The following is a 57,264-nucleotide window of genomic DNA, read 5'->3' on the forward strand; positions in this document are numbered from 1 at the left end:
CATAGCATAGATCGTACCATTTTACAAGAGGATGGAATACGAGAGCATGGTGAGTAGGCAAGAAAAAAGAGCAGCACCTGTTCTCTTCGGGGTGTCGGTTTTTCCCGAAGGTGTCGCCCGTCTCATGTCAGATGACGTCCGTCTCAGCGATGGTGTCATGGTGGTGTGTGAGAGGACGGTGCGAGGAAGCTCCTGGTGAGCGCGAGAACGCCGAGAGCGAGGAGGAGGGTATGTGGCGGCGGGCCTGGTGTATGTTGCTTGCGCGGGTAAGAGCGTGAGGGTTGATGGTATGGAGCTGCTGGGTGAGATGGTGGCCTCACCTTCCTTCCCCCTGGCTGTAAATTGACGAAATACATGACGCATGGTGAGACGAATTGGGTGTCGTAGGAAACGCTGATCCATGCCTCCTCTCGTTGCTGCTCGTGTGCCTTTGCAAGCTCTTCCCGGTGGTTCTTGCCCCCCGAAAGAACACTGGCTGTTGCGCCAAAGAGTGTGCAAAAAAGACCGCCCTTTGCTGCGCGTAGTGACGAGGCTTTGTTGGTCTGCTTGCGTGCGTGCTTTCTCTGCTGCAGGTGTTCCGTTGTGGAGGAGTCGAGTGTTTCGTGGCGCCGTGATGCTCCTCGCATGGGTGTTTTTCCATCGCTGTCTTCCTTTCTCTGCCAGTATGTGCTGGGCTCTGTCGGTGCGTGGCGCACGTGTGCAGACCGCGTCTGGGCAGCTGAGAGCTGGGGAGAGCAGGGGATGATCTCGATCTACATCTTGGATAATATATATCCCTTTTTATGATAATTTGTGTATTTCCATGTTTAATATCCTTTTAATAGACACTTTCTGTGGTATTGCCTAGAGTTCTTGGAAAGAAGCTCTGCGTGTATGGTGGAGAGCGCGTGTCGTGGAGGAGGGAGGCCTCGAATGGAAGGCCCTGGGGGGCCCAGAGAGCAGGCACATGGAGCAGGAGGGGATGGGGGCAGGCGGGCGTGGGAGCGTTTTGCGATCATTCGTCCGCATCTTGAGGAAGGTGTGTGTCAAACGGAGATTGCCCGTGTGCATCAGCTCTCACTGCGGACGGTGCAGCGCTGGGTGCAGGCGTATCGAGAGGAAGGACTGTGGGGACTGGGAACGAAGACGCGTGCTGATGCCGGGCAGCGGCGGGGATTGCCCACGGAGTTGGTCTTGCTGATCGAGGGGCTGGCGTTGCAGGCGGTGCGGCGACCGCTGAGGAGTATGCATCGCCTGGTGTGCCAGGTGGCTCGTGAGCAGCACTGGAAGGAGCCGAGGTATGCCCAGGTTTCACGCATTGTTGGGAGTCTTCCCAAAGATCTGGTGACCCTGGGGCAAGCGGGAGCCGAGGGGGTATCGAGAGCGCTTTGATGTGGTGTATCGGCGCGAGGGGCGGCGAGCCAATGCGATCTGGCAAGCCGATCACTGCCAATTGCGCTGCTATGTGCTCAATGCGCAAGGGCGAGCGCAGCTGCCGTTATTGAGCGCGATCGAGGATGATGATAGCCGCAGTATTTGTGGGTATCGATTGAGTTTTGAAGCCCCCTCGTCGTCCTTGACGGCTCTGACATTGCATCAGGCGATCAATCCGAAAGAAGATGGGCGTTGGCCGATGTATGGGATCCCGGAGTGTTTGTATACGGACCATGGCTCTGACTTCACGAGCAAGCATTTTGCGGTGATGAGCCAGCGGAGAAGCTCAGCGAGCATGGCAGGCGGCGTGAGGATAGAGCGGACTCCGGTGCAGGAAGGCATACATGCATACATGCAGATATGCGGATATGCGGATATGCGGATAGACATATCCAGAAGGGGTGGCGGGTGTGTTTTTCGTATAGCCTAGAGTGGTAGGAAGAGGCGCCATTGCCGATGGCTCAGCCGTTTTCGGCGTGTGGCTCGCGACCAGCGCGGAAGCCTTTGCTGGTGGCTTCGATGCGGCTCATGCTTTCTCGCGTATCTCCGTTTCGGGACGAACGTTCGGCGTTCGGATCCGTGCTGACGTTCTGGAGAAGAGAGACGGTTCTTGTGGCGTATAGTGCTGTCTGCTGCATCAAGCCGTGAAATCCTGCTGTTTGATGTGATAAAAGCTGGAGACCGCTCCGTGATCTGCTTTGTCGTTGAGAGAGGCCATCCCGATCTTCTCCATCCCGCGCTTTGCTACCAGGTGGTGTGGGAATGCGAATCCCATGCTGAGAGGAAAAGCGGCCTGCTGAAAGCCATAGGCGAGCATGGCCCGTCCGATTTCGGTGGCCTATCCTTTCCCCCAGTGCTTGGGGCTGCTGGTCCACGCAATTTCTGGGATATGCGTATCTTCAAGGAACGGGTTCAATCCGACACGACCGATCAGGCGATGGGTTGAGCGCAGAATGAGGGGACAAGGAAAGGTGCCTGATTCCCATCCGATGCGGTGGTCGAGAAGCCAGTGAAGGTGAGCTGTTGTTTTGTCTCTTGACCAAGGCTCTTCACCGGTGTAGAGATGAGTCTGGGGAGGTGACATCACCTGATACCCTGTGTCCAGGTCGCTTGGTTTCCACGTGCGAACGTAGAAACATTGGGATTGGAAGAGTATTTTCTCGTTCAAGAGAGGTGTCTCCTCACTGGTATCTCTTCAGGAGCGCTCTTTGGATAAAGCAGCAAAAACTGCTCTTTCTTCTGATACAATCTTTTTCCTCAAGAGTCTCATTCTCTCTGCCTGTTGGCTCGTGTTGTCGCTGGAGGTGTTGCGTACCTCCTACCTGAGAGAAGAGAGCGTGGAAAAAGAGCGTCGAGAAAGGAGGGGAAAGCGTCTATCTCGTGGTGCAAGCGATGGGCGCAGAGAGCCTTCTGAGGGAGATGCGGTATACATGCAAAGAGATGATGAATGCACATGGAGAAAAATGGAGCGGATGTTTTCTGGTGAGTGATGGTGAGAGGCGAGGAGGAGAGAGAGGGGAAGACGCTGGTTTTTCGTATAGTCGTGGTTTTTTTTATTGTCCAATCTCATGAGGGTGGTACACACAATCCCTGCGAACAGGGTATCGTGCAGACGGTAGCTCTCGCCGCTTCCGTTTCATGATGTGTTCCCCCTCCAAAGACACTCGATACTGGCAATGTCCGGAGATCCCCCTTCTGGTGGTGGGAGAGGGGTGTTTGATCTGTTGAGATATCTGGCGGCGTTGCTGGGAGCGATTGTACGAGAATGGGAGTAATCGGTGTTGAGGGAGAAGGGGCCCCGATAGGGGCCTGAGGGGTTACCAGCATAGAGGGGAGTCCGTTGTATTCATAGAGAAGCTGTAATAGAGGTGAAGTGAAAGAGGAGGGGTATGAGCCCAAGCAGTGGAGCCTTTCGGTGTATCTCGTGTCCGGAGGGGGTCACGAGCCGCTATCAGGTGGTGGTGGTGGATGGAAGGGGGACACCCCAGTATGCATTAACAGAGTTTGCTTTCCAGATGGATCGGATCCTTTCGGCGGGTGCTGCACGGACGTATGTGCGAGCCCTCTTGCCGTATTTTACCTCCCTGTGTGGAGAGGAGAGCGCGTGTTCCCCGGGAACGAGTCAAGAGAGTACCTGGAACCGTGAGCCGGAGGAGGTGCGCGAGTCGGTGCGTGCGTATGTGGTGGAGCGGTTGCGGTGTCAGGCGCGTCGCTTGCAGGGATATGAGGTGATCGGACTGGGGCCGGAGAGTGCGAGTACCGTGCGAGTGTTTCTGGCGGCGCTCAAGCACTTTTACCAGCTGGCCTGTCGTGCCGGGTGGTATGCCTATGCCAATCCCTTGACTGATACTGTGAGTGCGGTGCTCCATGAGGTGGAAGCGGCCGAGAATCGTGCGACCGGAAGGCGACCCCGGATGCCAGCGCTCAGTGGTCTGGAGCTACCGCGCAGGCGTTGCTGTTCGGAGAATTATTTTCGTGTGCAAGAGGAGCAGTGGGTGCCCCAGCCGATCGACGATCCAGGCTTACCGGCGCGACTGGCGCAGGGGATGCGAGCGTGCAGATGGGGACTGCGTGATCAGATTGTGGTGCGGCTGGCCTATGAGTCGGGTGCGCGGATTCGAGAAGTGCTCTGCTTGAGGGTGGGAGATTGGCGTGCGCGTGGGTGTTCACAGGAGGCGACGACCTGTAGCAAGGGGAGCCGAGGGCGACGTGTGAAGGTCATACGGTTTTCTGCGGAGACGGCCCGGATGCTGCGTGCGTATGTGAACACCGAGCGCTGCCGCTGGGATGGTCAGTGGCGGCGGTTGGAGCAGTTGGAGGATCAGGATCCGCTCTTTGTCTCACAGCGGGGCAAGCCCTATGATTATGAAGCCTTCAAGCCGCATTGGTACACGCTGTGTGCGAAGGTGGAGATTGATTTGAATATCCATGGATTGCGGCATTGGTATGTGACCCAGGCAATGCGGATGGTGAGTGAGAGTGCGCAGACGCCAGGCGAAGTGCAGCGTGGGAAGGAAGACCTGGTTCGGTATATGGGCTGGCGGAGTGCTCAAACGCTGGAGGCTTATGAACACTATTTTCAAGCGGAGCGGCATGCCAGGATCCAGGATCAGGTCTATCAGCGAGTCGCGATGGCAACGAGGGAAGCGATGCAGCGGTCTGAAGAGGGTATCGTGCCGAGAGCAAGGTTGCTGCCGGAGGATGGCGTGGTGCAGGATGGCTGGGCCATGTTGTTGGCCTTGGGAGGGGCGATGGGAAGAACGGGAGGAAGTGGTGATGCCACGACGACGAGGGAATCTTGAGCTTCTGCAGGCTGGGGCCTGGCGTGATCTGCTGGATGTGGTCGATGCACGTATTTTGCAGGCACCTGGTTTGGATTGGGACCGGGTCGATCGGCGGGCCATTCGGTATTTGAAGCTGTACGTGGCAGGGACGCCCTGGATCAATCCATTGGCGTTGATGGTGGGTGTCTTATTATTCTCGGCCCGCTTGAATGTCGCAACGGTGCTAAGCCGCCTCTATGGGATGCATGTGCGGTGGCAGGTGCTGTTTGCGCACTATCAGTTGCGGACCTTTGCTGATTGGGATCCCTGTGAACATTTGCCGCGGTATTTGCAGGATGAGGCGTGTGCGGATAGTCTGAAGACCAAACAAGACTTTTTACTGTGGTACCGCTCGTCCGCGGATCATGTGCATGACTATGTCCGAGCGTTGCCGGCGGATCTGCAAGAGATCTATCGTCAATGGGAATGCCCATTGTTGCCGCGTGGATTAGACCATCAGTTGGATCGCATGGCCGAGGTGCTTGAGGACCAACGTCATCGGCGCAAAGTCGAAACGGATGCGGTGACCCCACACTTTGCCAGGCTGCGTGGGGAAGCGCATGTGCGCTGGAATCAACTCTTTCGGCTGCGAGCCAAAGTCAGAGAGGTAATCGCCTTGGTCACTACCGGGCAGGAGAGTTGTCCAGTGACGTTTTCCTATGAAGAAACCCATCCGCGTCAACGAGTCCATGTGCGGTTGTGGGATCGGCGCAGTTTTGTGTTGGCCCATGCGGAGCAGTATTGCCGTGAGACGGTGTGGGAGGCACGGCACCAGCTCCGCGGGTTTCGCCCGGGGCGCAACACCTCTTTTCTTGAAGTGGTGGGAACGGACGTGCTGGATGATCCTTCATCGGGCCTGCTGCCGGAGCAGTTTCTCTGGTTTGGAGATGTCCTGCGTTATGATTTGTTGGGTGAAGGACCGTGCTCAGGGACGCCAGCAGAGGTTGAGCGCAAGCAGGCGTATCTGCAGTCATGGGGCTATGAGATCGAGCCACGGTGCAAGCCATTTAGTTCTGGGATTGCGGGTTTGCTGGCCTGGCCGTTTGAGCACGCGAATTTTTTGCGCCAAGCACAAGCACGAGCACAGGGACCGTTGTTGTTGGTGGAGCCGCTCTTTGCCGCCGTAACCTTTGGTCTGGCCGCCCTTGATTTTTTTACCACGACTGGAGCGCGGATGAATGAGCTTTTGCAGGTGCGATTGACCCCCGACTGTTTATATACGATGGAGGTCGAAGGAACACAACGTCTCCTCGTGCGGTTGCTGCCCAAAGGGATGACGCGGCTTGCTGAGTATGTGGTGGGCCCAGAGACTCGTCGTCACTTTGAGCGTGTGGCCTTTCTGTTGCAAGAGCACTATGGTTTACCGCCGGGGCAATCTCTGCCTGCTGTGGCCTTTTGCAAGCATCACGGACGCGCGGCCCTGTTTCCAGAACAGCAACCCTATCTCTTTCAATATGGAGGGCAACACCTTTCCCCTTCGGCGATTACGGCGTGTCTGCGTTTTTTATGTCATGGGATGGTGTTTGAGACGGTGGAAGGGAAAGCTGTCGTGCTTAAAGCGCACTTATTACGGCATGTGTTTGCGACCCATATCCATCATGTCGAACAGGTTCCCCTCGATATTGTGGCGGTGTTGTTGCATCAGAAGAATACACGTGTGACGGCGTATTATGCAGCTCCACCCTGGAATCAGGTGATGGCGTCAGCGAATGCGGTTTTGGATCGTTTTGCCACGCATTTAGGGTCGTTGGATGAGGCGTTCCTGCGCGCCCCGGCGGAATTACAGCGTCAGTATGAAGAGGCGAAAGAGCGGGTGGGAACGCTGGCAAAAGTGCCTGGGGGTGATTGTACATGTCATGGGCAATGTCCCGTGTCATTTGCGTGTACGGGATGTGTCTTTAAAGTGCCTGACCCCAAGCGTCGAGAGGAGATCGAGGAACAGGAACAGTGGGCGCTGATCCGGCTTGAGCAGGTGAAGCTTCGTGGGCTTGGCCCGGAAGTGGTGAAGATGCAAGCCTTACTCCAGCGATGCCACATTGAGAAGGAAGAAATGCAGCTGATTGAAATGTATCAAAAGGATGAGCATTATGAAGCAACCCTCCGAATCGAATCCCACGTCTCGCCCATGGCTGAAAACCTACCATGAAGCCAGGAAGCAACAGACGATCGATATTGTCCGAGCGACGGTAGATCATTTAGTCCGTGAAGAACGCACCGTCACCATTGAGGCGATTTGTCATCTGAGTGTGGAGGTGGATCCGCAAGGGAAAGGGGTCAGAAAGGCGGGCATCTTGGGCAATGAAGCTGCCTATGCCTATTATCGAGAGCATAGCAGCTCCTACCGGAGGGCTCATCAACGAAACCATCGCTTCGAGAAAGAGAAGCAGAGAACGGTTTCCTCTGTCTCTATCGACCCAAACCGCGATATCAGTCGTGTGCGTTCTCGATATTTGTCGAGAACGAAGGCTGACCTGGTCGAGCGTCTTTTGACGGTGGAGCAGGCCTATGCAGAATGTCAACAGCAACTTGCTCGCCTTCAATTTGCGTTGGTTGATGTGCAGCATGAGGCAAACAAGCGATGAGCAAGACACAACAAGAGAGAGACCTGTGTGGGTCTCTCAAAAAAGCGTCCCTCTAAAGGAGAGCTGATCTGAGCCCAAAGAGCACGTGGGCGAAGAAGCGGCGGCATGGCGTTGTTCTTGTATGGCGGGAGAGGATTGGTAAAGTATTCTTATAGCCATGTGATATGCTCTGAAGAACCAGGACCCCAAGGGGAGGTAGACCGTGGGGTCCTGTGGCAAGATGGTTGTCTCGTTGGATCCGCTTCATGTGTCAGCGAGGGCGCGAGCGGTGTCGCAGGAAGGCTCAACCGATTGGCCCGATGATGATGACCCCTGGAAGCTCTCACCTTTTAACCTGGCCACGAAGGGTGAACGTCACAACATGGCTGGCTGCCCATGCGTCTCGTCCCTCACGAAAGCAGCCGTTTGGTCGGTGTGTGGCCAGCTCTCCCGGGCATTGGCGTGAAAACGTACAAAGCTCTTGTTGGCGAAGATGGCATCTGGATGACGATGTGTCGCGAGCTCGAGGCCGTCTCACGTTTCTCTGGATGTGCCAGGTCCTGTGTGCAGCCGTCCAGGGCTCGATGGTGTGAGGGTGTGCTGAGGAGGAAGGCTGAAGGGAATGGGGGGATGCGTAAGTGAAAAAGGATGCCCGACGTGATCTGTCCTGTGTCTGATCAGCCGTTGTCTGGACCGGGCCTGCGAGAGGAGAGCGGATTGGTTCTCCTCTCGCAGTGCCCTGCGATCGTGTTTGATTGTGGTGTGTGTGTGTCTCGTTCCCCTCCACCCAGGGCGTCAGATGATCCGGCGCCCTGGGTGGAGGCGTTCACACGGCATGCCTCGGTGTCGAGGCAAGAAATGGTGCGTCTCTCTCCTCCTGCACGTGTTTGTGTCATTCTCCACGGAGAAAGGTGCGTCAATCGGGTTTCTCTTCTAAACATAGCATAGATCGTACCATTTTACAAGAGGATGGAATACGGGAGCATGGTGAGTAGGCAAGAAAAAAGAGCAGCACCTGTTCTCTTTGGGGTGTCGGTGTTCCCCGCGCGTTGTCGCCCGTCTCACGTACGATGACGTCAGTCTCAGCGATGGTGTCATGGTGGTGTGCGAGAGGACGGTGCGAGGAAGCTCCTGGTGAGCGCGAGAACGCCGGGAGCGAGGAGGAGGGTGTGTGGCGGCGGGCCTGGTGCATGTCGCTTGCGCGGGCAAGAGCGTGAGGTTGATGGTATGGAGTTGCTGGGTGAGATGGTGCCCTCATCTTCCTTCCCCCTGGCAGCGTCTCTGAGAGCGTAGTATCTCCCTTCCTCTTTGTGGCGTTTTGCTCTTGCGGAGGAAGAGCATGTTCCTACGTTACTACTTGACAGTAACGTAGGAACATTTTATACTGAGGAGAGAAGAAGAGGATGCCATGATGGCGAAGAAGGAGGAGAGAGGCAATGGCAGCGATGTTAGGATGGGTGCAGCGGCGTTGGAACGAGGTGTTGGAACCGATGGTGCGTCGTGCCACCGTGGAGCAGGAAGCGCAGTTGCGAGTTCTGTGGGAGCGCGAACTGGAGTGGTGGAAGACGCAGCGGGGGCTGGCTGGGGATTCCTTGCGCAAACCGATTACGCAGGTGCGGTCCTTGATCAAAGGGCTGCCGGTGACGGAGCACAATAGCTGGGAGAATCCGCGCACGGGGGAGCGTGAACATATCGGGCTGCGGGTGTTCAACCTGTCGGAGGGGGAATGGGTGACGATGAACGCGCGCAACCAGGGCGTGACCCAGGAGCGGTTGATGCAGCAAGTCTTGCTCAAAGATCCAGACGGCCTGGTGGAGCGAGCCCTGTCGTTGCTCTTCTCACCGGCGTGGGCGGATCTGGTGGTGGGCATTGCGGTGTGTACGGGGCGTCGGCTGGCCGAAATCATGAAGACGGGGACATTTCTGGTGAAGGAACCGTACACCGTGTGGTTTGAGGGACAGGTGAAAGGGCGCGGTCGTGAGTCGGAGCGCTATGAAATCCCGACCCTGGTGCGCGCCTTTCTGGTGGTCGAAGCGGTCCAGCGGCTACGCGCCCTGGTGGATTGTACGGGGCTGGAGATCGAGCAGGTGAGTCAGAAGTATGGCAAGGGGGTCAATGAGGCGGTGGACCGCCACTATGGTGACCTGGAGGAGTTGGTGCGAGCGACGCGCGAGAAGGTGAGCGTCCATAACTTCCGCGGCATGTATGCGCGTATTGCCACCTTCTGGTATGCCCCGCCCCCCGTCGCTGACATCACGTACATGGCGCAGATCCAGGGCCATCGCTTTGTGCTGGAGCCACGCGTGGAGCCAGGCACCTCGGCGGAGGAGGTGGAGCAGATTCGGCACCACTATGCCAGCCATGCCAACTACGCCGATTATAAGATTGCCGACAAGGATGGCAACATTGATGGACGGCAAGGGGTGCGCTTAGGGCAGCCGGGCGTCACCGTGCTCGATGTCTTCCGCCGTGAGTATGAGGTGTGGGTGACCAAGACGCATCCAGAGCAGGAGTCGCCCAGTGAGGCACCGAAGAAACGTGCGCGCAAGAAAGCCACCACAGAGAATAAGACGGGCTATTCCGTGTTCCGGCCAACGATTCAGACCCGGGCCTGGGGTGACGATCTGCGCGAAGGGATGCGCCGCGAACTGGGCCATGAGATCAAGGATGACGAATTGTTGCGCCGAATCTTTGCCGTCTATGAACAGCAGGAGCATCACGGGGGGCAGATGCAGGGGAGTGTCGTCCGCCAGGATGGCAAGCCAAGTCTTTCCCTGGAGCAGCTGGACCTGCCGGCGGAGACGCGCACGCTCTTGCAGGAAGGAATGGCGCTCACGGGGGCTGCGGATCTGCTCACGTATCTGCTGGCCGCCGGAGAGCGGGAGGCGCGCACCGTGCGCAGCCAGGCGCGGCGCCATGACAGTGAACGCTATGCCGCCATGCCGACCTCGAAACTGGCAGGGATGAAGGTGCCAGAGGCGGGCACGGAACGTTATCGACGGGCCGTGTATACGCTGATGCAGTGGAATGAGGCGCACCGTCCGTTAGAGCAGTGGTACATTACCACGCTCTCGATTCAGAAGCTCGTCGGTGGCCGCAAAGAGGCGATCAATGCATACCTGGAGGCGCACCGTGATGAGATTGAGGGGCATCACAACACATTGGGTATCAAACCATCGTACAATCGGAAGGCCGAACCGATTGACCAGATCATCACGATTGCCGAAGAGTCAACCGCCTTTCCCTGGGGGAGAACCGCTGAGGATGAACAGGCGATAACCCCCTAATGTCGCAGTAACATCGGCTTGTAGTAGTGTAGTAGGCAGTAACATTATTCGTTACCGCCTACTATGCGGGAACATCCTTAATGTTACGCCGTAATAAGCAGTAACATTAAGGATGTTACGCTGTGCTGACAGATATATATGTGCCTTTGTCTCCCTGGGGGAGAGGCAAGCGGCATATCCAGGCCCAAATCGACCTCGTTTTTCGGAAAATTCTGTGTTTTTGCCTCATTATTGAGGGAATAGACGGCTCCTTGGGTGACTATCCCCGCTCATTTTTACTACAATAACCGTAACATACCTATGTATCACTATTACTACCTAAATATATTGTAGTAACACTCGCAATGTTCCCACAAAAAAGATACACCACATATTATTACTTTCTGAAAGTAATAATATGTGGTGTATCTTTTTGTGGGAACATTGCAGTGTTACTACAATATATTTAGGTAGTAATAGTGATACATAGGTATGTTACGGTTATTGTAGTAAAAATGAGCGGGGATAGTCACCCAAGGAGCCGTCTATTCCCTCAATAATGAGGACAAAAACACAGAATTTTCCGAAAAACGAGGTCGATTTGGGCCTGGATATGCCGCTTGCCCCTCCCCCAGGGAGACAAAGGCACATATATATCTGTCAGCACAGCGTAACATCCTTAATGTTACTGCTTATTACGGCGTAACATTAAGGATGTTCCCGCATAGTAGGCGGTAACGAATAATGTTACTGCCTACTACACTACTACAAGCCGATGTTACTGCGACATTAGGAGGTTATCGCCTGTTCATCCTCAGCGGTTCTCCCCAGGGAAAGGCGGTTGACTCTTCGGCAATCGTGATGATCTGGTCAATCGGTTCGGCCTTCCGATTGTACGATGGTTTGATACCCAATGTGTTGTGATGCCCCTCAATCTCGTCACGGTGCGCCTCCAGGTATGCGATTGATCGCCTCTTTGCGGCCACCGACGAGCTTCTGAATCGAGAGCGTGGTGATGTACCACTGCTCTAACGGACGGTGCGCCTCATTCCACTGCATCAGCGTATACACGGCCCGTCGATAACGTTCCGTGCCCGCCTCTGGCACCTTCATCCCTGCCAGTTTCGAGGTCGGCATGGCGGCATAGCGTTCACTGTCATGGCGCCGCGCCTGGCTGGCACGGTGCGCGCCTCCCGCTCTCCGGCGGCCAGCAGATACGTGAGCAGATCCGCAGCCCCCGTGAGCGCCATTCCCTCCTGCAAGAGCGTGCTCCGCCGGCAGGTCCAGCTGCTCCAGGGAAGACTGGCTTGCCATCCTGGCGGACGACACTCCCTGCATCTGCCCCCCGTGATGCTCCTGCTGTTCATAGACGGCAAAGATTCGGGCAACAATTCGTCATCGCTTGATCTCATGGCCCAGTTCGCGGCGCATCCCTTCGCGCAGATCGTCACCCCAGGCCCGGGTCTGAATCGTTGGCCGGAACACGGAATAGCCCGTCTTATTCTCTGTGGTGGCTTTCTTGCGCGCACGTTTCTTCGGTGCTCACTGGGCGACTCCTGCTCTGGATGCGTCTTGGTCACCCACACCTCATACTCACGGCGGAAGGCATCGAGCACGGTACGCCCGGCTGCCCTAAGCGCACCCCTTGCCGTCCATCAATGTTGCCATCCTTGTCGGCAATCTTATAATCGGCGTAGTTGGCATGGCTGGCATAGTGGTGCCGAATCTGCTCCATCCTCCGCCGAGGTGCCTGGCTCCACGCGTGGCTCCAGCCAAAGCGATGGCCTTGGATCTGCGCCATGTACGTGATGTCAGCGACGGGGGCGGGGCATACCAGAAGGTGGCAATACGCGCATACATGCCGCGGGAAGTTATGGACGCTCACCTTCTCGCGCGTCGCTCGCAAACTCCTCCAGGTCACCGCGCGGCGGTCCACCGCCTCATTGACCCCCGCCTGCCATACTTCTGACTCACCTGCTCGATCTCCAGCCCCGTGGCAATCCGCCAGGGCGCGTAGCCGCTGACCGCTTCGACCGCCAGAAAGGCGCGCACCAGGGTCGGGATTTCATCGCGCTCCGACTCACGACCGCCCCCTCTCACCTGTCCTCAAACCACACGGTGTACGGTTCCTTCACCAGAAATGTCCCCGTCTTCATGATTTCGGCCAGCCGACGCCCCGTACACACCGCAATGCCCACCACCAGATCCGCCCACGCCGGTGAGAAGAGCAACGACAGGGCTCGCTCCACCAGGCCGTCTGGATCTTTGAGCAAGACTTGCTGCATCAACCGCTCCTGGGTCACGCCCTGGTTGCGCGCGTTCATCGTCACCCACTCCCCCTCCGACAGGTTGAACACCCGCAGCCCGATATGTTCACGCTCCCCCCGTGCGCGGATTCTCCCAGCTATTGTGCTCCGTCACCGGCAGCCCTTGATCAAGGACCGCACCTGCGTAATCGGTTTGCGCAAGGAATCCCCAGCCAGCCCCCGCTGCGTCTTCCACCACTCCAGTTCGCGCTCCCACAGAACTCGCAACTGCGCTTCCTGCTCCACGGTGGCACGACGCACCATCGGTTCCAACACCTCGTTCCAACGCCGCTGCACCCATCCTAACATCGCTGCCATTGCCTCTCTCCTCTCTTCTTCGCCATCATGGCATCCTCTTCTTCTCCCTCAGTATAAAATGTTCCTACGTTACTGTCAAGTAGTAACGTAGGAACATGCTCTTCCTCCGCAAAGAGCAAAACGCCACAAAGAGGAAGGGAGATACTACGCTCTCAGAGACGCTGCCAGGGGGAAGGAAGATGAGGGCACCATCTCACCCAGCAACTCCATACCATCAACCTCACGCTCTTGCCCGCGCAAGCGACATGCACCAGGCCCGCCGCCACACACCCTCCTCCTCGCTCCCGGCGTTCTCGCGCTCACCAGGAGCTTCCTCGCACCGTCCTCGCACACCACCATGACACCATCGCTGAGACTGACGTCATCGTACGTGAGACGGGCGACAACGCGCGGGGAACACCGACACCCCAAAGAGAACAGGTGCTGCTCTTTTTTCTTGCCTACTCACCATGCTCCCGTATTCCATCCTCTTGTAAAATGGTACGATCTATGCTATGTTTAGAAGAGAAACCCGATTGACGCACCTTTCTCCGTGGAGAATGACACAAACACGTGCAGGAGGAGAGAGACGCACCATTTCTTGCCTCGACACCGAGGCATGCCGTGTGAACGCCTCCACCCAGGGCGCCGGATCATCTGACGCCCTGGGTGGAGGGGAGCGAGCACACACACACCACAATCAAACACGATCGCAAGGGCACTGCGAGAGGAGAACCAATCCGCTCTCCTCTCGCAGGCCCGGTCCAGACAACGGCTGATCAGACACAGGACAGATCACGTCGGGCATCCTTTTCACTTACGCATCCCCCCATTCCCTTCAGCCTTCCTCCTCAGCACACCCTCACACCATCGAGCCCTGGACGGCTGCACACAGGACCTGGCACATCCAGAGAAACGTGAGACGGCCTCGAGCTCGCGACACATCGTCATCCAGATGCCATCTTCGCCAACAAGAGCTTTGTACGTTTTCACGCCAATGCCCGGGAGAGCTGGCCACACACCGACCAAACGGCTGCTTTCGTGAGGGACGAGACGCATGGGCAGCCAGCCATGTTGTGACGTTCACCCTTCGTGGCCAGGTTAAAAGGTGAGAGCTTCCAGGGGTCATCATCATCGGGCCAATCGGTTGAGCCTTCCTGCGACACCGCTCGCGCCCTCGCTGACACATGAAGCGGATCCAACGAGACAACCATCTTGCCACAGGACCCCACGGTCTACCTCCCCTTGGGGTCCTGGTTCTTCAGAGCATATCACATGGCTATAAGAATACTTTACCAATCCCTCTCCCGCCATACAAGAACAACGCCATGCCGCCGCTTCTTCGCCCACGTGCTCTTTGGGCTCAGATCAGCTCTCCTTTAGAGGGACGCTTTTTTGAGAGACCCACACAGGTCTCTCTCTTGTTGTGTCTTGCTCATCGCTTGTTTGCCTCATGCTGCACATCAACCAACGCAAATTGAAGGCGAGCAAGTTGCTGTTGACATTCTGCATAGGCCTGCTCCACCGTCAAAAGACGCTCGACCAGGTCAGCCTTCGTTCTCGACAAATATCGAGAACGCACACGACTGATATCGCGGTTTGGGTCGATAGAGACAGAGGAAACCGTTCTCTGCTTCTCTTTCTCGAAGCGATGGTTTCGTTGATGAGCCCTCCGGTAGGAGCTGCTATGCTCTCGATAATAGGCATAGGCAGCTTCATTGCCCAAGATGCCCGCCTTTCTGACCCCTTTCCCTTGCGGATCCACCTCCACACTCAGATGACAAATCGCCTCAATGGTGACGGTGCGTTCTTCACGGACTAAATGATCTACCGTCGCTCGGACAATATCGATCGTCTGTTGCTTCCTGGCTTCATGGTAGGTTTTCAGCCATGGGCGAGACGTGGGATTCGATTCGGAGGGTTGCTTCATAATGCTCATCCTTTTGATACATTTCAATCAGCTGCATTTCTTCCTTCTCAATGTGGCATCGCTGGAGTAAGGCTTGCATCTTCACCACTTCCGGGCCAAGCCCACGAAGCTTCACCTGCTCAAGCCGGATCAGCGCCCACTGTTCCTGTTCCTCGATCTCCTCTCGACGCTTGGGGTCAGGCACTTTAAAGACACATCCCGTACACGCAAATGACACGGGACATTGCCCATGACATGTACAATCACCCCCAGGCACTTTTGCCAGCGTTCCCACCCGCTCTTTCGCCTCTTCATACTGACGCTGTAATTCCGCCGGGGCGCGCAGGAACGCCTCATCCAACGACCCTAAATGCGTGGCAAAACGATCCAAAACCGCATTCGCTGACGCCATCACCTGATTCCAGAGGTGGAGCTGCATAATACGCCGTCACACGTGTATTCTTCTGATGCAACAACACCGCCACAATATCGAGGGGAACCTGTTCGACATGATGGATATGGGTCGCAAACACATGCCGTAGATAAGTGCGCTTTAAGCACGACAGCTTTCCCTTCCACCGTCTCAAACACCATCCCATGACATAAAAAACGCAGACACGCCGTAATCGCCGAAGGGGAAAGGTGTTGCCCTCCATATTGAAAGAGATAGGGTTGCTGTTCTGGAAACAGGGCCGCGCGTCCGTGATGCTTGCAAAAGGCCACAGCAGGCAGAGATTGCCCCGGCGGTAAACCATAGTGCTCTTGCAACAGAAAGGCCACACGCTCAAAGTGACGACGAGTCTCTGGGCCCACCACATACTCAGCAAGCCGCGTCATCCCTTTGGGCAGCAACCGCACGAGGAGACGTTGTGTTCCTTCGACCTCCATCGTATATAAACAGTCGGGGGTCAATCGCACCTGCAAAAGCTCATTCATCCGCGCTCCAGTCGTGGTAAAAAAATCAAGGGCGGCCAGACCAAAGGTTACGGCGGCAAAGAGCGGCTCCACCAACAACAACGGTCCCTGTGCTCGTGCTTGTGCTTGGCGCAAAAAATTCGCGTGCTCAAACGGCCAGGCCAGCAAACCCGCAATCCCAGAACTAAATGGCTTGCACCGTGGCTCGATCTCATAGCCCCATGACTGCAGATACGCCTGCTTGCGCTCAACCTCTGCTGGCGTCCCTGAGCACGGTCCTTCACCCAACAAATCATAACGCAGGACATCTCCAAACCAGAGAAACTGCTCCGGCAGCAGGCCCGATGAAGGATCATCCAGCACGTCCGTTCCCACCACTTCAAGAAAAGAGGTGTTGCGCCCCGGGCGAAACCCGCGGAGCTGGTGCCGTGCCTCCCACACCGTCTCACGGCAATACTGCTCCGCATGGGCCAACACAAAACTGCGCCGATCCCACAACCGCACATGGACTCGTTGACGCGGATGGGTTTCTTCATAGGAAAACGTCACTGGACAACTCTCCTGCCCGGTAGTGACCAAGGCGATTACCTCTCTGACTTTGGCTCGCAGCCGAAAGAGTTGATTCCAGCGCACATGCGCTTCCCACGCAGCCTGGCAAAGTGTGGGGTCACCGCATCCGTTTCGACTTTGCGCCGATGACGTTGGTCCTCAAGCACCTCGGCCATGCGATCCAACTGATGGTCTAATCCACGCGGCAACAATGGGCATTCCCATTGACGATAGATCTCTTGCAGATCCGCCGGCAACGCTCGGACATAGTCATGCACATGATCCGCGGACGAGCGGTACCACAGTAAAAAGTCTTGTTTGGTCTTCAGACTATCCGCACACGCCTCATCCTGCAAATACCGCGGCAAATGTTCACAGGGATCCCAATCAGCAAAGGTCCGCAACTGATAGTGCGCAAACAGCACCTGCCACCGCACATGCATCCCATAGAGGCGGCTTAGCACCGTTGCGACATTCAAGCGGGCCGAGAATAATAAGACACCCACCATCAACGCCAATGGATTGATCCAGGGCGTCCCTGCCACGTACAGCTTCAAATACCGAATGGCCCGCCGATCGACCCGGTCCCAATCCAAACCAGGTGCCTGCAAAATACGTGCATCGACCACATCCAGCAGATCACGCCAGGCCCCAGCCTGCAGAAGCTCAAGATTCCCTCGTCGTCGTGGCATCACCACTTCCTCCCGTTCTTCCCATCGCCCCTCCCAAGGCCAACAACATGGCCCAGCCATCCTGCACCACGCCATCCTCCGGCAGCAACCTTGCTCTCGGCACGATACCCTCTTCAGACCGCTGCATCGCTTCCCTCGTTGCCATCGCGACTCGCTGATAGACCTGATCCTGGATCCTGGCATGCCGCTCCGCTTGAAAATAGTGTTCATAAGCCTCCAGCGTTTGAGCACTCCGCCAGCCCATATACCGAACCAGGTCTTCCTTCCCACGCTGCACTTCGCCTGGCGTCTGCGCACTCTCACTCACCATCCGCATTGCCTGGGTCACATACCAATGCCGCAATCCATGGATATTCAAATCAATCTCCACCTTCGCACACAGCGTGTACCAATGCGGCTTGAAGGCTTCATAATCATAGGGCTTGCCCCGCTGTGAGACAAAGAGCGGATCCTGATCCTCCAACTGCTCCAACCGCCGCCACTGACCATCCCAGCGGCAGCGCTCGGTGTTCACATACGCACGCAGCATCCGGGCCGTCTCCGCAGAAAACCGTATGACCTTCACACGTCGCCCTCGGCTCCCCTTGCTACAGGTCGTCGCCTCCTGTGAACACCCACGCGCACGCCAATCTCCCACCCTCAAGCAGAGCACTTCTCGAATCCGCGCACCCGACTCATAGGCCAGCCGCACCACAATCTGATCACGCAGTCCCCATCTGCACGCTCGCATCCCCTGCGCCAGTCGCGCCGGTAAGCCTGGATCGTCGATCGGCTGGGGCACCCACTGCTCCTCTTGCACACGAAAATAATTCTCCGAACAGCAACGCCTGCGCGGTAGCTCCAGACCACTGAGCGCTGGCATCCGGGGTCGCCTTCCGGTCGCACGATTCTCGGCCGCTTCCACCTCATGGAGCACCGCACTCACAGTATCAGTCAAGGGATTGGCATAGGCATACCACCCGGCACGACAGGCCAGCTGGTAAAAGTGCTTGAGCGCCGCCAGAAACACTCGCACGGTACTCGCACTCTCCGGCCCCAGTCCGATCACCTCATATCCCTGCAAGCGACGCGCCTGACACCGCAACCGCTCCACCACATACGCACGCACCGACTCGCGCACCTCCTCCGGCTCACGGTTCCAGGTACTCTCTTGACTCGTTCCCGGGGAACACGCGCTCTCCTCTCCACACAGGGAGGTAAAATACGGCAAGAGGGCTCGCACATACGTCCGTGCAGCACCCGCCGAAAGGATCCGATCCATCTGGAAAGCAAACTCTGTTAATGCATACTGGGGTGTCCCCCTTCCATCCACCACCACCACCTGATAGCGGCTCGTGACCCCCTCCGGACACGAGATACACCGAAAGGCTCCACTGCTTGGGCTCATACCCCTCCTCTTTCACTTCACCTCTATTACAGCTTCTCTATGAATACAACGGACTCCCCTCTATGCTGGTAACCCCTCAGGCCCCTATCGGGGCCCCTTCTCCCTCAACACCGATTACTCCCATTCTCGTACAATCGCTCCCAGCAACGCCGCCAGATATCTCAACAGATCAAACACCCCTCTCCCACCACCAGAAGGGGGATCTCCGGACATTGCCAGTATCGAGTGTCTTTGGAGGGGGAACACATCATGAAACGGAAGCGGCGAGAGCTACCGTCTGCACGATACCCTGTTCGCAGGGATTGTGTGTACCACCCTCATGAGATTGGACAATAAAAAAAACCACGACTATACGAAAAACCAGCGTCTTCCCCTCTCTCTCCTCCTCGCCTCTCACCATCACTCACCAGAAAACATCCGCTCCATTTTTCTCCATGTGCATTCATCATCTCTTTGCATGTATACCGCATCTCCCTCAGAAGGCTCTCTGCGCCCATCGCTTGCACCACGAGATAGACGCTTTCCCCTCCTTTCTCGACGCTCTTTTTCCACGCTCTCTTCTCTCAGGTAGGAGGTACGCAACACCTCCAGCGACAACACGAGCCAACAGGCAGAGAGAATGAGACTCTTGAGGAAAAAGATTGTATCAGAAGAAAGAGCAGTTTTTGCTGCTTTATCCAAAGAGCGCTCCTGAAGAGATACCAGTGAGGAGACACCTCTCTTGAACGAGAAAATACTCTTCCAATCCCAATGTTTCTACGTTCGCACGTGGAAACCAAGCGACCTGGACACAGGGTATCAGGTGATGTCACCTCCCCAGACTCATCTCTACACCGGTGAAGAGCCTTGGTCAAGAGACAAAACAACAGCTCACCTTCACTGGCTTCTCGACCACCGCATCGGATGGGAATCAGGCACCTTTCCTTGTCCCCTCATTCTGCGCTCAACCCATCGCCTGATCGGTCGTGTCGGATTGAACCCGTTCCTTGAAGATACGCATATCCCAGAAATTGCGTGGACCAGCAGCCCCAAGCACTGGGGGAAAGGATAGGCCACCGAAATCGGACGGGCCATGCTCGCCTATGGCTTTCAGCAGGCCGCTTTTCCTCTCAGCATGGGATTCGCATTCCCACACCACCTGGTAGCAAAGCGCGGGATGGAGAAGATCGGGATGGCCTCTCTCAACGACAAAGCAGATCACGGAGCGGTCTCCAGCTTTTATCACATCAAACAGCAGGATTTCACGGCTTGATGCAGCAGACAGCACTATACGCCACAAGAACCGTCTCTCTTCTCCAGAACGTCAGCACGGATCCGAACGCCGAACGTTCGTCCCGAAACGGAGATACGCGAGAAAGCATGAGCCGCATCGAAGCCACCAGCAAAGGCTTCCGCGCTGGTCGCGAGCCACACGCCGAAAACGGCTGAGCCATCGGCAATGGCGCCTCTTCCTACCACTCTAGGCTATACGAAAAACACACCCGCCACCCCTTCTGGATATGTCTATCCGCATATCCGCATATCCGCATATCTGCATGTATGCATGTATGCCTTCCTGCACCGGAGTCCGCTCTATCCTCACGCCGCCTGCCATGCTCGCTGAGCTTCTCCGCTGGCTCATCACCGCAAAATGCTTGCTCGTGAAGTCAGAGCCATGGTCCGTATACAAACACTCCGGGATCCCATACATCGGCCAACGCCCATCTTCTTTCGGATTGATCGCCTGATGCAATGTCAGAGCCGTCAAGGACGACGAGGGGGCTTCAAAACTCAATCGATACCCACAAATACTGCGGCTATCATCATCCTCGATCGCGCTCAATAACGGCAGCTGCGCTCGCCCTTGCGCATTGAGCACATAGCAGCGCAATTGGCAGTGATCGGCTTGCCAGATCGCATTGGCTCGCCGCCCCTCGCGCCGATACACCACATCAAAGCGCTCTCGATACCCCTCGGCTCCCGCTTGCCCCAGGGTCACCAGATCTTTGGGAAGACTCCCAACAATGCGTGAAACCTGGGCATACCTCGGCTCCTTCCAGTGCTGCTCACGAGCCACCTGGCACACCAGGCGATGCATACTCCTCAGCGGTCGCCGCACCGCCTGCAACGCCAGCCCCTCGATCAGCAAGACCAACTCCGTGGGCAATCCCCGCCGCTGCCCGGCATCAGCACGCGTCTTCGTTCCCAGTCCCCACAGTCCTTCCTCTCGATACGCCTGCACCCAGCGCTGCACCGTCCGCAGTGAGAGCTGATGCACACGGGCAATCTCCGTTTGACACACACCTTCCTCAAGATGCGGACGAATGATCGCAAAACGCTCCCACGCCCGCCTGCCCCCATCCCCTCCTGCTCCATGTGCCTGCTCTCTGGGCCCCCCAGGGCCTTCCATTCGAGGCCTCCCTCCTCCACGACACGCGCTCTCCACCATACACGCAGAGCTTCTTTCCAAGAACTCTAGGCAATACCACAGAAAGTGTCTATTAAAAGGATATTAAACATGGAAATACACAAATTATCATAAAAAGGGATATATATTATCCAAGATGTAGATCGAGATCATCCCCTGCTCTCCCCAGCTCTCAGCTGCCCAGACGCGGTCTGCACACGTGCGCCACGCACCGACAGAGCCCAGCACATACTGGCAGAGAAAGGAAGACAGCGATGGAAAAACACCCATGCGAGGAGCATCACGGCGCCACGAAACACTCGACTCCTCCACAACGGAACACCTGCAGCAGAGAAAGCACGCACGCAAGCAGACCAACAAAGCCTCGTCACTACGCGCAGCAAAGGGCGGTCTTTTTTGCACACTCTTTGGCGCAACAGCCAGTGTTCTTTCGGGGGGCAAGAACCACCGGGAAGAGCTTGCAAAGGCACACGAGCAGCAACGAGAGGAGGCATGGATCAGCGTTTCCTACGACACCCAATTCGTCTCACCATGCGTCATGTATTTCGTCAATTTACAGCCAGGGGGAAGGAAGGTGAGGCCACCATCTCACCCAGCAGCTCCATACCATCAACCCTCACGCTCTTACCCGCGCAAGCAACATACACCAGGCCCGCCGCCACATACCCTCCTCCTCGCTCTCGGCGTTCTCGCGCTCACCAGGAGCTTCCTCGCACCGTCCTCTCACACACCACCATGACACCATCGCTGAGACGGACGTCATCTGACATGAGACGGGCGACACCTTCGGGAAAAACCGACACCCCGAAGAGAACAGGTGCTGCTCTTTTTTCTTGCCTACTCACCATGCTCTCGTATTCCATCCTCTTGTAAAATGGTACGATCTATGCTATGTAAGGAGGCGAAAGACAGGAATAGTGAGCGAGAAAGACATGCATTCGGGGATTTCCTTGAGGATTTGAGCTCAGACAAAGACACGATTTTTGGTATCCTACACTCAGAGACGCTGCCAGGGGGAAGGAAGGTGAGGCCACCATCTCACCCAGCAGCTCCATACCATAACCCTCACGCTCTTGCCCGCGCAAGCGACATGCACCAGGCCCGCCGCCACACACCCTCCTCCTCGCTCCCGGCGTTCTCGCGCTCACCAGGAGCTTCCTCACACCGTCCTCTCACACACCATCATGACACCATCGCTGAGACTGACGTCATCTGACATGAGACGGGCGACACCTTCGGGAAAAACCGACACCCGTGTACCATTTTTCGTAGAGAAGCACGGTTGGGTCGCTCCTAACTGAGAATGATCCTGCAGAACCCTTCCAAGCGCCTTGGAGCACGACTCTTGAAAAAAACTTGGGGGGCAGGACAAACACACCTGATATGAAGTTGGAGTTCGACTTCTTGTCCGAGGTTGGTAGATGTCGGTCCACAGGATCATGCTTCTCCACCACCATCTAGTCGCATCGTATGGCAAATGACAAAGAACATGCAGGGATGTAGGAAAAGCGAGCAGCTGTATGCCACGCAAACGTGCCGCTGACTCTCCAGCCCGAGATACTCACCTTGGGCAAGAAACTCTCTATGTCGGGGTGGATGTCGGCAAAAGAAGTCATGTGGCAGGCTTTTTGTCCTCCACATTGCTGACCCGTCATCAGCGTTTTGAGCATTGTCCGACCTTCTCTTTTGAAAATTCCCGTGAAAGATTTCGTACGCTTGTCGATCGTATTCAAGAGTATACCCCACTCACACAGGTGTATCTGTTACTTGAGTCCACGGGCCATTACCACCGGGCCTTGATGCAGTATGCCCAAGAACTAGATATTCCTGTGTTTCTTATCCATGTTCAAAAGCGCCCCCAACGGATCATGAAAACGGACAAGCGTGATGCCTTGGGATTGGCGAATATCCTCTACAATCAGCTTGCAAAGGGTATCCAAGTCGATGATCCGCTTCAAGCTGTGCGCCGGCTTGCTCCGCCAACTGACGCTGCAGCCCGCTTACGCGGCATGGTTCGCCACCACTACGAGCTGGTCATGGAATGTACCCAGCGCAAAAACAAGCTGACCTCTATTTGTGACGAACTCTTTCCCGAATTCACCCGTTTGCTCAAGAATCCCAACTTGCCGACGGCGCTTGCCCTACGTGAGCGTTTTCCAACACCGGCTTTGCTCGCCCAGGCAAGTTTTGAAGAATTGCGAGAGGCGAGAGGTCGTACCAACAGCGTGTCTGATGCCAAACTGAGACAGTTGAAACAACTGGCGGCGCAGAGTATTGGGAGCAAAGCGCCAGCTCGAGTCCAGGGCCTGGTCTTTGAACAGAAACAACTCATTGCTGAATTGAAATTGTTGGGTCAACACATTGAGCAACTGGAAGCAGAAATTGTCCAGATTGTTGAACAGTGCCGCGAAGGAAAAATTCTCACTTCCATTCCTGGCATTGGTTCTCAGGCAGCGGCAACACTCATCGCCATGATTGGCACCATCGCGAATTTTGAGCATGCTGCTCAACTCAAATCCTATGCTGACTGGGTTCCGAAAGTAGCACAATCAGGATCGAGCCTGGACTGGACTCGTCTTTCGCCACGTGGAGTGAGGCAAATGAAGCAGACGATGTATCTGATTGTGTGGAGGGCTATTCAATGGGATGCGGATTGGAAAGAGATGTATGATTCATTGATTGTTCGTAAGTGCCGAGTGGACGAGCGTACTCGGAGATTAGTTGGCCGCGAGAAGGTCATTGGGCGCCTGGCCGGGCAGATGCTCTCGGTCATCTATGCGTTACTCAAGAAAGATTATGAACTGCTCGATCAGTTGCCTCTGGGAGCCACCCTTCCCGAACCACAGCTCTATGATCCAGAGATCCATCGGAAACACCGCCAGGGACATTATCGACCAACGAAACCGGGCGTCAGGCCCTATGGGGAAATTCGATTCCCTGGCGATTAACTTATCAAGGCGAGAAATTCTATATGAAGTTTTTTTAGGATATCGCGCTCCTGACGTAACATCTCATTTTCTCGGCGCAAGCGGCGCATTTCTTCAGCTTCTGGCTGCAGGTTCCCACTGCCAACAAAGGCTCTTTCTCCATTGGTTGCCAATTCTGAGCACCAACGGCTCAGTGTGCTCATTGCTATGCCCAGATATTCTGCTACCTGCCTCTGAGATTTCTCATGGGTCTGCACCAATCGTACAGCTTCTTGCTTAAAGGTTTTGTCGTATATCTGTCCCGTTGCCATTAGTTCCTCACTTCTTCTCCGACTCTTCACTTTCATTTTGCTGAGTCATCTAAACCGGGACAATTACATAAAAGAAAGGGAAGCAGAAGTGATCCCCTGATGCGCGATCAGTTTCTTTCTGCTTCTGCTCTCATCTCCACCATTTGTGAGGTATCGGGCACAAGTGTCCATGGGTGAGGGAACGACTCCTTGCCCTCTGCCCATCTCAGTTCGTCGCTGTTCCTCGGAATGCGCGTCGGTATGCCTGTGGGCTGATGCCAACGAGGTGCTTGAATTGGTCGCGGAAGGTGGTTGACGAGCCGAATCCGACATGACTGGCGATCCATTCAACTGAGTGACCAGTGGTTTCTAACAAGCATTGCGCCTTGCGCAACCGAGCGCGATTCAGCCATTGCAACGGGGTAGTGCCGGTCTGCTCATGGAAGCGCCGGCTGAGGGTGCGGGTACTCATCATTGCCTGGGCAGCGATGTCTTCAAGTCGGAGTTCTCGCTGTGCGTTCTCTTCCATCCACCGCAACACGGGTTCAAGCGTTATTCCATCCGGGGTGGGAGGTTCATGGACAATGAACTGTGCTTGCCCGCCGCCGCGCTCCAGGGGCATCACTGAAATCCTGGCGGCATCAGCAGCCACCGCAGAACCGTAATCCTGACGGATCATATACAGACACAAATCAAGCCCAGCGGCTGCCCCAGCGGAGGTCAAAAACTGCCCATTATCGACGAAGAGCACATTGGCATCGACATCCACTTTGGGATATCGTCGTGCCAGCTCGCTGGCTGCAACCCAGTGGGTGGTTGCACGCAGACTATCCAGCAGTCCTGTGGCAGCCAGGATGAATGCTCCTCCGCAGATCGACGCGATTCGTGCGCCACGCGCCGCAGCGCCGAGTAACGCTGTCACCACTTCATCGGGAAACGGCACCGGAAGTTCAGCCAGACCAGGCAGGATAATCGTATCAGCCTCAGAGAGCAGATCTAAATTCCTGGGAACGTGGAGCGTAAATGTGCCTGCATCAATCTCAGCCTTAGGAGCACAGATGCACACCTGGTAAGCTGCCTGTCCGCCTGGCAAACGGGTTCGCCCAAACACTTCAATTGGGATGGATAAATCAAATGCTACCACCCCATCCAGGGCAAGAATAGCGATCGTATGCATGAATCTACGCTCTCACTTTCCTCTTCTTTTCAGCAATCACGTGTCAAGTTTCTTCTAAGAAGATACCCTAGTCCGGCCATTATTGCCTATATAGCTCACACGATTTGGCTTGAATTCGTTGATATCTGGCAATCATGCCACTTTTCGGCGAGGTGAGTCTGTCCTATAGTAGAGCAAGACGAGACGCGTGCGGAAGACTTTTTTGGTCTCCCTTGACACAAACTGCCAAAAAGAGAGGTCTGTTATGCAAGACACCACCGTATCAAACCAGGAAACAAGCCTGAGTGGTGGAGACGAGGGTATCTATGTTCCTGAAGCACTCCAAATTCCAACGCGAACCGTTGCACTTTCCATGCAATTGCTCATTGGTGCCGCGAATCTCGTCGTCCATCTGAGTATCCTCCCTGTCAGTCTCTTGCTGCTCCCAACCCAGGTCGCGGCCTTCGATCCAGTGCATAAAATTAGCAATTATGGGTTCGTTGCCACGCTTGGAGCGTTCGCGGCCTTGCTCGCGAATCTCTTTGCTGGTGCTCTCAGTGATCGCACGACCTCTCGCCTCGGTCGCCGTCGTCCCTGGCTTATTGGTGGAACGCTGGCCGGGGGCATCATGCTTGCTGTCCTTGCCTCTGCTCCGAACGCCTTGGTACTGACTCTTGCATGGACACTGCTGCAAGCCTGTCTTAATCTCGTATTAGCAGCACTAGGGGCAATCGTTCCCGATCAAATCCCTGTACGTCAGCGAGCGACGGCCTCGGCGTTTGTCGGCCTTTCAGCACCGGTGAGTATCCTCTTAGGAGATATTCTTATCGCGGTACTTGTCACGTCTACATCGCTGTCGTACTACACAATCATGGGCCTACTCCTTATCGTCATGCTGCTCTTTGTGCTCGTCATGCGTGATTCAGTATTGCCAGCAGCAGCGGCTCCGCCTCTGCACATACGTTCCTTCCTGACCAGCTTCTGGATCAACCCCATGCGATATCCAGACTTTGGCTGGACCTGGCTCACGCGCTTTCTGGTCTACCTGAGCTATAACCTGACGTTCAGCTATCTCTTCTACTATGTCCAGGATGCTCTGCACTACGAGCAGCTTTTCCCGGGCCAACGAGCGTCTCAAGGTATAGCCATCTTACAACTCATTACGACTGGAACTTCACTTATCGCAGCAATTAGCAGCGGCGTTCTGTCGGATCGCTTGCAAAGACGCAAAGTGTTTGTCATGTGTGCCAGCACATTCATCGCTCTTTCACTGTTAAGCTTAGCATTCTTCCGAAATTGGCAGGAAGTTAAAATCGTTGCGGCGTTTCTGGGTATTGGACTTGGAAGCTACTTTGCGGTGGACAATGCACTGGCGACGCAGGTCATCACCAATACCTCTGTACGAGGCAAAGATATGAGCATACTCAACATTGCTAACGCGCTACCTGCCGCTCTCGCCCCGACTATTGGTGCCATTATTCTCACTATCGTGCATAGTTACACGCCGTTCTTTGTGCTCGCAGGTATCCTGGCATCACTTGGAGCTGTGCTTGTTCTGCCAATTAAGAGCGTTCGGTAGTATGGCCTTCGGATGAAGAAATTTGTATCGTTTGAAGTAGTATTGAAAGGATAGCAAAGGATGCATGCTCAGATCGTATTATTCGATGGATTCGACCCGCTTGATGTTATTGCTCCGTATGAAGTGCTGTGGGCGGGAGGGGCTGCTTCTGGCGGAGCGCTCACCGTGGAACTGGCCTCGGCAGAAGGGCCGCGCGAGGTGACGGGTGGATCAGGTGGCCTCGTCCTGCGAGCGACAGCCATCCTGGACCCGGAAAACGCGGATCTCATCATCGTGCCAGGGGCATCGGGGCCGATCAACGAACCGGAGGATGGGAGTCAGGTCGACACTATTCCTGTCTTGCTGGCACGGACGATGGAGACAAATCTCCCAGCCTTGATGAGAAAAGCCCTGGATAATCCCAGGGTCACCGTCGCGACAGTCTGCGGTGGCTCCCTTGCGCTGGCGATGGCCGGGCTCCTCGAAGGCCGCCATGTGGTAACGCATCACATGGGCATGGATGTCCTGGGTGCTACCGGCGCCATCCCGATTCACGCACGCGTGGTTGACGATGGCGATCTGATCACCGCTGGTGGAGTCACCTCTGGCCTGGATCTTGGGCTGTATCTGCTCGAACGCGAGTTTGGTCCTCGCATCGCCCGCTCCGTTGAAGAACTTTTCGAGTACGAGCGACGCGGAACCCCTTGGCACAACAAGGGACTTGAAGCCGTCGCTATGTAATGCAACTTCCCCGACCTCCACAGGTGGCATCCGCCTCAACGAGTTCGGGCAATGAATGAGAGGATATCACATGTCTCTTACAGGCACTTGGAACATCACCATCTCAACCCCGATCGGCACCCAATCCGCCGTCCTTGAGTTCACCGACCACGGGGGCGTTCTAGAAGGGATCGCGAAGGGGAACACAGAAACCATCCCATTGACCGAACTCGTTCGTGATGGCAATCGGCTGATCTGGAAACAGTCGATCACCAAACCGATGCGCTTGAACCTCACATTCGACGTGATCATCGACGGCGACACCCTCACCGGCACATCAAAGGCTGGAATGCTGCCCTCTTCCAAAGTCACTGGCACGCGAGTCGTTGAAAGTGGACAGCAGATATGAGCTCGACTCAGCAAACCGAGCGAATCGGTCGCCGCTTACGCATCGTGCGCGTGGTTGCACTGGTCGATTTTGTACTTCTGCTCGCGCTTGTGTCTGCGGCGCTTACCGGGCAGCGCGAGATGGTCCAGATTCTCGGACCCCTGCATGGCATCAATTTCTTGCTCTTGCTTGTCATCGTGAGCGTAGGAGCGATCGATGGCGTCTGGGAATGGTGGTTTCCCGTAGCGGTCTTGCTGACCGCAGGACCGCCAGGGGCATTCGTCGGTGAATGGATCATAAATCGACGCGTGAGAACACAGAAGGCTCTGATCCACAATGCTGTCTCAGACAAGACAGCCGTTGTAGCGGCTGAAAGGGAGACTGGCACGTCCAGTGTGCCTTTTCCATCAACAAAAGAGCACGTGCGGAATGAACGAAAGGAGCCGGTGTGACAACCATCGTCTCATGGCTGATACGTTACGGACATGTCTTAGGCGCGGCAATATGGGTGGGCGGCTACGCACTCCTGGCATTTTTCATTCTACCGCTTCTGGGAAAAGAGCCGAACGAGATACTCATACGGCTGGCTCTGACGACCATACGAGTTCTTACCTATGCAGGAACCCTCACGATGGGCTTTGGTCTCGTTCTGATCACGAGAACGAACGGCTTTGCCAATCTCTTTGGGAGTGCATGGGGAAGCCTGATCATCGCAGGCTTTGTGATCGCGATTACACTTCTCGGTATCGGCGATGGCGCGTTACGTCCTGCGATCCAATCGATCAGCAAGACGGGAGATGTCTCGGCCCGCCGCTGGGCTCTTGCAGGGTTTATCTTGACCGTCCTGGCTGTCGGAGTGATGACTGGCGCGACGTTTATCGGGTAAGAGAGAGGAAGAAGGCGGCAGTGAACGATCTCGCTGCTGCCGCCTTCACCTTGCCTTTCTCGCGGGAGTGCAAAAAGGGAAGGTTCGATGCCAAAACAGAGCAAAGAGACTGCGATTGCCAGTACACATGAGTTGGTACCTCTTCAAACAATCTGCCCGAAGTGTGCGGGGCCGTTCTGGATCGTCTATCACACGAGCCGACGGATCACAACCTTGCTGGGAATGTGTCGCTTGAGCATAAAAGTACGACGTTGTCAGAATGCGGACTGTTCCTTCTATCATCGCCCTTACCGCCCAGAGGAAGAAGGACATTGGGCCTTACCACACGGCGAGTTTGGCCTGGATGTGATTGCTCTGGTTGGTTCCTTGCGGTATGTCTCTCATCAGAGCGTTCCTGAAATTCACCAGGCCCTCTGTGATCGAGGTATCAGGATAGCTGAACGAATGGTCACGCATTTGCTTCAGCGCTATCACGCATTTGCTTCAGCGCTATGAGGAATTGGTTGCACTGCATCTGGCTGACCAGCAACGATTACGTGAACGCTTCAAAGAACAGGGACAGGTCATCCTTGCCATCGATGGATTACAACCAGATGTCGGACACGAAGTCCTCTGGGTGGTGCGTGACTGTCTTTCTGGGGAAGTGCTCCTGGCTCGGAGCCTGTTAAGTGCTTGTGAAGTGGATCTGGCGAGTCTGCTCCGCGAGGTGCAACAGATGCTTGACATTTCCATCCGTGGGGTGATCTCGAACGGACAACACTCCATCCGCAAGGCTGTTCAAGCCGTGTTGCCGGACGTACCACATCAGTTATGCCACTTCCACTACCTGCGCGAAGCGGCTAAACCGCTGTATGAAGCGGATCGACATGCCAAGAAGGAACTGAAAAAGCAGCTTCGTGGAGTGCGTCCGCTTGAACGAGCGGTCGAAAAACGGAACGATGCAGAGGCCGAAGCAATCCGTGGCTATTGTCTCGCCGTCCGAAGTAGCTTGACGGATGATGGCAGAGCACCATTAGAAGCATCTGGTCTCAAGCTCCATGAACGCACTTCTGCCATTATTGCATCACTCGCACGGGTCTCTGAAAAGGGGAGCTTACCGCGCGAGTTAGAACGCATGCAGTTTTTCCTGACCAAAGGATTGACAGAAACAGCTCCCTTGTGGTCAGACATCCAGCAAGGGTATGCATGGGTATATCGTGCGGCACATCTTCTCACTAACGATGAGAAGCAAAAAGCCGCACAGGTGCGCCAAACCTATGAATCGCTTCTGGCCGAGATGGAGCAAGTTTCCACACCATCCGAACCACTTACCATGATGCTCTCCACGTTCGCAAAGTAACTATGAGCTATTGGCCTGGCCTCTTTCACTGTTACGATCACGTTGATCTCCCACGTACCAACAATGAGTTGGAACAGTATTTTGGTTCAGCCCGCTACCATGAACGGCGCACAACAGGACGAAAACGGGCTTCACCAGGGTTAGTCGTACGTGGAGCCGTTCGGATTGTTGCCTCAGTCGCTTCACGTCTGCATCCTTTTAGCGAGACGGAGCTTTGTTCCACTGATCCAACGCGATGGCGTGCCTTAAGGAGCGAACTCGACCATTGTCATGATATACGGCGTATGCAACATCGCTTCCGTAAATCCCCTGAAAACTACCTAGCAGTTCTCGAAGAAAAGCTCATCAAGAAAAGATTGCCGTCGTAGTTTTTTTCTGCCTTCGACCAGGTATCATCGGTTCCATCCATCTTCCGTTCTCACCCTTCAACTGTCATCCTCCAGGGGAACGCCGTCGGTTCCTCGGCGATCGCGACCATCTGGCCAATCGGTTCGGCCTTGCGATTATACGACGGTTTGGTCTCCAGCTTCCGATGATGCTCCTCGATCTCGTCGCGGTGCACATCCAGGTACGCGTTGATCGCCTCCTTGCGCCCACCGACCAGCTTCTGAATCGAGAGCGTGGTCATGTACCACTGCTCCAGCGGTCGATGCGCTTCGTTCCACTACATCAGCGTAGACACCGCCCGCCGATAGCGTTCGGTCCCCGCCTCTGGCACCTTCATGCCTGCCAGTTTCGAGGTTGGCATCCCGGCATAGCGTTCACGGTCATGGCGCCGCGCCTGGCTGCGCACTGTGCGCGCCTCCCGCTCTCCAGCGGCTAGCAGATACGCGAGCAGATACGCAGCCCCCGTAAGCGCCATCCCTTCCTGCAAGAGCGTGTGCGTCTCCGCTGGCAGGTCCAGCTGCGTGCAGGTATCGCCAAAGGCAAAGAAGGTACCTGCGACGTTCGCGATGGCTACCTTGGTACCCGCGACCTCACTTAGGACACAAAATCATTGAAAAGTTCATAGGCTGCGCAACGAGATTTACACTCGGCTGAAGTGGCTCGCGAACGTTCTTCGTTGCGGTTTTGCTTTTCGTGATGACGGAGCAGTTCCACGAAATCATTAGCGAGTAAACACGGGAGTCGCACGCCCTTGTGAAGCCGTCTCATACACTAGAGTTATCTTTCTACAATCTCGTTGCACATCCCGTGGGTTTCTGTCCTCAAACGGCTAGGCCAATTGAAAATCATCGAGAGCAGACGGATAGCTGAACGTAACCAGGACGGAGCAGCCATTCTTCGTCGTATGGGGACCGTGAGCAGTCATCGGCTTGACATTCCATTCCGTGCCCACCGGATATGAGACGCCCTCATTTATGAAATCACCGTCAAGGACGTACGACGTTTCCGTTGTTCGCTCGTGCAGGTGTCTTGCAATCTCGCTCCCCGGCTCCATTCTCAGTAGAACCACTGCTGGACCCAAGGACTGATCACTGTTTAAAACCTTGATCGTGACAGTCCCTTTGGTGTTGGGAAATGGTGCCGATATAGCCTCGATCTTCGAGGTTTCGACTGTTTGGGTAAAACTCATAGAACTGTCCTTTCTTTCTTCGTCTCAGTCTCAATAGGTGAGCTCGACCTCCATCTGGTCTAGAACAAAATGCACGAGAAGTCATGGGCCAAAAAGCCTGTGTTGGAAAGCAACAAACACTATCACTTTCGTCGTAGTATCAGTCTCTTTAGACAAGAACAAAACACAAATATCATTGTACGTGAGTTCGTATGGAGAATACAAACTCACGTACAATGATTTAGTCAAAAGCTAACCCCTTAGCGTACATGTAGGTAGAAATCAGGGTGGAACCTTTTATACAGATTCCACCGAATCTAATTTCACCATCGGATATGAAGCAACCCCGTACGGGCTCGCATACTGGTGCGTCAACGCTTCAGTTGAGGACATTGTATGTGGGGTATTGTCAACTTAAGGAGAGTTGTAGAGATTCTAGCAGAGAAAATATGGGAAAAGTGGTGAAGCCTCCCTATTTTCAGGGGTCATTTTCTCCAAAATCACCCGCAAAGTGAGGAGGAAATGGTGAAAGCTCAACAACAGAAATTTTTAAGTTGACAATGCCGTTTGTACAGCGGAATTGACGCGTTCTGGTCGAGGGTGATTTCCGGCCTTTTGCCAGGTAGTGCTCTTTTCGGCAGACGGTATCTGCGTTCCCTCAAGCCTCTGCATAGATCGAAATCTTTCTTAAGTGGCTCCTTTAGTCTACTAAAAATGGCCCTTTTGACAAGTCCTTTATCAGTGTATACTTCTGATGTCAGTCAAGGGAAGCTTCTCAAAGAAACAGCTCCAGGAGTTGTAGCCATGGAAGCGAGAATGGATAGTCGTGTTGCAAAAAACTAAAAGCTCAGCAACACGACGGTATCCTCACTTAAGTCTAGACTATTACTAGAAACACACATGTGAAAGAAAAGGAGCATGAGATAAAATGAAAGCGATCCATATCCATGGCCGTGGTGGTCCAGAAACACTCGTGTACGAGGAAGCCCCAAAACCACATCCCGCACAGGGAGAAGTGCTGGTTCGCGTCTATGCAGCAGGGGTTATAGCGCCGGAGTTAACCTGGGATACAACTTATCAGACAGACGCAGGGCAAAAACGTGCTTTTCCTGTTCCCGGACATGACATGTCTGGTGTGGTAGAAGAAGTTGGTCCTGGCGTCACTGATATCCGCGTCGGATCTGAAGTCTATGCCCTTACGGCCTTTGAGCGGGATGGCTCAGCGGCGGAATATATAATTGCGCTCCCCAGCGAACTTGCCCCCAAGCCGCGCTCCCTCGACCATAGACAGGCTGCATCCGTGCCGTTGGCGGCCCTGACAGCGTGGCAGGCTTTCTTTGATCACGCCAAACTGTCTGCGGGGCAAACTGTCCTGATTCATGGTGCGGCGGGAGGCGTTGGCGTCTTTGCTGTGCAGTTGGCCCACTGGGCCGGGGCACATGTGATTGCAACCGCCTCTCCCCGCAATCACGACTTCTTGCGCGAACTAGGTGCAGACGAGATTATTGACTACACCAGCGCACGCTTTGAGGACGTCGTCCATGACGCTGATATTGTCTTGGATACGATTGGTGGAGATACGCAGGAGCGCTCCTGGTCAGTGCTCAAGAAGGGGGGTATGCTTGTCGCGCTTGTCACGCCTCCTTCGACTGAGCAGGCACAGGCGCATGGTGTCCGTTACGCCTGGTTTGTTGTTGAGCCCAGCCGCGAACAACTGATCCGGATTGGCCAATTGATCGATGCTGGGCAGATGAAGCCTATCATTGACACGGTATTCCCTCTGGCCCAGGCCCGTGAAGCATACGAGCAGGGAACAAAGGGACATACAAGAGGCAAGATTGTGTTGCGCGTTCATGATGAAGGAGAGGAGGAATAGGAGCGATGATTCTTGTGACAGGTGCGACAAGTGCTGTGCTCAGAGGGTGGATGCTTGATTCTCTCAATCCTTCTCAAAGAGGGAGCGTAGCAAGTAACCAGTAAACCCCAAACCCGATCCTGGTGGCGAAGTCCATTTTCACGCTCAGAATGAACGCATTCAAAATGAAAAAGAGCATCGTTTTCGACTTCGCCACCAGTAACAAACCCGGACAAGAGCCAAGTTATGAGTTAAAACTGGCGAAGTTATGGTCTTTCCGACACACACGACCGAAACCCTAACCTTACGCTTATTAATGGAGGATTTTCCTATGAAAGTTTTTGTTACCGGCGCGACCGGTGTTATCGGCTCCGCCGTCGTTCCCGAACTGATCAAGGCGGGCCATCAGGTTCTCGGCCTGGCGCGCTCAGATGCAGCCGCTGCCTCGCTTGCAGCCGTCGGCGCACAGGCGCATCGTGGTTCCCTCGATGATCTTGACAGCCTGCGCAGCGCAGCGGCTGCATCTGACGGCGTCATCCACCTCGCGTTTGTCCACGACTTCGTCGCGGACCACAAGGGGATCTTCTCGGACTACGAGGGCGCTGTGCGCACGGATCTGCACGCCGTCCAGACAATCGGAGCAGCGCTCGAAGGCTCCGGCAAGCCGCTCGTAATCACCTCGGGAACATTGATGCTCACATTCTTTCTCCCGCAGGGGTGTCTCGGAACGGAAAAGGACGTGGCCGACGCCGGGGCGGTCGCGCCCCGGCTCGCATCGGAGAACGTGGCGCTCGCTCTCTCCCAGCGCGGCGTGCGCTCATCGATCGTGCGACTGGCTCCCTCGGTTCACGACAAAAGAAGAGGCGGCTTCACGGAGATCCTGATCGCTATCGCCCGTGAGAAGGGCGTCTCTGGCTATGTCGGCGATGGTTCTAACCGCTGGCCCGCTGTGCACCGGCTCGATGCCGCTCGCCTGTTCCGTCTGGCGCTGGAGAAGGCCCCAGCGGGATCGGTGCTGCACGGAGTCGGGGAAGAGGGCGTGCCGACCCGCACCATCGCCGAGGTGATCGGTCGGCATCTCGATCTCCCGGTGGTCTCCATCTCTCCAGAGGACGCGGGCAAGCACTTTCGCTGGCTCGGACCCTTCTCCTCAGTAGACAACCCGACGTCGAGCGCGCTGACCCGCGAGCTGCTGGGGTGGCAGCCAGTACACCCCACGCTGATCCAGGATCTCGAAGATGGACACTTCTTCTAGAAGAGGCAGAGGATCTATTGGACTGCTAAGAAGATGACTCGCATACCGATGGCATTTGAGAGAAACGTTGAGCTTTCTCGCATGTGCTCTCACATCGAGATAAAGATAACCAAGGAGACGAAGAATGATGAAAAGCCACAATGTAGGGGTGTCAGCACTGATTGGTGGTCACGGCCCTGATCGCTACAGTGATGGGGTGGAGGTCCCAGGCAATGTTCGCTGGTTGTATGCCTCTGGAACGCCCGGCATCAAGCTTGATGGGACCATACCAGAGACGATTGAGGAGCAGGCCGACCTGGCCTGGAAGCATATTCTGGCCATCCTGGAAGCTGCTGGCATGGGGGTAGCCGATATCGTGAAGGTCAACCAGTATCTGATTCACGCTGAGGATAAAGCGGCTTATATTCAAGTTCGAGGCCGTTACCTGGGTGAGGTTTCTCCAGCACCAGCAGGCATGTTTTCTGTGGTGACCGAATTGATTTACCCGAACATCCTCGTTGAACTCGAGGTCATTGCGGCAAAAGCGTAAGAAAGCCAGAGCCAACAGAGAGCCATAGAAAAAGAAAAGTGTGGAGATGAATGCTGAGGCTGCAGATGTACGTTTTAAAGACGACATCCATTCGATCCACCTCTTGAAAGCAGGGCAGCATACATGCAGAAAAATCCGTGTATCGACACAAGAGCGCGAAGAAGACAAACGTCTTCCTCGCAAGTGCATGGGCAACCGTTCGCGTGAAAAGCTCCTCAGCCCAGGAACCTGGTGTAAAAGCCTTGCCGGAAATAGAGAAACGATGCGTCCAGCTTTTTCAGCGTGAGAACAACTGAAAAAGCTGGACGCGTTATGAGCAGCATGCATAAAACAGGTGTGACAGCAAAGATCACTCCCATTAGTGATAGAACTGGAGTTTCAGGCAATACTCGTTGCATGTCGACATAAAAATAGATGCGTATATAAGATAGCCATAGCACACAAAGCAAGCGCAAACCGGCGGGGAAGAGGCAAAAATAAAGGGAGATGATGAGTATGGTGGCATTGGTGCTAAAACAGAGGCTACGGCGATGAAGGAAAAGATTGGCATGAAAAACAATTTCATAGAAACACAAAGTCATAAGTGGCCTCAGAAAACAGCCCGCCCTCTTTCATGGGCCGTCTACGCGCTGATGCTCAGTACGTTTGCTTTCGGTATGGCCGAGTTTATAATCATCGGTCTACTCCCAAATGTCGCGCACGATCTGAACGTCTCGATCTCATCGGCGGGCTTCCTGGTCACAGGCTACGCTCTTGGTATTGTCATTGGAGCGCCACTTTTAACCGTCGTCACCGGCAAACTTTCCCCTAAAAGCGTGCTCCTGCTGCTCCTTGCTCTTTTTACGCTCGGAAATGTGCTGGCGGCAATTGCGCCGAATTATCTCACACTCCTGCTTGCTCGTATCATTGCCGCCTTTGCGAATGGAGCCTTCTTCGGCATTGGTACGGTTGTCGCAACCGAAATGGTCGCTCCGGATAAACGTGCCAGCGCCTTTGCAACGATGTTCACTGGTCTGACCCTCGCCAATATCATTGGTGTTCCTCTGGGCACCTTTCTCGGTCAACAGGTTGGCTGGCACTCACCATTCTGGGTGATTGTCGCCTTGAGCCTACTCGCCTTTATGAGCATCACTTTCCTGATTCCACGCACGCAACATACAAGCACCTCTGGCCTGGGTCAGGAATTTCGCATCCTTGGCCGCAAACAGGTCCTGCTGGCACTGCTCATGACAACATTCGGCTTTGGAGGAGTTTTCACAATCTTCACCTATATCACCCCTTTTCTTGAGCGCATTACAGGCTTCTCGCCCACAGCTGTCAGCCTGATTCTGGTTCTTTTTGGGGTGGCAAGCACGCTTGGAACCATTATCGGAGGCAAAGCCGCCGACTGGAAGCTGATGTGCTCCCTGCTGGTGAGCCTTGTCTTGCTGGCTCTTATCGAAGCTCTTTTCACCATTACCGGGCACAATATGATTACCGCGGTCGTCACTATTTTCCTCTTCGGTATTGCAGCCTTCGCCATCATCCCGATGCTACAAGTCCGTATTGTGGACAGAGCAAAAGGAGCAACAGCACTGGCTGCGGCTTTTAATGCCGCAGCCTTCAACCTGGGGAACGCCGGTGGTGCGTTTCTGGGCGGGATTATCGCCGCCAGCCCACAGCTCGGGCTGAATGCGATCACCTGGGTTGGCGCGATCGTCACGGTAGTCGGCATTCTGATCACCCTCTGGAGCATGCTCTTAGACAGACACTAGACAGATACATCTGGCACGAAAACGTCGTCCAATACATCATCGATCAGCCGTTCAATGCAGGAACAGCTGATCAATAATAGTCGGATTGCATAACACCATGGAACAGAATGTTCTCATCTACAGGCTGGAAAAAGCATGGGCGAACGCCGCTCGCATCGCGGCTCGTGAAGCCGTAATGAGCCAGGAACCCCTGATCCTGAGACAAGCGCGGCAAGACAAAGCGAGAAGAGGCATCCCACCTGGCTTCACTCAAACCCATGAATCGCATGCTCTATGCTAGCATGATGAACAGGAAGGAGAAGCGTGTGCCACAATGACTCTCGGTCAATGTTGGTCTGCCACGCGATATCGCGTGGCGTGGAGAGCCGGTACAAGGTCGCAGAATGGTGCGACACCTGAATATTGATGGAAATACGCAAGGAGACTCCAACGGGCATGGCAGCATATGCCGCGCAGTTTTTGTTTACCAGCTGGATTTCTACCACTACAGGGAACAGCAACTTGGCCGCCATGACTTTTACTTCGGGCAATTCGGCGAGAACTTTACGGTGGACGATCTGTCTGACGCAGCGGTCTATATTGGTGATCGGTATCGCATTGGCAACGCACTCTTTGAAGTCACACAACCACGCACAACCGGTTACCATGTGGGCATTCGCATGCATGAGCCCCGGATGGCAGCGTTACTCGTTTCACGCCGCAGACCTGGCTTTTACTTCCGCGTCCTGCAAAAGGGTGACGTCCCAGCCGGCAACGAGATCATTAAGGTCGCCGAAGGACTCGAACGCATCACGGTCACCGAGCTCGATGGGATGCTGTGCTGGCTACTTAGAGCATTGTACATAACTATTGAGCTACCTCATCAAAAGAAGGAAGTGGATAACCACAATGAGTAAACCAACCGAGGGCATCAGCCTCAGTGACCGGTTCCAAGGCCTGGGCAATTGCCTCTTGCAGCACTCCACGCGTGCGAGCTCCTTGTCGGCGCAAAAAGGTTTTCACTTTGGAGAACGCTTCTTCAATGGGCGAAAAATCGGGAGAGTAGGCTGGCAAGAGCAAGAGGTGACATCCTCTCGCTTCGATCTCCATCCTCACCTTGGTCTTGACCCAGAAAAAAGGAGAGGGTAAATGTGAAGGAGTGGACCTACGAAGAAAGGGTCGAGGTCATGCCAAAAGAGCAAAAAACATTTACCCGAGAATTTAAACAAGAAGCGGTGCAATTGGTGAGATTCTCGCGCATGGTGGTTGGCTGGGCCATGGGTCCCAAAGATGATGGGCGATGAAAGCATCGTACATCTATAACTAATATTTGTCAAGTTACTAATTTTATATTAGTATACTAATCAGAATAAGATAGGATTGCAACATGTGGGGGGATTCACAAACCATGGTAGAAGACGAGCCAATGTGTACATACTACCGGCAATCTGCTAATCTCATCAGCAGGCGCTGGACACCACTGATCCTGAAAGTATTGTTACTCAGGCCATGTCATTATAGTGAGATCGCGCGCATGGTAGGCAATATTAGCGACCGCATCCTTTCCATACGTTTAAAAGAGCTTGAAGAACAGAAAATTATTCAAAGAACGGCCTTTGACGATATACCAGTGCGCATTGAATATACGTTGACTGCCAAAGGTGAGGCTCTCAACGAAGTAATCGATGCTATCGAGCGTTGGGGAACAGAATGGTTGCCTGAACCAGAGGAGGGTGCTACCCAACAAGCATGTCCTCCTCAAAAGATCAGCTAGCACGTTGGTGCTCTATAGCTCCTGCTCTCAACAGATCTCCAATAAACAAGGTGTAAAGATTGAGCAGCAGAGCAACGCGCTCAGTTGGGCGTGTTGCTCTGCTGCTCCTTTCGCTTATCTGGGCAACAAAGCTTCCAGTTGGGCGTTACCGCCACACACGCAAGCCAATCTCAGCGCTATCTTGATGTTGAGCCAGAGGCCATTTCACGCTGGATACTGAGAAACTGTGAACCTGCACCAGGGAGCACAGGAGAACGCACGCTCAACGATTGGGCCAGACGAATCATGGTCATCCAGCAACATCCTGCAGACCAATACACACCAGAACAATGGCAAGCCCTGGCTCGCGGATGAGACTTGCTCACAACATGCAACATATGAGGAGTCCGATGACGTCATCTTCCACACGTCGGCGTCACAGAGCACGGGAACACAACGATCAGCAGATGGAAACCTATCTCTCGATTCTCCAGCTCGCCGTGGCTGTCACCACCCTCGCGCGCTTTCAACAAAGAAGCCTGATGTGATTCAACTTCCGCTCCTTGACCTGATCGAGCCTGGACAACAGGCTATTGGAGGCTGACCAGGCGTGGGGCAGGAATTTTTGCCTCACACAGTTAAGGATTCGTGCCGACGTTGGCAAGGAAGCCGTAACTGCTTCATCTCTCATAAGCTACGAGCAAAAGAACATCTTCAATGAGGAAGAGAACTCAAATGCTCACCACACCACCAGGAACAAAGGGCATCTCCTGCTTGGCGGGACACTGAATGGTCTGCCGTTCCCAGTCCAAGCTAAAAGCTTGCTTATGAAATCGTTTGCTTTCGCGAACCGGCCAGGCTTTACGATAGATCTCCAGCTCATCTGAGCGCTCGCGAACCAGGTGGCTACTCAAATAGGCCCGGTCGATGTGTAGTTCCATCAAAGTTGTCGCTTGCCGAGCCAGATCCTCGCTGATTGCTTCGGTCACGCTCGTCTCAGGCACATTGGCAGGGGTCAAGCCCACAGCGCGGATGAGGTCGGTATCGAGATCGTGGAGCACATGACGCTTGTATCCATTCACGCGCACGCTCCGACTTTTGCGTCCATGGCGCATCTGCCCATCTTCGACACTGATGCGCCGGTCTTTGGCGACACCTTTGACCAGGCTCGCTTTCCCTTGCTCATTGATCTGGACGTCCTGTTCCTGAACTTGCTCGGCAATTTTCACACCCTGTTGCGCTACAGCTTTTTCCTCGTCATCTACCAGAGCCTCCATCCAGGTTTGCACGGCGGACAACACCTGCAAGACCTGTTCCAAGGCTTCATCTTTCTGCCGTTGTTGGTCCCAATCCCGATCCAGTGCTGCCTTCAGGCTCGTCGCACACACGAGCTCAGCTCCTGCCTCTCTCGCCACTTCGACCAGCTCCCACCCCCGCTGGTCAGCCACCGCGCGCATCACTTTTTTGAGCGCGTGTCCCACCAAATTGTACGTATCCTCGACTCGTCCAGCTCCCCACAACGGACTGCTATCCAAGGCTGCGCGTAAGGCCCGTGAGCCAAACGCCTGGCTCTGGCTGGCAATCTCGATGGTTCGTTCGATGAGCCGTCGATCCATCTGAGCCTCGATCAGCCGCTGGCGGAAGGCCACCAGGGTTCCTTTGCTGAAAGGCGCCTGCTCGGTATCCAGGCAATCGAGTGCCAACTGCCAGCGCCGATCCATGAGTGTCGCTTCGATCACTTCATCATCCGAGGCTCCCGTGTATGCTTGAAGGATGGTCGTCAGGGCCAATTGTGCTGGTGCAATGGGTGGCTGCCCTCGTTCACTTGCCCGGTAGAGACGGGCCAATTCCTGCTGGAATACTTCATCGAGCAATTCGTGCCGATGCTGGCGCAAAAACACAAACCGTTTGGCTTTCCGAATCTTTTTCACAATCTGCTCTTCTTGCTCCGATAGGTCTACTGGTGGTTGCCAAGGTGATGGTTGCATTTGTTCTGCCTTCCGAATATGTTTTTCTTGAGCTAATCATCCCGGTCCATTCATACTCAAGAGCCTGTATTCGTCACAATGGGGAGATGAAAGAAGTCGGCACTCGCTTGGGCATATTCACTTGAGTCGAAAAGGGTAAGCCCGGATACTCGACCTTCAGCTATGACAAGTTCAGTCACCATGTGAAAACCAGCTTTGCGAATACCGTGAGCTGACGCTTCATTGCCAGGTTCATACCCGATCCAGAAGCGATCGACAAGCGCTTCTTGGCGGATGATCGTCTGAAGCAAATGAGGATAGATGCCACGACCACGCCATTCAGGAAGGGTCAGAAAATCCCACAGATAGCAATTTCTCGGGGGGATCAGAAAGGAAAACTGAAAATGAGGGAAGTTGACTTCTCGCGTTGCCACCCATCCATAGGCAACTGGCACCTCACTTATGAATGCAATATAGAGATGCTTCCCAGTCTGAAAGCGGTCGTCGATTTCCTGCTGAGAGAGCTTCGCAAGACGTGTGATCAATTGAGTATCTGTCGAGATGCTGGCAGAGAATGCTGGCAGAGGCGAAAGATCGGGTAAGGGAGTTCCTCGCCACCAAGTTCCAAAGGGCATAGCAAAAGGTTACCTCCGATTCATGAAGATGCTAAGAGCATACTTGATTCCCCTCACAAAAACAATCCATTGACAAAATCATTGCTACAAGTGGCTCTCGCTTTTTCTGTCAATCTTATCTTTTTCATTACTTGACCGGCGCTCTAGGCGTACATCAAGCGGCTAAAGGCTGTTATAAAGCGGCTCATGGGTCGAAGCAGTAGGGAATATCACCATTGCATTTGCCAGCGTTTTGACCGATCAAGTTGAGAAAGAGAGGGCGTTCAAGGAGCTGTACAGTGGCAATGATGATGTTACTCAGTCCAATAAAACAGGCTGCTCGTGCGAGGCAAGCCGCACGGAAGCGTGGGTTGGCAGCGAATCTTACGGGGCCAGAATGGATGCGGACTATCGAGGATTGGCACGGAAAGTGCGCCTATGATCCTGCCCCGATTTGATAGAGTCTCGAAGGCTGAGATATACTCTATCAAATGAAGAAGAGGATCAACAATGGGAAAAATCCAAAAAGTCTACACGCGAGAGTTTAAAGAAGAAGCGGTGCGACTCGCCCAAACGAGTGGCAAGCCGATCACGCAGGTGGCACGCGAGCTAGGAATCTCTGACACATCTATTCATCAATGGCGCAAGGAATTCGCTCAGCATGGCCAAGAAAATGTTCCAGGCAGTGGACACCAGACGCCACTGGAGGAAGAAAACCGTCGCCTCAAACGCGAGTTGGAGAGAGTACAGCAGGAGCGTGATATCCTAAAAAAAGGAGTAAGCATCTTTTCATGGGAATCCAAATGAAATATCAGTTTATCGAGCAGCACAAACAGGAATTTCCCATTATCGTCATGTGCCAGGTTCTGGGTGTTTCAGAAAGTGGCTTTTATGCATGGCGCAAGCGTCCAGACTGCCAACGCAAACGAGAAGATGCTCACCTTCGCACCCAGATTCGGCAGCTATTTACAACGCATCAAGGCAGATATGGAAGCCCGCGCCTGCACGCTGAATTGAAAGGCCAAGGGAAACGGATCTCTCGCAAACGGGTGGCTCGGCTGATGCGTGAGGCGGGGCTGGGTGCCAAAGGAAAACGGCGTCGAGTGATCCCGACCCGCCGAGACGCTTCCCATCCTGTGGCTCCCAATCTCTTACAGCGCAATTTTACGGCAACGGAGCCCAACACAAAATGGGTTACGGATATCACATACATTCCAACCATCCAAGGATGGCTCTATCTTGCGGTGGTCCTAGATTTGTATTCTCGGGCCGTGGTGGGATGGTCGATGTCAGCCTCCTGTGATGAAAAGCTGGCAGAAAACGCTTTACAGATGGCTGTAAGCCGACGCCGCCCTCATGTGGGATTGCTGCATCACAGTGATCGAGGCTGTCAATATACGAGCTATGCCTACCGAGGCCTTCTCAAGCGGGCAGGGATGATCGTGAGTATGTCGCGCAAAGGCAATTGTTGGGACAATGCCAGCATGGAATCGTTCTTCGGTTCACTCAAGCAGGAGTGCGTGGGTAACGTGATCTACGCTTCGCATGAACAAGCCAGGCAGTCGCTGTTTGAGTATCTGGAAATCTATTATAATCGGCAAAGACGCCATTCAACGCTTGGATATATGAGTCCACTAGCCTATGAACAACAGAGAATCGGCATGTTGAAATGATCGATTGACGTATTACGTTTTCTCTATTAGAATAGAAACATAATGCGTTACGTTACGTAGAAACGTCTCCCAATTCATTCAGCTCCAATTGATGGAGACTCTACCAAACTGGGTCAAGGTCACTCTGAGCAGTTACCGCGAGCTCATCTCGCTTGGTCAGTTGAGAAATTTCGCCAACTCGATCTTTGTCTCGGTTGTCACGACGGTTATCGGGGTCTTTCTGGCAGCCCTGGCCGCCTATGCGTTTACGAAACTCCGTTTTCCTGGTCGCAAGGTAATTTTCTATCTTCTGCTGATCACGCTGATGGTTCCTGCTGAGATTACCATCCCTCCGCTCTACCTTGTATTTGCGAAGATCAACTGGCTGAATACGTATCAGATACAGATTGTTCCTTTCATCGCACCAACGTTTGGATTGTTCATGATCCGACAATACATGATTTCTATTCCAGACTCGTTGATGGAGGCTGCACGCATTGATGGAGCGAACGAGTGGCAAATTTTCTGGCGCATCATGGTACCTGTCACGTCTCCTATCCTCTTTGCATTTGCTATCTTGCAATTTCTGGGCATCTGGAACAGTTACCTCTGGCCGCAGATCATGGCAAATACACAGTCAGTTGCGCCGCTGGTAGTAACATTACCGACGTTGACTGATCCTACGCTTGGTGAGATACCACTCTATGGGACCATCATGGCTGGCAGCGTTCTTGCCACTGTACCTTTCGTGCTGATCTTCTTGAGATTCCAGGATAAGTTCATCTCAGGTGTCACTATTGGTGCAACCAAAGAGTAATCCTCGCATATGCCTGAACATGTTCTTTTGCTCACGATAGAAATACGATAAGAAAGAAAAGGCCAGGCATTTCATATGCATAGTCAGTATAAAGGAGAAAAGAATGAACGCAGATCACAAAGGAACAGCAATGAACCTTCATGCAACAGGAAAGGCGGCCAGGGGCACTGGCTGGATCAAATGGCAGAACAATCCCGTCCTTGGAGGGAATCTGGGCACCTGCTTTGACCTTTGCCTGATCAGGGATGCCGATAGCTATCGTATGTGGTTCTCCTGGCGACCACAAAAAAGTATTGCCTTGGTCGAAAGCAAGGATGGTATTCATTGGAGTGAACCAGTCATCGTCCTTGGACCAGAGACTAGCAGCGGTTGGGAAGATGACATGAACCGGCCATGCGTCGTCAAGCGGGGACATACCTATCATATGTGGTATACCGGACAAGCCAGAGGTCAGTCCTGGATCGGTCATGCTGTAAGCACAGACGGAAAAAATTGGACACGTACGAGTAATCAGCCCGTATTGAGTCCGGAGTTGCCCTGGGAAAAAATTGCGGTCATGTGTCCCCATGTGATCTGGGATGAAGCCGCAGGTCTCTATAAGATGTGGTACTCAGGCGGCGAGCAGTATGAACCTGATGCCATCGGTTATGCGACCAGTCCTGATGGGCAAACGTGGACCAGACATGCGGATACGCCTATCTTTTACGCTGATCCCACGGAGCGCTGGGAACAGTATAAGGTAACTGCATGTCAGGTTATTCCCTTTGAGGGATGGTATCTCATGTTCTATGTTGGCTTTCGCGATATAGATCATGCCCAGATTGGCTTGGCTCGCTCACGTGATGGTATCACCAACTGGCAACGCCATCCGGTCAACCCCATTATTTCCTCCGGGGAGAACGCCAGTTCATGGGACTACGATGCGGCCTATAAACCATTTGCACTGCATGAGCAAGGACGCTGGTTGCTCTGGTACAACGGCCGCCGTGACACATTCGAGCAAATAGGGCTCGCTATACATACTGGCGATGACTTACAGTTTGATGCTCTGACCGAGGAAAGCAACTGATAGCATTTACAAAGGATTGATTGATGTTTGTCTTACACGCGAACCTCCTGCCTGTCTGCTATGCAGCACAGGCAGACTGGTTCTTGCACCATATCCCTTTTTTCGACTGTCCAGACCCTTCTTTCCGAGAAATCTATTACTTCCGCTGGAACGTCTACCATCAGCACATCCGTCGAACTCCAGCTGGCTATGTCATCACAGAGTTCCTGCCTGATGTTCCCTGGGCAGGGAAATACAATACGATTAGTTGTGCCGTTGGTCATCATCTTTATGAGGGGCGCTGGCTCCATACACCAGAATACCTTGATGACTATATCACGTTTTGGGTACGTGATCCCGAGGCCGCATCTCGCGCGTACAGCTCCTGGATATCCGATGCCCTCTATGCTCGTTCCCTGGTAACGGGCGACACAGATCTACCTCTCCACCTCCTTGATGACCTGGTGCGCAATTATGAAGGGTGGGAGGCAGAACGACTCGATCCAAGCGGTCTGTTCTGGCAAATTGATGATCGCGATGGCATGGAGTACCAGATTAGTGGCAGTGGCTGTAGGCCAACCATCAATAGCTATCAGTATGGAGATGCTCTGGCTATCGCCAAATTCGCTCAGTTCGCCAACAGATTTGATCTCGAACAAGCATATATCGCTAAAGCTGAACGTCTGAAAACTCTGGTACAGGAACTTCTGTGGGACAAAGATGCGCAGTTCTTTAAAACATTACCAACACCAGTGGCGCTCCACCATCATTATCAACAGCATCTCGAACCAAGGCAGATAGTAGGCCAACTTGCCGATGTACGTGAACAACAAGGCTATATCCCCTGGTACTTTAACTTGCCAGATGCAGGTTATGAAACGGCATGGTCACAAATCGCTGATCCACTCGGGTTTGCCGCCCCCTATGGTCCCAGTACAGCCGAGCGACGTCATCCGTACTGGCAAGCAGCACCTCGTCAGGATCAACATGAATGTTTGTGGCGCGGTTCATCTTGGCCATTTGCCACCAGCCAGACACTTACTGCTATGGCGAACCTGCTCAATTACTATACCCAACACGTTATAAGCGTCCACGATTACTTTAAGGTCCTGCAAGACTACACGCAAACCCAGTATCTCCAACAACCTGATGGCACACGTATTCCCTGGATTGATGAGAGCGCACATCCTGATACGGGAGAATGGGTGAGTCGTACTACTTTATACCAACAACAACGCGCTGACAAGGACCGTGGACAGGCATATAATCACTCGACCTATGCTGATCACATTATCAGTGGATTGGTTGGTCTACGAGCGCGTAGCGATACGGTAGTGGAGGTAAATCCGCTGCTCCCCATTGGCACATGGGGCTACTTTTGCCTGGACAATGTCAAATATCACCACCGCATGTTGACCATTTTGTACGATCATGATGGCAATCACTATAGGAAGGGGGAGGGATTACGTGTGTTTGCGGATGGGCAGTTGGTGGGACAGCGCCCAGATCTGGGACGGCTACACATCACCTTGTCGGGTTCAAATCTATAGCCACGTCCAGTTCCGGCTTGACCAACATGATGCGGATCGGGGGTTCTGTCAGATCTGAGATCACAGAAAAGCGCACCGGACTCATGAGAATTGTTTACCTCTGCATCACTAGCTTATGAGACTGCTTGTAGCAGCGTCTGGAGGGCTCCCAGACGCTGGCGGAAAACCTGTCGTTGTTTCAGGAGAGAAACCACCTCTCCCGTAGTGCGGCGAGGACGAAGATAGTTGCGCAACTCATCGAAAGCACAACAAAAGCGTGCCGCCGCTTCAACGGTTCCAAAGCCGCGCATAGGATCATACCGTTGTTTGATGCCACGGTGATCTTGCTCCAGACGATTATTCAGATACGTATTGGTCCGATGCAGCACATCATGACCCATCATCTCGCGGATGGCTCGCGGGTAGGACGTGTGACCATCAGTCGTCACGTGATCAGGGATAGAACCAACCACGGCAACTGCTTGCTAGAAAAATCGTGTGGCTGCTGGCCTATTCCGCTTCTCGCTCAACATGGAAGCCACCACATTGCCATCGTGATCAATTGCCCGATACAAATACCACCATTTGCCATGCACGTCAGGGAGGTCTCATCTACATACCAGGAGGTTCCTGCGTGTCCCCGGCGTTTTGCCCGCCGTTGTTCGGCAATGAGAGGTGCAAATCGTGCTTTCCACGTTGCAAACCCACAGGTGAGCGCAGGCTGATTGAAGCGCACACAGAGGGGATGTACAGAAGTGTATGTCGGTGACTTCTGTACTCTCTCATTCCCTCTCGGCGGGGAAGACGCTCCGTGAAGGGGACGAACGGGAACCTACACCACTCGATGGTACAAGACGGGGGCTAAACGGGGATAGCCTACCTCATGGTGCCAGAAAATGGCTATGATCTGTGGAGATCTGTTCATGGGTGTCATAGTCGGGCACCCAGATTGAATCTGGGTGCCGGGCGTAAAAAGGTGAGCATGCTGGCTGGATCAGTGGCGATGTTTTGCCCGAAGACGCGGCGCCCACGGAGTCGCTGCATGCCGCGCTGTAGAACTGGCTGAATGATGAGGTGCGGGGCGATCTCGTCTCTCTACTCCACGGATATATGGATTCCCTGACTCCCTTTAGACAGGCTAGGGCAAGTCCGGCACCGGCTAGCTTACTTTTACCACCAGATCCATTCCCTGATGAATCGTGCAATAAATGTGGAATGTCCCGGCCGTGTTAAACGGTCCGATCGTCGACGTTTGATTGCCCTGGACAGTGAGGTTAACGCTGGGCGCGCCGGGTGTGGTCGTTTTTACCTGTTTCGATCCCTGCCATTGACCATTGGCAAGGACATGCTGATCATTAGCCGTGTTGACCAGGTCTATCTTCTGCCCTTTTTTGATATCGACCTCAGGCTGTAAGAAATTGTTCGCCCCCATTTTGACTATAGGGGTATGTGGTAGCGCTGTTGTATCGATAACGCTACATGATGCCAGTATCGTCAACAATGTCAGCAATACAATGCCAGCCAGAAAAAATGTTACGCTTTTCACATCGAAGTCCCTTCTAGGAAGCCGCGTGATATTCCCTTATCAGTAATCCTAGAAGGCACAAGTTAAATAATAGTAAGGAATCAAGCGCCCCGGCGCCTTTCACCAACTATATCATCTCCCCTCGCAAAGGCGCGCCAGAGTGGTACGTTGAAGGTATTGGGCTTTGCCCTCGCCTGCCTCATAGCGCCTGTAGATGATCGGGAATGTGCCGCGCTTTCCACGACCGCAAGAAGGTGTTCCAGATCGGGAACCGCTTGATAGAGTGCGCCATTGATAAAGTATATTGGTGTCTCTTCGACGCCACTAGCAGAAGATTAGAGAACAGGCTCTCTAAGTGTATCGTGATTTCACGGACGCAATCGTCATCTCTTCTGAGCAGCGGGAAATCACGTGTATGTGAGGAACAGTATGGCAAGGAACGCGAACCATTCATCATCCAGCGCGTCGTCCCCTTCTCCGGCCACCTCCAACGGAGCTGGCCCGATCGCCCAACAGTTAATCCAGTTGCAAACCCAACATACTCCCAACGCGAACACACAACGTGCGGCAAAAAGTGCATCCCCAACGACGAACGCGCCGTCAGCAAGCACTAGTCAGCACAAAAAAAACCGCACCTCGGCCAAAGAGGTCCGCGATCGGAGGGTAAATGATCGAGAATATGGAAGACGAAATCCTTGAGGAGTTAAGAAAAGAAGAGAAATTCAAGAAAATCATTGATGCGTGCCTCTGGAAGGCTGGTGTAGCGGCACGACTTCCCACCGACATCTCGTGCCGTTTTTCCCTGACGACTTCCGCCTGCGATCTTCGTCTAGGTCACAGGCGCTCGCGATACTCCGTCGTAAAGCAGGCTGAGCAGTCAATTGAAAGGAGAGATATCTTATGTCGAACCATCGCAAGGGCGGTGGGAGCCGAACCAAACTGTTTGTGTTTCTTCGCCATTCTCGGAACGTCCTCTTCAGTGAGGAGTTTCAGGAAGAATTGGCAACCATGTATCCAGATAGCCCGTTTGGGCAACCAACCCATTCCACCGGCACAACTGGCTCTGGCAACCATTGTGCAAGCGTACACAGGCGTCTCTAACGTATTACGTATATTACCAATATACTCATCATTTTTCTCGCATTTTCTCTCTCTCGACATTTCCGTTTGGGTTCCCTCCAAAAACGGGTCAATTCCAGTTCACGGAAATCCTGAGAGTACGCTTTCATCAGTTGACTCCTGAAAAGGAATGAGAAGGAACGCGCGAGACAGAAATGGCGCGCCGAGTCCGCGCTCTTTTGAGCAGGCTCGGCGCGCGCTGGAAGAGCCCCTACACCCCCTTCGCCAATCTTCCCCATCTCCACGGCCTGGCGAAGAGGATCGCCAGCAGAGCACTCCCCATACCCACAAGAAAGGGACCCACGCCAATGACATTCATCTGGCCCCACGCGAACAGCGGGGTCGCCGCAGGGAACAGGAACCATGCCCCAATGACGCCGAGCACCAGTGCTCCAAGGTTGATGCCCAGCCGCAGTACGCGTCCGACAGAGAAGCGGGAACCGAGCCTACGGCTCCAGTCGGAGGCGATGCTCCGGGGGACCTGCTGGAAGTGCGCAAAGCTATGGACAGCGATGAGCGGAAGCCATACCAGCGCACTGAAGACATGTGTCAGAAGGAACGGCTGAAGCGGGCCGATCACGACAAGTCCAATCCCACTGCCAACCATGACGAGGGTGGTGACAAGCAACACCGGGCCGAGCACGCGCAACACCAGAGGGGGTGGTCCCCGACGCACGTAGGCGGAGACTCTGGTGTAGTAGCGCAGAAACCGCCAGCCCGTTGAGCCTATCTTCACCAGGAGCGGGCCAGCCAGCAGGACTCCAACAACGGTATGAGCCGGGAGCCAGACGCGTAAGAGGGCCGATGTCACTAACTCCACGATGATCAGCACCAGGAGTACAAGGCTGACCAGAGCAGTGATCCGCTCATTGCCGACCGCTCCCGCGTGCGTTTCCTCATCCTTGTGCTCTAGATGCCTCGCTTGGGACAGATACTCAGGCAGTTCGTTTCCAGGTGTGCGTGAAGGCATGATGTTCCCTCCCATCTATCACGCGTTGATATCCTGCCATCGGAAGGCTATGAAACTTCCCGCGACAATGACTGCCATCCACACCAGCGCGGTCAGCAAGGCAGCGGTGTAGCCCTGAGGAGGAATGGGACCAACGTCGGCGGGAAACACCGAGCCGGGCAAGAAGTTGAAGGTGCGGATCGGGAACCATCGCGACCCCTCTTGCCATACCATCGCAATGATGCCCTCCGGAACCAGAACGTAGGCTAGAGCGACTCCGACTGCGATGCCCGTTGAGCGCGTCAGGATTGCGATTAGCATACCCAGCAGACAAATCCCGATGAGGCAGAGCACCTCGTTGCCAAAGAAGGCGAACCAGGCAGAGATCCCCGATACGCTCGTCCAGGCAGCGGTCTGAACTCCTTGCGCGCCTGCTGTGACGAGAATGAGAGCGCTACTTGCTACCAGGGCCAGCGTCATAGAACCGAGCACAAAGAGCAGTAGCGCCAGCATTTTGCCGACGAGCAGCGGCAGACGGCGCGGCTCGCGCACCAGCAAATTGCGCCAGGTGCCTTGGGACCACTCCGCAGCAAGATTCACCGTGATCATGATCAGTGAGACGACAATGATGAATGAACGTGCCTGTCCCACCACCGTAATCAGTCCCAGTGAGGTGGAAAATGCGTGGGTGAGAGGGTCTACCTCCTGACCAGTGACGCCGGACGTAATTTGATGGAAGGTCAGGTAGGCAAAAAAGGCGCTGACAACCAGCATGATCCCGGTTCCGGCGACCATACTCCAGCGGCGGCACTTGAGCAACTCGCTACGAAACGCGCGTACGATGGGGGTGAGTAGAGTCATTGTTGTTCTCCTTTCAACAGCGCCAGGAAATGCTCTTCAAAACTGGCCCCCGGGTGCTGGTCAAGGAAGACGCGAGTGGGACCGTTGTAGAGCGCTTTGCCCTGATGGAGCATGACCAACCAATCCGCGACCTGTTCCAGCTCTCCGAGCAGGTGGCTGCTAAGGAAGATGGTCTTGCCCTGCTCACGCAGGCGGCGCAGCAGGTCGCGGGTCGCGATAATGCCCAGAGGGTCGAGGCCATTGGCCGGTTCGTCCAGAATCAACAGGTCAGGATCGGGAAGCAGCGCCATGGCGACTCCGAGCCGCTGCTTCATGCCCAAAGAATAGCTGCCAACCCGGTCATGTGCCCGATCGGAGAGCTCCACCAGGTCGAGCACCTCACGCACGCGGGAGCTAGGGTAGCCGCCAAGACGGGCGAGCACGTCCAGATTGGTCCGCGCGGAGAGACTCGGGTAGAAGGCGGGCGCTTCGATCAGTGCCCCGACACGCGGCAGATAGCCGAGCAAATGGGTCAGCGGCTGACCCAGGATCGTCGCGCTTCCTGCATCTGGTCGGATCAGTCCGAGCAGCAGGCGAATGGTGGTCGTCTTCCCGGCTCCATTGGGACCGATAAACCCGGCGATGGTTCCGACAGGGACGCTGATGGTGAGCGCATCGACAGCGATGCGCTTGCCAAAATGCTTGCTCAAGCCGTGCGTCTCAATGGCAAAGGCCCCTGAGCCGCTGCTTGGAGCGGAACCCGTGGTTGGTTCCAGATGGGATGCCGGAAGTCGATCAGGGGAGAGGGACATAACCACCTCCTTGCGTTGGCCTCCCATCTGGGAGGACCGAGAAACCATGCGCTCTCATGGTGTGATTATTCCTTTCTGGAAGGTGAGGTTCTCTCGATCAGATGCACCTATTGAGAGATTACTGATCGTTTAGTAAGTTACCGCGCGAAACGGGTCAGGACAGAGGCTACTCTGCTCGCCTCGCGATGCCATCGAACAGCACACTGACTAGGGAAGCCGCCGGTTGCGTCCTTGGGAGGTCCTTGGCCTCTCGCAGCATGCCCATATAGAGACCAACCAAAACGTTGACTGGCAGATCGGGGCGAATCGCTCCCTCCTCGTGGGCGGCTTGAAAGAGACCCATGACCTGCTGTCTGATCCGGTCAAGCAAGGACAGGATCACCTGCTGATGTTCCGGGTCCTTGAGATGTTCCCTGGCATCGCGTAACAGCACGCTCAAGCGCTCGTCAAGGGGGAGGGAGAGCAGTGCGGCGGTGAGCAGCGTCAACCGTTCTCGGACATCCTGGGTTGCGGCAAGCACCTGATCGATTCCAGCAACTCCTTCGTCCACGAACACGGTCTGAATCATCGTGGTGAAGAGATCTTCCTTGCCTTTGGGAAAATGATAATACAGGGCGGCGGAGGTGACCTCGACGGCTTCGGCAAGCTCTTTCATGGACACGCCTTTGTAGCCTTTTGCCAGAAACAGCTCTGCCGCTTTGATCACAATCTGCCGCCGCGTTTCCTGGTCCACAGGGGAGGAAGGATGCTTTACCGGTTGTTCCATGATGGTATGACCCCTCAGTACATTACTAAACGATCAGTAAGTTCTACCCAAAAATAGCATAGGCAAAGAAAGACTGTCAAGAGGGAAACACAACAGGTCCGCTGAAATGATCTCACCCTTCTGAGAATGATGAATGCTTCAGCTATTTAGCTCAATCTTTGAGCAAGCCGCTGTAGAGTTGATCGATAGCGGATTCGACTTCTCGGTGCTCTCTGAATTTCGGGGTCGCCTACTCATTCAAAAAATATTGTTTCTTTTCAAGACACTCATGATCTGTCCTGACTCCACTGGCTTGATACCAGGATCATTAGCTCCGTGCGCCAGCAAAAGAGGAACCTTGATCTGCTCTGCTTTGAAGAGAGGTGACCGAGACCGTAACAATTCCTTTTCTGCTTCTGGATGACCAACACGTGCATAATAGGGGGCTAGGAACGCATAGGGAGGAAGATTGGTCAGAAAGGTCATGAGATTGCTGACGGGACAGAGCGCGACAGCACAGCAGAAGAGATCGGGGGTGAAGGCTGCTCCAACGAGGGCAGCATAGCCGCCATAAGAGCCCCCTAGATCGCAATTCTGTGGGGATCAGCAATCCCTTGCGCGATAGCCCAATGAACCGCATCCACCAGGTCATCATGCATTTTTGCTCCCACTCTTTGTTGCCCGCATTGAGGAACGCTTTTCCATAGCCAGTCGAACCGCGAAAATTGATCTGGAGGCACGCGTACCCCCGATTCGCCAACCACTGCACGTCAGGATTGTATCCCCAGGTATCACGCCACCAGGGACCACCATGTGGATAGAGCACCATCGGCAACTTCTGTCTTTCTCGTCCAGGTGGGGTCGTGAGATATCCATGAAGCAGCAGGCCATCTCTGGCAGGGAGCGTAATAGGTTCCATTGGAGAAAGATCATGCTGTCGCAAATCTGGTTGATGGCCAAAGAGATTGGTATTCGTGCTGTCGCGACTCGCAATGAAAGCGTCTCCCTGCTGTACAGCGCGAATGTGCTCTATATCACGAGCAATGGCACTCTCGAAGGCGGTCCATTCGACGTGCTCTCGGTGAATAGCGACCGCTTGAAGCGCATGCGTTGTTGGGTGAAGCAGAACCGATCCCATGTCATACTGAGGATCTTCAGCCAGCACCTCGCATGCACCAGTCGGCAGATCCAGCCTGACAAGGCGAGCCGTGTTCGCATGGCGAGAATCTTTGAGATAGAGGGAGTGGTCGCCAGGAGCGAAGTCAAGAACGCCACTGGTAAAGGCGTCATCAAGCCCCCATGTGACCACGGTCTGCCACTCCTGGTGCTCCGTCTCACGCATGACGAGCGCAAAGCCCCCATCAGGAAGTGTTACCAGGCCACCACGTACCTGCGATTGCGTATCAACACGCCAGGAGACGATATTCCCCGGATTGCTCACAACCAGCTCCAATGCACCGGAGGGCACGTGAAGCTTGTAGACGTCATGACTTCTAGGGTTGTCTTTGTTCATCGTTATCAGGATGTCATTGGGGGAGTGCGTGATAGGGGAGAGGAAACGCACTTGTACACCATCAAACGGCGTCAGATTTCGTACCACACGAGTTTGCAGGTTCATAGCGTACAAATGCCAGTTCTGATTGCCACCTTGATCCTGGAGATACAGGAGATGCACGTTGTCTGCTACCCAGAAGTAGTTCCACACCCCTCGATTGGTGTCGCTCGTCACGGGGTGGCCTTCCCCCTTTCCAATGGTTTGTACCCAGACATTCATCACGTTGTGTACGGGAGCCAGATAGGCCATTCTTGTTCCATCAAGGGAAATCTGTGGATTGGTTTTGCTAGGATGACCTAGGAGGAGTTGCTTGGGAAGCAGTTTGCCAGGCTCTGAGAAAGACATAAGGTTGATCCCCTTTCCTGTTTTCTGGGAGCATGCCTCACCTGGTGTCAAAAAAAACCGGCCATTCGGACGATGTGCTCTGCTCTCTGTATGAGATAGAATGAAGAAAGAGGCGAAATCCTCACCCCATGCTTGGTGCATCTGATGGGCCGCTATCTCGCAGGTATGGAGACGGCAATCCGCATGCAAAGTCACGTGGAGCACTCTCTCTGGCGCGAAGTCTGGTTATCCGTTCACCAGAAAACGCTTCCTGACCATGCCCTGGCCTGGCATTGAGAAGGAACGAGTAGCATTTACACATTTCGACGCTATTCTGTGGAATATGGTAGGATACAAGTAGTGAAATACTTGTGAGCCATCTGGAGGCATTTCCATTGATCTTTCTCCTGTTTTGCATTTCCTTCAACACCGAGCTTTGATAGCATCGAGCCGCATGATATGGAGGTCCTTCAACCGAACGGAAAGGAAAGCAACATGCACTTTACGTTGCCGGATGCGGCTCTGGTTTCGGCTCTGACTGCCTGGTCGCTTCCCCAGCCATGGACGCTCACCCGCATTCGCGGAGGGTTTACGGGGGATGTCTGGTATGTGGATACCAATCAGGGACGCCTCGTGGCCAAATTTGCCTATGAGAGCCGGGAGGCTTTCGAGGCCGGATTACAAGCTGCTGAGATCGTCGAGCGTGCTGGTATTGCGAGTGGCGCACCGCTGCGAACCATAGCTGGAGAACAAACCATCATGCTTGAGGGTCCACCGACCCTCTTTCATCCTTTAGCCCTGCTGCATTTTGTTCCAGGAGAGCCCCTGGACGTTAAGCAGCCAGGAAGCGCGTATCTCACAGGTTCCCTGCTGGGGCGCATCCATACCATTCTGCTTCGTGAACAGTTCAGACCACAAAGCGGGGACCGCATCTTTGCCTATCTAAAAGAAGAAGCGGTAGAGGTGACTGCTCAGATTGGCTTGTCTCTGTTACTCCAACGAGCAGTTGAAGCTGTAGAAACCTTTGAAAAACGCACCCGGGTCCCGTACGGAACACTGTATGGAGATAGCTTGCAAGCGCTCTTTGACCGAAAAACGCACCAGGTGGGCCTGATCGATTGGGGGGCAATTAGCTGGGGACCGCTTCTCTTCGATGTAGCGCTTGCAACAGAGCTTTTCTCTTTCAGCCAGGCTCAAACTGACTGTTTCTTGCAGAGCTATCTGGCTGAAGCCCTGATCGAGTCACAACAGTTGGAAGGTGTGAAATTCTACCAGGCCTTGCGCCATGCGCAATTGGCAAAGTTCTTCGCCTGGCGTCTAGCACATCAAGCGACGCTCGGTAATCCTGATCCCATGGCCAATGAATTGGCGCTGAAAGAAAACAGAATGACGCTTGCGCATCTTCTAGAGTAATTGCTTGCTGTGATACCTCTTCCATCAATCCTTTCTGAGGCAGAAGAGTATCACACGATTCCTTCTCTCTACCGGGCGCATCTGAGAGGCGCACCGAATGTGTCCATGAACCCACATATTTTTAGCCAGATCGTCACAAGCTAGCTAGAGAAACCAGAAACAAAAAGATGTTTTCTGTTTCTAGTGGACAAACCAGAAAGAGATCGCCGATTTCTTTTGTGAAAATGTGTATGTAACGCTCGGCTGTATAACACATCAGAAGAGAAAGGAGTGCAGGCAACTAAATATGTCCTCATTTTTTGCTGGAGAAGACGAAACTCGGAAACAGACTCTATTGGAGTTGGCATTTCGACAGTACGCTGACGATCTCTACCGCTACATCTATAGCAAGGTGGGCCAGGTAGCATTGGCTGAAGACCTCACCAGCACCGTCTTTCTAAAGGCGGCGCCCTGGCTCCAGCAAGAACGTTCACAAGAAAGTGCACGCGGCTGGCTCTATGCTACAGCCCGCACCACTATCGTCGATTACTGGCAGGAACATGGACAGTACGAACATCTTCCACTGGAGATGTTCGCTGAAGAGATAACTCCAGTTGCTGAACTGGAGGACTCGGCACGAGCAGCACATTTTCGTGTGCAATATCTGCTTGAACATCTACCCCCACGTGAACGCCTCATCCTTACTCTACGCTATCTGCATGGATATAGCTCTATGGAAGTCTCTCAAGAACTGGGGCTAAGCACCGGAAATGTACGCGTCTTACAGTTGCGTGCTCTGCGCCATGCTGCCAAATTAGAAAGAGCAGAAAGGAACGTTACAACGACGATGCAACAACCAGAAGGGCCAGCTACTGCCTACACAGAACAGACACAACGTGCACTCGACCTGGCTCGCGAGGAAGCCATTGCGATGCACCATGATTTTGTCGGCACTGAACACGTGCTGCTTGGTCTCATACGCGAGGGAAGCGTCACACTCTTCCTCGACAGTTTGGGCGCTAATTATACACGTATTCGCGGCTGTCTAGACTTTATCTATGGAGGAATGCCCTATCCAGCGAAAGATCCTAACTCGCCACCCGGGTTGACTCCTCGTTCGCAACAGGCTCTAACGCTAGCAGGCAAGGAGGCACACCACAGAGGCGAGCAAGCAATTCAGCCGCAATATGTGCTCCTTGGTTTGATGTTACTGGAAGATGGGATTGCAGCTGACATATTAATGGCGTTATCCATCGATAAAGGTACCGTGCGTTATGCTATTGAGCATCCCAACGAACCAGTAGTGCGCATGTTTATCTGTTCGTTTTGTCGCCAGAAAACAGCCCGCATCATCCCGTCTAGCGCATCATTACCACTACGTGGCCTTTTTCCAGAACGCACCTTTAT

The 57,264-nt window shown here is 54.2% G+C and carries 55 protein-coding genes and 7 pseudogenes (1 of these 62 only partly in view); 32 read left to right on the forward strand and 30 right to left on the reverse strand.

Going from position 1 to position 57,264, the window contains the following annotated elements; genetic code table 11:
• Window positions 1-912: 912 nt before the first annotated feature.
• The gene (locus tag AABA21_RS00005) at window positions 913-1,371 is read left to right on the forward strand and encodes a helix-turn-helix domain-containing protein (RefSeq protein ID WP_338246571.1); all 459 of its coding nucleotides are present in this window, start codon (window positions 913-915) and stop codon (window positions 1,369-1,371) included.
• A gap of 652 nt (window positions 1,372-2,023) precedes the next feature.
• Window positions 2,024-2,359, forward strand: coding sequence for a hypothetical protein (locus AABA21_RS00010; protein ID WP_338246572.1), 336 nt, complete (start codon window positions 2,024-2,026; stop codon window positions 2,357-2,359).
• Here AABA21_RS00010 and AABA21_RS39155 read toward each other — a convergent pair.
• Complete coding sequence (locus AABA21_RS39155) at window positions 2,252-2,497, reverse strand: GNAT family N-acetyltransferase (RefSeq protein WP_420917118.1); 246 nt, start codon at window positions 2,495-2,497, stop codon at window positions 2,252-2,254. The genes AABA21_RS00010 and AABA21_RS39155 overlap by 108 nt on opposite strands.
• A 124-nt stretch (window positions 2,498-2,621) precedes the next feature.
• On the opposite strand from AABA21_RS39155, the gene AABA21_RS00015 reads away from it, so the two are divergent.
• From AABA21_RS00015 to AABA21_RS00040, 6 genes are all read left to right on the forward strand, one after another.
• The gene (locus tag AABA21_RS00015) at window positions 2,622-2,903 is read left to right on the forward strand and encodes a hypothetical protein (protein ID WP_338246574.1); all 282 of its coding nucleotides are present in this window, start codon (window positions 2,622-2,624) and stop codon (window positions 2,901-2,903) included.
• Window positions 2,904-3,302: 399 nt separating this feature from the next.
• Entirely contained in the window at window positions 3,303-4,715 is a 1,413-nt protein-coding gene (locus AABA21_RS00020; RefSeq protein WP_338246575.1) for a tyrosine-type recombinase/integrase, read from the forward strand.
• Window positions 4,690-6,882, forward strand: a complete 2,193-nt coding sequence (locus AABA21_RS00025) for a hypothetical protein (RefSeq protein WP_338246576.1) — start codon at window positions 4,690-4,692, stop codon at window positions 6,880-6,882. Before AABA21_RS00020 ends, AABA21_RS00025 begins: the two co-directional genes overlap by 26 nt.
• Window positions 6,824-7,318, forward strand: a complete 495-nt coding sequence (locus AABA21_RS00030; RefSeq protein ID WP_338246578.1) for a hypothetical protein — start codon at window positions 6,824-6,826, stop codon at window positions 7,316-7,318. Before AABA21_RS00025 ends, AABA21_RS00030 begins: the two co-directional genes overlap by 59 nt.
• Window positions 7,319-8,733: 1,415 nt before the next feature.
• Window positions 8,734-10,584: a protelomerase family protein gene (locus AABA21_RS00035; protein ID WP_338246580.1), complete on the forward strand. Its 1,851-nt coding sequence runs from the start codon at window positions 8,734-8,736 to the stop codon at window positions 10,582-10,584.
• Between the two features lie 723 nt (window positions 10,585-11,307).
• A complete protein-coding gene (locus tag AABA21_RS00040; RefSeq protein ID WP_338246582.1) occupies window positions 11,308-11,487 on the forward strand; it encodes a hypothetical protein in 180 nt (59 codons plus the stop codon).
• A gap of 15 nt (window positions 11,488-11,502) precedes the next feature.
• On the opposite strand, the gene AABA21_RS00045 is transcribed toward AABA21_RS00040, so the two are convergent.
• The 11 genes from AABA21_RS00045 to AABA21_RS00095 form a co-directional block, all read right to left on the reverse strand.
• A complete protein-coding gene (locus AABA21_RS00045) occupies window positions 11,503-11,877 on the reverse strand; it encodes a hypothetical protein (RefSeq protein ID WP_338246584.1) in 375 nt (124 codons plus the stop codon).
• Between the two features lie 262 nt (window positions 11,878-12,139).
• A complete protein-coding gene (locus AABA21_RS00050) occupies window positions 12,140-12,364 on the reverse strand; it encodes a hypothetical protein (RefSeq protein ID WP_338246587.1) in 225 nt (74 codons plus the stop codon).
• A gap of 116 nt (window positions 12,365-12,480) precedes the next feature.
• Entirely contained in the window at window positions 12,481-12,663 is a 183-nt protein-coding gene (locus AABA21_RS00055; protein ID WP_338246588.1) for a hypothetical protein, read from the reverse strand.
• On the reverse strand, window positions 12,660-12,848 hold the full coding sequence (locus AABA21_RS00060; protein WP_338246590.1) for a protelomerase family protein: 189 nt from the start codon (window positions 12,846-12,848) through the stop codon (window positions 12,660-12,662). Before AABA21_RS00060 ends, AABA21_RS00055 begins: the two co-directional genes overlap by 4 nt.
• A gap of 132 nt (window positions 12,849-12,980) precedes the next feature.
• The gene (locus tag AABA21_RS00065) at window positions 12,981-13,187 is read right to left on the reverse strand and encodes a hypothetical protein (RefSeq protein WP_338246594.1); all 207 of its coding nucleotides are present in this window, start codon (window positions 13,185-13,187) and stop codon (window positions 12,981-12,983) included.
• 1,414 nt (window positions 13,188-14,601) lie between these two features.
• Window positions 14,602-15,096, reverse strand: coding sequence for a hypothetical protein (locus AABA21_RS00070; protein ID WP_338246578.1), 495 nt, complete (start codon window positions 15,094-15,096; stop codon window positions 14,602-14,604).
• Complete coding sequence (locus tag AABA21_RS00075; RefSeq protein ID WP_338246596.1) at window positions 15,038-15,487, reverse strand: hypothetical protein; 450 nt, start codon at window positions 15,485-15,487, stop codon at window positions 15,038-15,040. Before AABA21_RS00075 ends, AABA21_RS00070 begins: the two co-directional genes overlap by 59 nt.
• Window positions 15,487-16,539, reverse strand: coding sequence for a hypothetical protein (locus AABA21_RS00080; RefSeq protein ID WP_338246598.1), 1,053 nt, complete (start codon window positions 16,537-16,539; stop codon window positions 15,487-15,489). Before AABA21_RS00080 ends, AABA21_RS00075 begins: the two co-directional genes overlap by 1 nt.
• Before the next feature lie 35 nt (window positions 16,540-16,574).
• Window positions 16,575-17,231, reverse strand: coding sequence for a hypothetical protein (locus AABA21_RS00085; RefSeq protein ID WP_338246601.1), 657 nt, complete (start codon window positions 17,229-17,231; stop codon window positions 16,575-16,577).
• Window positions 17,206-18,618, reverse strand: a complete 1,413-nt coding sequence (locus AABA21_RS00090) for a tyrosine-type recombinase/integrase (RefSeq protein ID WP_338246575.1) — start codon at window positions 18,616-18,618, stop codon at window positions 17,206-17,208. Before AABA21_RS00090 ends, AABA21_RS00085 begins: the two co-directional genes overlap by 26 nt.
• Before the next feature lie 399 nt (window positions 18,619-19,017).
• Entirely contained in the window at window positions 19,018-19,299 is a 282-nt protein-coding gene (locus AABA21_RS00095) for a hypothetical protein (RefSeq protein ID WP_338246574.1), read from the reverse strand.
• Between the two features lie 124 nt (window positions 19,300-19,423).
• Between AABA21_RS00095 and AABA21_RS39160 the strand changes: the two genes are divergently transcribed.
• The gene (locus AABA21_RS39160; RefSeq protein WP_420917118.1) at window positions 19,424-19,669 is read left to right on the forward strand and encodes a GNAT family N-acetyltransferase; all 246 of its coding nucleotides are present in this window, start codon (window positions 19,424-19,426) and stop codon (window positions 19,667-19,669) included.
• On the opposite strand, the gene AABA21_RS00100 is transcribed toward AABA21_RS39160, so the two are convergent.
• Both AABA21_RS00100 and AABA21_RS00105 read right to left on the reverse strand, forming a co-directional pair.
• Window positions 19,562-19,897 (reverse strand): hypothetical protein, encoded by a 336-nt coding sequence (locus AABA21_RS00100; RefSeq protein ID WP_338246572.1) that lies wholly within the window; start codon window positions 19,895-19,897, stop codon window positions 19,562-19,564. The genes AABA21_RS39160 and AABA21_RS00100 overlap by 108 nt on opposite strands.
• Window positions 19,898-20,077: 180 nt before the next feature.
• Window positions 20,078-21,007: a helix-turn-helix domain-containing protein gene (locus AABA21_RS00105; RefSeq protein ID WP_338246603.1), complete on the reverse strand. Its 930-nt coding sequence runs from the start codon at window positions 21,005-21,007 to the stop codon at window positions 20,078-20,080.
• A gap of 1,538 nt (window positions 21,008-22,545) precedes the next feature.
• On the opposite strand from AABA21_RS00105, the gene AABA21_RS00110 reads away from it, so the two are divergent.
• On the forward strand, window positions 22,546-23,973 hold the full coding sequence (locus AABA21_RS00110) for an IS110 family RNA-guided transposase (protein ID WP_338246605.1): 1,428 nt from the start codon (window positions 22,546-22,548) through the stop codon (window positions 23,971-23,973).
• Here AABA21_RS00110 and AABA21_RS00115 read toward each other — a convergent pair.
• The gene (locus tag AABA21_RS00115; RefSeq protein WP_338246607.1) at window positions 23,970-24,263 is read right to left on the reverse strand and encodes a transposase; all 294 of its coding nucleotides are present in this window, start codon (window positions 24,261-24,263) and stop codon (window positions 23,970-23,972) included. The genes AABA21_RS00110 and AABA21_RS00115 overlap by 4 nt on opposite strands.
• 205 nt (window positions 24,264-24,468) lie before the next feature.
• A complete protein-coding gene (locus AABA21_RS00120) occupies window positions 24,469-25,419 on the reverse strand; it encodes a GlxA family transcriptional regulator (RefSeq protein WP_338246608.1) in 951 nt (316 codons plus the stop codon).
• Window positions 25,420-25,663: 244 nt separating this feature from the next.
• Between AABA21_RS00120 and AABA21_RS00125 the strand changes: the two genes are divergently transcribed.
• From AABA21_RS00125 to AABA21_RS00150, 6 genes and pseudogenes are all read left to right on the forward strand, one after another.
• A complete protein-coding gene (locus AABA21_RS00125; RefSeq protein ID WP_338246610.1) occupies window positions 25,664-26,977 on the forward strand; it encodes an MFS transporter in 1,314 nt (437 codons plus the stop codon).
• A gap of 60 nt (window positions 26,978-27,037) precedes the next feature.
• Window positions 27,038-27,697, forward strand: a complete 660-nt coding sequence (locus AABA21_RS00130) for a DJ-1/PfpI family protein (RefSeq protein WP_338246612.1) — start codon at window positions 27,038-27,040, stop codon at window positions 27,695-27,697.
• A gap of 70 nt (window positions 27,698-27,767) precedes the next feature.
• Window positions 27,768-28,085, forward strand: a complete 318-nt coding sequence (locus AABA21_RS00135; RefSeq protein ID WP_338246614.1) for a hypothetical protein — start codon at window positions 27,768-27,770, stop codon at window positions 28,083-28,085.
• Window positions 28,082-28,516 (forward strand): DUF3817 domain-containing protein, encoded by a 435-nt coding sequence (locus AABA21_RS00140; RefSeq protein WP_338246616.1) that lies wholly within the window; start codon window positions 28,082-28,084, stop codon window positions 28,514-28,516. The genes AABA21_RS00135 and AABA21_RS00140 overlap by 4 nt, the downstream gene beginning before the upstream one ends.
• Complete coding sequence (locus AABA21_RS00145) at window positions 28,513-28,950, forward strand: hypothetical protein (RefSeq protein ID WP_338246617.1); 438 nt, start codon at window positions 28,513-28,515, stop codon at window positions 28,948-28,950. The genes AABA21_RS00140 and AABA21_RS00145 overlap by 4 nt, the downstream gene beginning before the upstream one ends.
• A 222-nt stretch (window positions 28,951-29,172) precedes the next feature.
• Window positions 29,173-30,657, forward strand: a pseudogene (locus AABA21_RS00150) (ISNCY family transposase).
• A gap of 50 nt (window positions 30,658-30,707) precedes the next feature.
• Here the strand turns inward: AABA21_RS00150 and AABA21_RS00155 are convergent.
• The 3 genes from AABA21_RS00155 to AABA21_RS00165 form a co-directional block, all read right to left on the reverse strand.
• Window positions 30,708-30,917, reverse strand: coding sequence for a hypothetical protein (locus tag AABA21_RS00155; protein WP_338246619.1), 210 nt, complete (start codon window positions 30,915-30,917; stop codon window positions 30,708-30,710).
• 36 nt (window positions 30,918-30,953) lie between these two features.
• A complete protein-coding gene (locus tag AABA21_RS00160; protein WP_338246621.1) occupies window positions 30,954-31,151 on the reverse strand; it encodes a hypothetical protein in 198 nt (65 codons plus the stop codon).
• Between the two features lie 354 nt (window positions 31,152-31,505).
• A complete protein-coding gene (locus AABA21_RS00165; RefSeq protein WP_338246622.1) occupies window positions 31,506-31,865 on the reverse strand; it encodes a cupin domain-containing protein in 360 nt (119 codons plus the stop codon).
• Window positions 31,866-32,772: 907 nt separating this feature from the next.
• Between AABA21_RS00165 and AABA21_RS00170 the strand changes: the two genes are divergently transcribed.
• The 6 genes and pseudogenes from AABA21_RS00170 to AABA21_RS00195 form a co-directional block, all read left to right on the forward strand.
• Complete coding sequence (locus tag AABA21_RS00170) at window positions 32,773-33,720, forward strand: NADP-dependent oxidoreductase (protein WP_338246624.1); 948 nt, start codon at window positions 32,773-32,775, stop codon at window positions 33,718-33,720.
• Window positions 33,721-34,030: 310 nt separating this feature from the next.
• The gene (locus tag AABA21_RS00175; protein WP_338246626.1) at window positions 34,031-34,954 is read left to right on the forward strand and encodes an SDR family oxidoreductase; all 924 of its coding nucleotides are present in this window, start codon (window positions 34,031-34,033) and stop codon (window positions 34,952-34,954) included.
• A 124-nt stretch (window positions 34,955-35,078) separates the two neighbouring features.
• On the forward strand, window positions 35,079-35,483 hold the full coding sequence (locus tag AABA21_RS00180; RefSeq protein WP_338246629.1) for a RidA family protein: 405 nt from the start codon (window positions 35,079-35,081) through the stop codon (window positions 35,481-35,483).
• A 46-nt stretch (window positions 35,484-35,529) separates the two neighbouring features.
• On the forward strand, window positions 35,530-35,769 hold the full coding sequence (locus tag AABA21_RS00185; protein WP_338246631.1) for a hypothetical protein: 240 nt from the start codon (window positions 35,530-35,532) through the stop codon (window positions 35,767-35,769).
• Window positions 35,770-36,031: 262 nt separating this feature from the next.
• Window positions 36,032-37,237 carry an MFS transporter gene (locus AABA21_RS00190; protein WP_338246632.1) on the forward strand — a complete coding sequence of 402 codons (1,206 nt, stop codon included), beginning with the start codon at window positions 36,032-36,034 and terminating at the stop codon, window positions 37,235-37,237.
• Window positions 37,238-37,572: 335 nt separating this feature from the next.
• Window positions 37,573-38,055, forward strand: a pseudogene (locus AABA21_RS00195) (MOSC domain-containing protein); the annotation flags it as partial.
• Between the two features lie 28 nt (window positions 38,056-38,083).
• Here AABA21_RS00195 and AABA21_RS39165 read toward each other — a convergent pair.
• Window positions 38,084-38,326, reverse strand: coding sequence for a transposase (locus AABA21_RS39165; RefSeq protein ID WP_420917080.1), 243 nt, complete (start codon window positions 38,324-38,326; stop codon window positions 38,084-38,086).
• 41 nt (window positions 38,327-38,367) lie between these two features.
• On the opposite strand from AABA21_RS39165, the gene AABA21_RS00205 reads away from it, so the two are divergent.
• From AABA21_RS00205 to AABA21_RS00215, 3 genes are all read left to right on the forward strand, one after another.
• The gene (locus AABA21_RS00205; protein ID WP_338246636.1) at window positions 38,368-38,520 is read left to right on the forward strand and encodes a hypothetical protein; all 153 of its coding nucleotides are present in this window, start codon (window positions 38,368-38,370) and stop codon (window positions 38,518-38,520) included.
• Window positions 38,521-38,624: 104 nt separating this feature from the next.
• Complete coding sequence (locus AABA21_RS00210) at window positions 38,625-38,990, forward strand: winged helix-turn-helix transcriptional regulator (protein WP_338246638.1); 366 nt, start codon at window positions 38,625-38,627, stop codon at window positions 38,988-38,990.
• A 226-nt stretch (window positions 38,991-39,216) separates the two neighbouring features.
• On the forward strand, window positions 39,217-39,573 hold the full coding sequence (locus AABA21_RS00215) for a hypothetical protein (RefSeq protein WP_338246640.1): 357 nt from the start codon (window positions 39,217-39,219) through the stop codon (window positions 39,571-39,573).
• 127 nt (window positions 39,574-39,700) lie between these two features.
• Here AABA21_RS00215 and AABA21_RS00220 read toward each other — a convergent pair whose 3' ends face one another.
• Window positions 39,701-40,957: a transposase gene (locus tag AABA21_RS00220; protein WP_338246642.1), complete on the reverse strand. Its 1,257-nt coding sequence runs from the start codon at window positions 40,955-40,957 to the stop codon at window positions 39,701-39,703.
• 56 nt (window positions 40,958-41,013) lie between these two features.
• On the reverse strand, window positions 41,014-41,571 hold the full coding sequence (locus tag AABA21_RS00225; protein ID WP_338246644.1) for a GNAT family N-acetyltransferase: 558 nt from the start codon (window positions 41,569-41,571) through the stop codon (window positions 41,014-41,016).
• 489 nt (window positions 41,572-42,060) lie between these two features.
• Between AABA21_RS00225 and AABA21_RS00230 the strand changes: the two are divergent.
• From AABA21_RS00230 to AABA21_RS00245, 4 genes and pseudogenes are all read left to right on the forward strand, one after another.
• Window positions 42,061-43,223, forward strand: a pseudogene (locus AABA21_RS00230) (IS3 family transposase).
• Window positions 43,224-43,314: 91 nt separating this feature from the next.
• A complete protein-coding gene (locus AABA21_RS00235; protein WP_338246646.1) occupies window positions 43,315-44,019 on the forward strand; it encodes a carbohydrate ABC transporter permease in 705 nt (234 codons plus the stop codon).
• Window positions 44,020-44,149: 130 nt separating this feature from the next.
• A complete protein-coding gene (locus tag AABA21_RS00240; protein ID WP_338246648.1) occupies window positions 44,150-45,088 on the forward strand; it encodes a family 43 glycosylhydrolase in 939 nt (312 codons plus the stop codon).
• Between the two features lie 23 nt (window positions 45,089-45,111).
• Window positions 45,112-46,617: an MGH1-like glycoside hydrolase domain-containing protein gene (locus AABA21_RS00245; RefSeq protein WP_338246650.1), complete on the forward strand. Its 1,506-nt coding sequence runs from the start codon at window positions 45,112-45,114 to the stop codon at window positions 46,615-46,617.
• A 113-nt stretch (window positions 46,618-46,730) separates the two neighbouring features.
• Here AABA21_RS00245 and AABA21_RS00250 read toward each other — a convergent pair.
• Both AABA21_RS00250 and AABA21_RS00255 read right to left on the reverse strand, forming a co-directional pair.
• Window positions 46,731-47,290 (reverse strand): annotated as a pseudogene (locus tag AABA21_RS00250) (IS6 family transposase); the annotation flags it as partial.
• Between the two features lie 465 nt (window positions 47,291-47,755).
• Complete coding sequence (locus AABA21_RS00255; protein WP_338246652.1) at window positions 47,756-48,142, reverse strand: cupredoxin domain-containing protein; 387 nt, start codon at window positions 48,140-48,142, stop codon at window positions 47,756-47,758.
• A 909-nt stretch (window positions 48,143-49,051) separates the two neighbouring features.
• Between AABA21_RS00255 and AABA21_RS00260 the strand changes: the two are divergent.
• Window positions 49,052-49,223: pseudogene (locus AABA21_RS00260) on the forward strand (IS5/IS1182 family transposase); the annotation flags it as partial.
• Between the two features lie 228 nt (window positions 49,224-49,451).
• Here AABA21_RS00260 and AABA21_RS00265 read toward each other — a convergent pair.
• The 6 genes and pseudogenes from AABA21_RS00265 to AABA21_RS00285 all read right to left on the reverse strand — a co-directional run.
• On the reverse strand, window positions 49,452-50,210 hold the full coding sequence (locus AABA21_RS00265) for a hypothetical protein (RefSeq protein WP_338246654.1): 759 nt from the start codon (window positions 50,208-50,210) through the stop codon (window positions 49,452-49,454).
• A gap of 18 nt (window positions 50,211-50,228) precedes the next feature.
• Entirely contained in the window at window positions 50,229-51,050 is an 822-nt protein-coding gene (locus tag AABA21_RS00270) for an ABC transporter permease (RefSeq protein ID WP_338246656.1), read from the reverse strand.
• On the reverse strand, window positions 51,047-51,841 hold the full coding sequence (locus AABA21_RS00275) for an ATP-binding cassette domain-containing protein (RefSeq protein WP_338246658.1): 795 nt from the start codon (window positions 51,839-51,841) through the stop codon (window positions 51,047-51,049). Before AABA21_RS00275 ends, AABA21_RS00270 begins: the two co-directional genes overlap by 4 nt.
• 166 nt (window positions 51,842-52,007) lie before the next feature.
• Complete coding sequence (locus tag AABA21_RS00280) at window positions 52,008-52,607, reverse strand: TetR/AcrR family transcriptional regulator (RefSeq protein WP_338246660.1); 600 nt, start codon at window positions 52,605-52,607, stop codon at window positions 52,008-52,010.
• Window positions 52,608-52,844: 237 nt separating this feature from the next.
• Window positions 52,845-53,111 (reverse strand): annotated as a pseudogene (locus AABA21_RS39170) (alpha/beta hydrolase family protein); the annotation flags it as partial.
• Between the two features lie 187 nt (window positions 53,112-53,298).
• Window positions 53,299-54,627 (reverse strand): annotated as a pseudogene (locus AABA21_RS00285) (S9 family peptidase); the annotation flags it as partial.
• Window positions 54,628-54,960: 333 nt separating this feature from the next.
• On the opposite strand from AABA21_RS00285, the gene AABA21_RS00290 reads away from it, so the two are divergent.
• Window positions 54,961-55,878, forward strand: coding sequence for a phosphotransferase enzyme family protein (locus AABA21_RS00290; RefSeq protein ID WP_338246664.1), 918 nt, complete (start codon window positions 54,961-54,963; stop codon window positions 55,876-55,878).
• A gap of 340 nt (window positions 55,879-56,218) precedes the next feature.
• Window positions 56,219-57,264: the 5' portion of a sigma-70 family RNA polymerase sigma factor gene (locus AABA21_RS00295; RefSeq protein WP_338246666.1), read on the forward strand. Its footprint extends 67 nt past the window's final position; the window shows 1,046 of its 1,113 coding nt (coding positions 1-1,046); it begins with the start codon at window positions 56,219-56,221; its stop codon lies off the right edge, out of view.

This window comes from Dictyobacter halimunensis (genome assembly GCF_036245075.1).

What these genes read in the sequence shown, in the direction of transcription:
- AABA21_RS39160 (WP_420917118.1), top strand. Translation starts at nt 19,424, where the DNA reads ATGTCACCTCCCCAGACTCATCTCTACACCGGTGAAGAGCCTTGGTCA.
- AABA21_RS39155 (WP_420917118.1), bottom strand. Translation starts at nt 2,497, where the DNA reads ATGTCACCTCCCCAGACTCATCTCTACACCGGTGAAGAGCCTTGGTCA.
- AABA21_RS00290 (WP_338246664.1), top strand. Translation starts at nt 54,961, where the DNA reads ATGCACTTTACGTTGCCGGATGCGGCTCTGGTTTCGGCTCTGACTGCC.
- AABA21_RS00155 (WP_338246619.1), bottom strand. Translation starts at nt 30,917, where the DNA reads ATGACCACGCTCTCGATTCAGAAGCTGGTCGGTGGGCGCAAGGAGGCG.
- AABA21_RS00040 (WP_338246582.1), top strand. Translation starts at nt 11,308, where the DNA reads ATGTTACTGCCTACTACACTACTACAAGCCGATGTTACTGCGACATTA.
- AABA21_RS00125 (WP_338246610.1), top strand. Translation starts at nt 25,664, where the DNA reads ATGCAAGACACCACCGTATCAAACCAGGAAACAAGCCTGAGTGGTGGA.
- AABA21_RS00185 (WP_338246631.1), top strand. Translation starts at nt 35,530, where the DNA reads ATGAATGCTGAGGCTGCAGATGTACGTTTTAAAGACGACATCCATTCG.
- AABA21_RS00210 (WP_338246638.1), top strand. Translation starts at nt 38,625, where the DNA reads ATGGTAGAAGACGAGCCAATGTGTACATACTACCGGCAATCTGCTAAT.
- AABA21_RS00235 (WP_338246646.1), top strand. Translation starts at nt 43,315, where the DNA reads ATGGAGACTCTACCAAACTGGGTCAAGGTCACTCTGAGCAGTTACCGC.
- AABA21_RS00005 (WP_338246571.1), top strand. Translation starts at nt 913, where the DNA reads ATGGAAGGCCCTGGGGGGCCCAGAGAGCAGGCACATGGAGCAGGAGGG.
- AABA21_RS00190 (WP_338246632.1), top strand. Translation starts at nt 36,032, where the DNA reads ATGAAAAACAATTTCATAGAAACACAAAGTCATAAGTGGCCTCAGAAA.
- AABA21_RS00275 (WP_338246658.1), bottom strand. Translation starts at nt 51,841, where the DNA reads ATGTCCCTCTCCCCTGATCGACTTCCGGCATCCCATCTGGAACCAACC.
- AABA21_RS00180 (WP_338246629.1), top strand. Translation starts at nt 35,079, where the DNA reads ATGATGAAAAGCCACAATGTAGGGGTGTCAGCACTGATTGGTGGTCAC.
- AABA21_RS00220 (WP_338246642.1), bottom strand. Translation starts at nt 40,957, where the DNA reads ATGCAACCATCACCTTGGCAACCACCAGTAGACCTATCGGAGCAAGAA.
- AABA21_RS00105 (WP_338246603.1), bottom strand. Translation starts at nt 21,007, where the DNA reads ATGGAAGGCCCTGGGGGGCCCAGAGAGCAGGCACATGGAGCAGGAGGG.
- AABA21_RS39165 (WP_420917080.1), bottom strand. Translation starts at nt 38,326, where the DNA reads ATGGAGATCGAAGCGAGAGGATGTCACCTCTTGCTCTTGCCAGCCTAC.
- AABA21_RS00245 (WP_338246650.1), top strand. Translation starts at nt 45,112, where the DNA reads ATGTTTGTCTTACACGCGAACCTCCTGCCTGTCTGCTATGCAGCACAG.
- AABA21_RS00225 (WP_338246644.1), bottom strand. Translation starts at nt 41,571, where the DNA reads ATGCCCTTTGGAACTTGGTGGCGAGGAACTCCCTTACCCGATCTTTCG.
- AABA21_RS00140 (WP_338246616.1), top strand. Translation starts at nt 28,082, where the DNA reads ATGAGCTCGACTCAGCAAACCGAGCGAATCGGTCGCCGCTTACGCATC.
- AABA21_RS00075 (WP_338246596.1), bottom strand. Translation starts at nt 15,487, where the DNA reads ATGGCGTCAGCGAATGCGGTTTTGGATCGTTTTGCCACGCATTTAGGG.
- AABA21_RS00170 (WP_338246624.1), top strand. Translation starts at nt 32,773, where the DNA reads ATGAAAGCGATCCATATCCATGGCCGTGGTGGTCCAGAAACACTCGTG.
- AABA21_RS00060 (WP_338246590.1), bottom strand. Translation starts at nt 12,848, where the DNA reads ATGCAGCAAGTCTTGCTCAAAGATCCAGACGGCCTGGTGGAGCGAGCC.
- AABA21_RS00115 (WP_338246607.1), bottom strand. Translation starts at nt 24,263, where the DNA reads ATGGCAACGGGACAGATATACGACAAAACCTTTAAGCAAGAAGCTGTA.
- AABA21_RS00025 (WP_338246576.1), top strand. Translation starts at nt 4,690, where the DNA reads ATGCCACGACGACGAGGGAATCTTGAGCTTCTGCAGGCTGGGGCCTGG.
- AABA21_RS00130 (WP_338246612.1), top strand. Translation starts at nt 27,038, where the DNA reads ATGCATGCTCAGATCGTATTATTCGATGGATTCGACCCGCTTGATGTT.
- AABA21_RS00090 (WP_338246575.1), bottom strand. Translation starts at nt 18,618, where the DNA reads ATGAGCCCAAGCAGTGGAGCCTTTCGGTGTATCTCGTGTCCGGAGGGG.
- AABA21_RS00045 (WP_338246584.1), bottom strand. Translation starts at nt 11,877, where the DNA reads ATGGCAAGCCAGTCTTCCCTGGAGCAGCTGGACCTGCCGGCGGAGCAC.
- AABA21_RS00280 (WP_338246660.1), bottom strand. Translation starts at nt 52,607, where the DNA reads ATGGAACAACCGGTAAAGCATCCTTCCTCCCCTGTGGACCAGGAAACG.
- AABA21_RS00035 (WP_338246580.1), top strand. Translation starts at nt 8,734, where the DNA reads ATGGCAGCGATGTTAGGATGGGTGCAGCGGCGTTGGAACGAGGTGTTG.
- AABA21_RS00165 (WP_338246622.1), bottom strand. Translation starts at nt 31,865, where the DNA reads ATGAGTTTTACCCAAACAGTCGAAACCTCGAAGATCGAGGCTATATCG.
- AABA21_RS00085 (WP_338246601.1), bottom strand. Translation starts at nt 17,231, where the DNA reads ATGCCACGACGACGAGGGAATCTTGAGCTTCTGCAGGCTGGGGCCTGG.
- AABA21_RS00110 (WP_338246605.1), top strand. Translation starts at nt 22,546, where the DNA reads ATGCCACGCAAACGTGCCGCTGACTCTCCAGCCCGAGATACTCACCTT.
- AABA21_RS00240 (WP_338246648.1), top strand. Translation starts at nt 44,150, where the DNA reads ATGAACCTTCATGCAACAGGAAAGGCGGCCAGGGGCACTGGCTGGATC.
- AABA21_RS00265 (WP_338246654.1), bottom strand. Translation starts at nt 50,210, where the DNA reads ATGCCTTCACGCACACCTGGAAACGAACTGCCTGAGTATCTGTCCCAA.
- AABA21_RS00030 (WP_338246578.1), top strand. Translation starts at nt 6,824, where the DNA reads ATGAAGCAACCCTCCGAATCGAATCCCACGTCTCGCCCATGGCTGAAA.
- AABA21_RS00270 (WP_338246656.1), bottom strand. Translation starts at nt 51,050, where the DNA reads ATGACTCTACTCACCCCCATCGTACGCGCGTTTCGTAGCGAGTTGCTC.
- AABA21_RS00065 (WP_338246594.1), bottom strand. Translation starts at nt 13,187, where the DNA reads ATGGCAGCGATGTTAGGATGGGTGCAGCGGCGTTGGAACGAGGTGTTG.
- AABA21_RS00120 (WP_338246608.1), bottom strand. Translation starts at nt 25,419, where the DNA reads ATGCATACGATCGCTATTCTTGCCCTGGATGGGGTGGTAGCATTTGAT.
- AABA21_RS00050 (WP_338246587.1), bottom strand. Translation starts at nt 12,364, where the DNA reads ATGGCGCAGATCCAAGGCCATCGCTTTGGCTGGAGCCACGCGTGGAGC.
- AABA21_RS00175 (WP_338246626.1), top strand. Translation starts at nt 34,031, where the DNA reads ATGAAAGTTTTTGTTACCGGCGCGACCGGTGTTATCGGCTCCGCCGTC.
- AABA21_RS00020 (WP_338246575.1), top strand. Translation starts at nt 3,303, where the DNA reads ATGAGCCCAAGCAGTGGAGCCTTTCGGTGTATCTCGTGTCCGGAGGGG.
- AABA21_RS00135 (WP_338246614.1), top strand. Translation starts at nt 27,768, where the DNA reads ATGTCTCTTACAGGCACTTGGAACATCACCATCTCAACCCCGATCGGC.
- AABA21_RS00160 (WP_338246621.1), bottom strand. Translation starts at nt 31,151, where the DNA reads ATGGCGCTTACGGGGGCTGCGTATCTGCTCGCGTATCTGCTAGCCGCT.
- AABA21_RS00070 (WP_338246578.1), bottom strand. Translation starts at nt 15,096, where the DNA reads ATGAAGCAACCCTCCGAATCGAATCCCACGTCTCGCCCATGGCTGAAA.